At 38.9% G+C, this 49,118-nt stretch carries 51 protein-coding genes, 2 pseudogenes and 1 riboswitch; of the genes and pseudogenes, 11 read left to right on the top strand and 42 right to left on the bottom strand.

Going from position 1 to position 49,118, the window contains the following annotated elements; genetic code table 11:
* Window positions 1-307: 307 nt before the first annotated feature.
* On the bottom strand, window positions 308-469 hold the full coding sequence (locus tag F9802_RS20300) for a putative holin-like toxin (protein ID WP_225435404.1): 162 nt from the start codon (window positions 467-469) through the stop codon (window positions 308-310).
* Between the two features lie 366 nt (window positions 470-835).
* Between F9802_RS20300 and F9802_RS18375 the strand changes: the two genes are divergently transcribed.
* Together F9802_RS18375 and F9802_RS18370 are read left to right on the top strand one after the other, a co-directional pair.
* Window positions 836-3,115: an ATP-binding cassette domain-containing protein gene (locus tag F9802_RS18375; RefSeq protein ID WP_152154556.1), complete on the top strand. Its 2,280-nt coding sequence runs from the start codon at window positions 836-838 to the stop codon at window positions 3,113-3,115.
* A gap of 916 nt (window positions 3,116-4,031) precedes the next feature.
* Complete coding sequence (locus F9802_RS18370; protein WP_152154555.1) at window positions 4,032-4,472, top strand: NUDIX domain-containing protein; 441 nt, start codon at window positions 4,032-4,034, stop codon at window positions 4,470-4,472.
* Between the two features lie 316 nt (window positions 4,473-4,788).
* Here F9802_RS18370 and nagA read toward each other — a convergent pair whose 3' ends face one another.
* The 7 genes from nagA to F9802_RS18335 form a co-directional block, all read right to left on the bottom strand.
* The gene (nagA, locus tag F9802_RS18365) at window positions 4,789-5,988 is read right to left on the bottom strand and encodes an N-acetylglucosamine-6-phosphate deacetylase (RefSeq protein ID WP_152154554.1); all 1,200 of its coding nucleotides are present in this window, start codon (window positions 5,986-5,988) and stop codon (window positions 4,789-4,791) included.
* 35 nt (window positions 5,989-6,023) lie between these two features.
* Complete coding sequence (locus tag F9802_RS18360) at window positions 6,024-6,863, bottom strand: MurR/RpiR family transcriptional regulator (protein ID WP_152154553.1); 840 nt, start codon at window positions 6,861-6,863, stop codon at window positions 6,024-6,026.
* A gap of 79 nt (window positions 6,864-6,942) precedes the next feature.
* The gene (locus tag F9802_RS18355; protein ID WP_152154552.1) at window positions 6,943-7,854 is read right to left on the bottom strand and encodes an ROK family protein; all 912 of its coding nucleotides are present in this window, start codon (window positions 7,852-7,854) and stop codon (window positions 6,943-6,945) included.
* 132 nt (window positions 7,855-7,986) lie between these two features.
* Window positions 7,987-9,702, bottom strand: a complete 1,716-nt coding sequence (locus F9802_RS18350) for an FAD-binding protein (protein ID WP_152154551.1) — start codon at window positions 9,700-9,702, stop codon at window positions 7,987-7,989.
* Between the two features lie 39 nt (window positions 9,703-9,741).
* Window positions 9,742-11,238, bottom strand: coding sequence for a sodium:solute symporter (locus F9802_RS18345; RefSeq protein ID WP_152154550.1), 1,497 nt, complete (start codon window positions 11,236-11,238; stop codon window positions 9,742-9,744).
* 23 nt (window positions 11,239-11,261) lie between these two features.
* Window positions 11,262-12,128 (bottom strand): N-acetylneuraminate lyase, encoded by an 867-nt coding sequence (locus tag F9802_RS18340; protein ID WP_152154549.1) that lies wholly within the window; start codon window positions 12,126-12,128, stop codon window positions 11,262-11,264.
* Between the two features lie 98 nt (window positions 12,129-12,226).
* A complete protein-coding gene (locus F9802_RS18335; RefSeq protein WP_152154548.1) occupies window positions 12,227-12,913 on the bottom strand; it encodes an N-acetylmannosamine-6-phosphate 2-epimerase in 687 nt (228 codons plus the stop codon).
* A gap of 698 nt (window positions 12,914-13,611) precedes the next feature.
* Here F9802_RS18335 and F9802_RS18330 point away from each other — a divergent pair.
* Both F9802_RS18330 and F9802_RS18325 read left to right on the top strand, forming a co-directional pair.
* Complete coding sequence (locus tag F9802_RS18330) at window positions 13,612-13,818, top strand: hypothetical protein (protein ID WP_152154547.1); 207 nt, start codon at window positions 13,612-13,614, stop codon at window positions 13,816-13,818.
* A gap of 100 nt (window positions 13,819-13,918) precedes the next feature.
* On the top strand, window positions 13,919-14,359 hold the full coding sequence (locus tag F9802_RS18325) for an N-acetyltransferase (protein WP_152154546.1): 441 nt from the start codon (window positions 13,919-13,921) through the stop codon (window positions 14,357-14,359).
* A 199-nt stretch (window positions 14,360-14,558) separates the two neighbouring features.
* Here the strand turns inward: F9802_RS18325 and wrbA are convergent, their stop codons facing one another.
* From wrbA to F9802_RS18290, 7 genes and pseudogenes are all read right to left on the bottom strand, one after another.
* Entirely contained in the window at window positions 14,559-15,170 is a 612-nt protein-coding gene (gene wrbA / locus F9802_RS18320) for an NAD(P)H:quinone oxidoreductase (RefSeq protein ID WP_152154564.1), read from the bottom strand.
* Between the two features lie 224 nt (window positions 15,171-15,394).
* The gene (locus tag F9802_RS18315; RefSeq protein WP_152154545.1) at window positions 15,395-15,787 is read right to left on the bottom strand and encodes a DoxX family protein; all 393 of its coding nucleotides are present in this window, start codon (window positions 15,785-15,787) and stop codon (window positions 15,395-15,397) included.
* Window positions 15,788-15,976: 189 nt separating this feature from the next.
* Window positions 15,977-16,507, bottom strand: a pseudogene (locus F9802_RS18310) (VOC family protein); the annotation flags it as partial.
* Window positions 16,508-16,739: 232 nt separating this feature from the next.
* Window positions 16,740-17,195, bottom strand: coding sequence for a MarR family winged helix-turn-helix transcriptional regulator (locus F9802_RS18305; RefSeq protein WP_152154544.1), 456 nt, complete (start codon window positions 17,193-17,195; stop codon window positions 16,740-16,742).
* A gap of 327 nt (window positions 17,196-17,522) precedes the next feature.
* Window positions 17,523-18,257: an SGNH/GDSL hydrolase family protein gene (locus F9802_RS18300; protein WP_152154543.1), complete on the bottom strand. Its 735-nt coding sequence runs from the start codon at window positions 18,255-18,257 to the stop codon at window positions 17,523-17,525.
* A gap of 63 nt (window positions 18,258-18,320) precedes the next feature.
* Window positions 18,321-18,956, bottom strand: coding sequence for an S-layer homology domain-containing protein (locus tag F9802_RS18295; protein WP_152154542.1), 636 nt, complete (start codon window positions 18,954-18,956; stop codon window positions 18,321-18,323).
* A gap of 469 nt (window positions 18,957-19,425) precedes the next feature.
* A complete protein-coding gene (locus F9802_RS18290) occupies window positions 19,426-19,683 on the bottom strand; it encodes a DUF2533 family protein (RefSeq protein WP_152154541.1) in 258 nt (85 codons plus the stop codon).
* Window positions 19,684-19,921: 238 nt separating this feature from the next.
* Here F9802_RS18290 and F9802_RS18285 point away from each other — a divergent pair, with 238 nt between their 5' ends.
* Complete coding sequence (locus F9802_RS18285) at window positions 19,922-20,167, top strand: DUF2164 domain-containing protein (protein ID WP_152154540.1); 246 nt, start codon at window positions 19,922-19,924, stop codon at window positions 20,165-20,167.
* A gap of 131 nt (window positions 20,168-20,298) precedes the next feature.
* On the opposite strand, the gene F9802_RS18280 is transcribed toward F9802_RS18285, so the two are convergent.
* The 6 genes from F9802_RS18280 to F9802_RS18255 all read right to left on the bottom strand — a co-directional run bounded on the left by F9802_RS18280 (window position 20,299) and on the right by F9802_RS18255 (window position 26,159).
* Window positions 20,299-20,919 carry a DUF3298 and DUF4163 domain-containing protein gene (locus tag F9802_RS18280; protein ID WP_152154539.1) on the bottom strand — a complete coding sequence of 207 codons (621 nt, stop codon included), beginning with the start codon at window positions 20,917-20,919 and terminating at the stop codon, window positions 20,299-20,301.
* An 87-nt stretch (window positions 20,920-21,006) separates the two neighbouring features.
* The gene (locus F9802_RS18275; protein ID WP_152154538.1) at window positions 21,007-22,386 is read right to left on the bottom strand and encodes an amino acid permease; all 1,380 of its coding nucleotides are present in this window, start codon (window positions 22,384-22,386) and stop codon (window positions 21,007-21,009) included.
* Window positions 22,387-22,615: 229 nt separating this feature from the next.
* Window positions 22,616-23,410 (bottom strand): ABC transporter ATP-binding protein, encoded by a 795-nt coding sequence (locus F9802_RS18270; protein ID WP_225435403.1) that lies wholly within the window; start codon window positions 23,408-23,410, stop codon window positions 22,616-22,618.
* An 8-nt stretch (window positions 23,411-23,418) separates the two neighbouring features.
* Window positions 23,419-24,291 carry an ABC transporter permease gene (locus tag F9802_RS18265; RefSeq protein ID WP_152154537.1) on the bottom strand — a complete coding sequence of 291 codons (873 nt, stop codon included), beginning with the start codon at window positions 24,289-24,291 and terminating at the stop codon, window positions 23,419-23,421.
* A gap of 17 nt (window positions 24,292-24,308) precedes the next feature.
* Window positions 24,309-25,313 (bottom strand): ABC transporter substrate-binding protein, encoded by a 1,005-nt coding sequence (locus F9802_RS18260; protein WP_225435402.1) that lies wholly within the window; start codon window positions 25,311-25,313, stop codon window positions 24,309-24,311.
* Window positions 25,314-25,736: 423 nt separating this feature from the next.
* On the bottom strand, window positions 25,737-26,159 hold the full coding sequence (locus tag F9802_RS18255) for a hypothetical protein (RefSeq protein ID WP_152154536.1): 423 nt from the start codon (window positions 26,157-26,159) through the stop codon (window positions 25,737-25,739).
* 222 nt (window positions 26,160-26,381) lie between these two features.
* Here F9802_RS18255 and F9802_RS18250 point away from each other — a divergent pair, with 222 nt between their 5' ends.
* Window positions 26,382-26,714 carry a coiled-coil domain-containing protein gene (locus F9802_RS18250; protein WP_152154535.1) on the top strand — a complete coding sequence of 111 codons (333 nt, stop codon included), beginning with the start codon at window positions 26,382-26,384 and terminating at the stop codon, window positions 26,712-26,714.
* A gap of 52 nt (window positions 26,715-26,766) precedes the next feature.
* Here F9802_RS18250 and F9802_RS18245 read toward each other — a convergent pair whose 3' ends face one another.
* Window positions 26,767-27,249, bottom strand: a complete 483-nt coding sequence (locus F9802_RS18245) for a C40 family peptidase (protein WP_152154534.1) — start codon at window positions 27,247-27,249, stop codon at window positions 26,767-26,769.
* A gap of 124 nt (window positions 27,250-27,373) precedes the next feature.
* Window positions 27,374-28,192 carry a GDSL-type esterase/lipase family protein gene (locus F9802_RS18240; protein ID WP_152154533.1) on the bottom strand — a complete coding sequence of 273 codons (819 nt, stop codon included), beginning with the start codon at window positions 28,190-28,192 and terminating at the stop codon, window positions 27,374-27,376.
* Window positions 28,193-28,433: 241 nt separating this feature from the next.
* On the opposite strand from F9802_RS18240, the gene F9802_RS18235 reads away from it, so the two are divergent.
* A complete protein-coding gene (locus tag F9802_RS18235) occupies window positions 28,434-28,712 on the top strand; it encodes a DUF6509 family protein (RefSeq protein ID WP_152154531.1) in 279 nt (92 codons plus the stop codon).
* A 112-nt stretch (window positions 28,713-28,824) separates the two neighbouring features.
* Here F9802_RS18235 and F9802_RS20120 read toward each other — a convergent pair whose 3' ends face one another.
* From F9802_RS20120 to F9802_RS18195, 9 genes are all read right to left on the bottom strand, one after another.
* A complete protein-coding gene (locus F9802_RS20120) occupies window positions 28,825-28,959 on the bottom strand; it encodes a hypothetical protein (protein WP_263862330.1) in 135 nt (44 codons plus the stop codon).
* Between the two features lie 197 nt (window positions 28,960-29,156).
* Entirely contained in the window at window positions 29,157-30,440 is a 1,284-nt protein-coding gene (locus tag F9802_RS18230; RefSeq protein WP_225435401.1) for an acetyl-CoA hydrolase/transferase family protein, read from the bottom strand.
* A gap of 199 nt (window positions 30,441-30,639) precedes the next feature.
* On the bottom strand, window positions 30,640-31,674 hold the full coding sequence (locus F9802_RS18225) for a ribonucleotide-diphosphate reductase subunit beta (RefSeq protein ID WP_152154527.1): 1,035 nt from the start codon (window positions 31,672-31,674) through the stop codon (window positions 30,640-30,642).
* Between the two features lie 12 nt (window positions 31,675-31,686).
* Window positions 31,687-33,912: a ribonucleoside-diphosphate reductase subunit alpha gene (locus F9802_RS18220; protein ID WP_152154525.1), complete on the bottom strand. Its 2,226-nt coding sequence runs from the start codon at window positions 33,910-33,912 to the stop codon at window positions 31,687-31,689.
* A gap of 205 nt (window positions 33,913-34,117) precedes the next feature.
* Window positions 34,118-34,294, bottom strand: a riboswitch (cobalamin riboswitch).
* Window positions 34,295-34,379: 85 nt separating this feature from the next.
* The gene (locus tag F9802_RS18215) at window positions 34,380-34,799 is read right to left on the bottom strand and encodes a sporulation protein (RefSeq protein WP_152154522.1); all 420 of its coding nucleotides are present in this window, start codon (window positions 34,797-34,799) and stop codon (window positions 34,380-34,382) included.
* Between the two features lie 198 nt (window positions 34,800-34,997).
* The gene (locus F9802_RS18210; RefSeq protein WP_191992041.1) at window positions 34,998-35,627 is read right to left on the bottom strand and encodes a metal-dependent hydrolase; all 630 of its coding nucleotides are present in this window, start codon (window positions 35,625-35,627) and stop codon (window positions 34,998-35,000) included.
* Window positions 35,628-35,736: 109 nt separating this feature from the next.
* Entirely contained in the window at window positions 35,737-36,108 is a 372-nt protein-coding gene (locus F9802_RS18205; RefSeq protein WP_152154561.1) for a DMT family transporter, read from the bottom strand.
* Window positions 36,108-36,422, bottom strand: coding sequence for a hypothetical protein (locus F9802_RS18200; protein WP_152154518.1), 315 nt, complete (start codon window positions 36,420-36,422; stop codon window positions 36,108-36,110). The genes F9802_RS18205 and F9802_RS18200 overlap by 1 nt, the downstream gene beginning before the upstream one ends.
* Before the next feature lie 202 nt (window positions 36,423-36,624).
* Window positions 36,625-36,972, bottom strand: coding sequence for a hypothetical protein (locus F9802_RS18195; RefSeq protein WP_152154516.1), 348 nt, complete (start codon window positions 36,970-36,972; stop codon window positions 36,625-36,627).
* Between the two features lie 215 nt (window positions 36,973-37,187).
* On the opposite strand from F9802_RS18195, the gene F9802_RS20115 reads away from it, so the two are divergent.
* A complete protein-coding gene (locus F9802_RS20115; protein WP_263862329.1) occupies window positions 37,188-37,319 on the top strand; it encodes a hypothetical protein in 132 nt (43 codons plus the stop codon).
* A 35-nt stretch (window positions 37,320-37,354) separates the two neighbouring features.
* On the opposite strand, the gene F9802_RS18190 is transcribed toward F9802_RS20115, so the two are convergent.
* From F9802_RS18190 to cspD, 3 genes are all read right to left on the bottom strand, one after another.
* Window positions 37,355-38,968: a carbon starvation CstA family protein gene (locus F9802_RS18190; RefSeq protein WP_152154514.1), complete on the bottom strand. Its 1,614-nt coding sequence runs from the start codon at window positions 38,966-38,968 to the stop codon at window positions 37,355-37,357.
* On the bottom strand, window positions 38,965-39,567 hold the full coding sequence (locus F9802_RS18185; RefSeq protein WP_152154512.1) for a hypothetical protein: 603 nt from the start codon (window positions 39,565-39,567) through the stop codon (window positions 38,965-38,967). The genes F9802_RS18190 and F9802_RS18185 overlap by 4 nt, the downstream gene beginning before the upstream one ends.
* A gap of 141 nt (window positions 39,568-39,708) precedes the next feature.
* On the bottom strand, window positions 39,709-39,909 hold the full coding sequence (gene cspD / locus F9802_RS18180) for a cold-shock protein CspD (RefSeq protein ID WP_094834266.1): 201 nt from the start codon (window positions 39,907-39,909) through the stop codon (window positions 39,709-39,711).
* Between the two features lie 321 nt (window positions 39,910-40,230).
* Between cspD and yhfH the strand changes: the two genes are divergently transcribed.
* On the top strand, window positions 40,231-40,365 hold the full coding sequence (yhfH, locus tag F9802_RS18175; RefSeq protein ID WP_152154510.1) for a protein YhfH: 135 nt from the start codon (window positions 40,231-40,233) through the stop codon (window positions 40,363-40,365).
* An 83-nt stretch (window positions 40,366-40,448) separates the two neighbouring features.
* On the opposite strand, the gene F9802_RS18170 is transcribed toward yhfH, so the two are convergent.
* Together F9802_RS18170 and F9802_RS18165 are read right to left on the bottom strand one after the other, a co-directional pair.
* The gene (locus F9802_RS18170; RefSeq protein WP_152154507.1) at window positions 40,449-41,837 is read right to left on the bottom strand and encodes an aldehyde dehydrogenase; all 1,389 of its coding nucleotides are present in this window, start codon (window positions 41,835-41,837) and stop codon (window positions 40,449-40,451) included.
* 177 nt (window positions 41,838-42,014) lie between these two features.
* Window positions 42,015-43,547: an FAD-dependent oxidoreductase gene (locus F9802_RS18165; RefSeq protein ID WP_152154505.1), complete on the bottom strand. Its 1,533-nt coding sequence runs from the start codon at window positions 43,545-43,547 to the stop codon at window positions 42,015-42,017.
* A 173-nt stretch (window positions 43,548-43,720) separates the two neighbouring features.
* On the opposite strand from F9802_RS18165, the gene F9802_RS18160 reads away from it, so the two are divergent.
* On the top strand, window positions 43,721-44,338 hold the full coding sequence (locus F9802_RS18160; RefSeq protein WP_225435400.1) for a YitT family protein: 618 nt from the start codon (window positions 43,721-43,723) through the stop codon (window positions 44,336-44,338).
* 56 nt (window positions 44,339-44,394) lie between these two features.
* On the opposite strand, the gene F9802_RS18155 is transcribed toward F9802_RS18160, so the two are convergent.
* A complete protein-coding gene (locus tag F9802_RS18155; RefSeq protein WP_225435399.1) occupies window positions 44,395-45,420 on the bottom strand; it encodes a metal ABC transporter solute-binding protein, Zn/Mn family in 1,026 nt (341 codons plus the stop codon).
* A 142-nt stretch (window positions 45,421-45,562) separates the two neighbouring features.
* The gene (locus F9802_RS18150) at window positions 45,563-46,357 is read right to left on the bottom strand and encodes an alpha/beta fold hydrolase (protein WP_225435398.1); all 795 of its coding nucleotides are present in this window, start codon (window positions 46,355-46,357) and stop codon (window positions 45,563-45,565) included.
* Window positions 46,358-46,710: 353 nt separating this feature from the next.
* On the opposite strand from F9802_RS18150, the gene F9802_RS18145 reads away from it, so the two are divergent.
* On the top strand, window positions 46,711-46,893 hold the full coding sequence (locus F9802_RS18145) for an aspartyl-phosphate phosphatase Spo0E family protein (RefSeq protein ID WP_225435397.1): 183 nt from the start codon (window positions 46,711-46,713) through the stop codon (window positions 46,891-46,893).
* Between the two features lie 46 nt (window positions 46,894-46,939).
* Here the strand turns inward: F9802_RS18145 and F9802_RS18140 are convergent, their stop codons facing one another.
* The 3 genes and pseudogenes from F9802_RS18140 to F9802_RS18130 form a co-directional block, all read right to left on the bottom strand.
* Window positions 46,940-47,833: a VanW family protein gene (locus tag F9802_RS18140; protein WP_152154503.1), complete on the bottom strand. Its 894-nt coding sequence runs from the start codon at window positions 47,831-47,833 to the stop codon at window positions 46,940-46,942.
* A 298-nt stretch (window positions 47,834-48,131) separates the two neighbouring features.
* Window positions 48,132-48,797: an FMN-dependent NADH-azoreductase gene (locus F9802_RS18135; RefSeq protein WP_152154501.1), complete on the bottom strand. Its 666-nt coding sequence runs from the start codon at window positions 48,795-48,797 to the stop codon at window positions 48,132-48,134.
* 51 nt (window positions 48,798-48,848) lie between these two features.
* Window positions 48,849-49,118, bottom strand: a pseudogene (locus F9802_RS18130) (ring-cleaving dioxygenase); the annotation flags it as partial.

Raw genomic sequence — 49,118 nt, 5'->3', positions numbered from 1 at the left:
GCCGGATAACTCACTCTTGTCCCCATAGAAAAAACACCTCCAAGTTGGTTTTAGGTATTCCATACCCGTTTTTCAACTTAAAGGTGTTTTTATTTGTCTCACTCTATGGGGTCAGTCCCCCTTAATAAGAAGAGGAATAAGGCTTTTTATTTTCACTTTTCACAACTTTTACAACGGATTTCCTATTTTTGATAATGACAGCTAAAGCTATTTAACTAGGTTCTCAACCACTACTTTAAATGTTAGTTGCCACAGGCCTGCTTAGATATCCACTTCGAACGACTGAAGGTGCGGTCACACCTTCAGCCTATACAATAGCTCGGCTCCCTACAAGGAGCTGGCAGCAGACAGAGATAATCCATCTGAGCCGCAGACTCAAGGGTGGATTATTTTTTTGGTTAAATGACAGTAGCACTATAACAAACACACCGAAAGCTAGCATGAGCGAGAAAGCTTCATAAGCAGTCATCATAGCACCCCTTTCTTATTGGGGATGATACCGTCACGCTTGAGATGAACGGGAAACTCCTCCAAAATCCGGTCAGCCAATCCGATAAATTGTTCATCCGGACTTTCTTCTGCACGAGTTCTTTGATTGTTTGCTCATTTATTTTCGGCTTTCTTTTAAAAAACATTTATTAGACCTCCACTGAACATCACCACTATATGAAAAATCAACATCAATGGTTCTACCCCATTTAAAGACAGAAGAGAATACAGGTGAAGTTTAGAACAATATTATGTGATAAAGTGTAAACTAGAATATTAATCAAATATCATGCTATAAAGGCAAACTGAAAGAAGCATAGTAGATAAAATCAGAGAGGGTGATAAAATGTCAGAAATAAAAGATGAAATCATTTTAAGAGGGCTTAAAGAAAATAATTTAAAAAATGTAGATTTAAACATACCAAAAGAAAAAATTATCGTATTTACTGGTCTTTCAGGCTCAGGAAAGAGCTCCGTTGTTTTTGATACATTAGCAACAGAAAGCAGAAGACAAATGACTTTGAACTATCCTCTCTATGTCAGATATCAAATGCCAAGGTACGAAAGGCCCCACGCCGATCTTATGCAAAACTTAAGCCCGGTTGTAGTAGTAGAACAAAGATCTATAGGGAGCAATTCCCGCTCAACGGTAGGCACCTATATGGATATAAATCCATTAATTAGACTTTTGTTCTCAAGAATAGGAAAGCCATCAATAGGTTCTGCCAACGACTTTTCGAGCCAAAGTTCTTTTGGCAGATGTCCAGAATGTGGTGGATTTGGGGAGGTCATTGCGCCAGACCTAAATAAGATGATTGATTACTATAAGTCACTTCGAGATTACGCAGTGAAATTTAAGCCATTATCTCCTTCAGGTTGGCAAGGCAGATGGATGATGACCGGCGGATTATTCGATCCGGATAAACCGATAAAGGACTACTCAGAAGAAGAACTCCATCTGCTATTATATGGTCCCCGGGCAGGTGAAAGAGTCTATGCGCCGTTTCACACAAAACACGGACCTCAAAAACATGAGTGGGATGGATTATTGCCCAGATTTACGCGCCTTTATATCAATAGAGATATCTCAAAGCTAAAAGAAGTAACTCAAGATGACGTCTTAGCAGTATCAACACATTCATTATGCCCAACCTGCCAAGGCTCAGGCCTAAACCCAAAGGTATTGGAATGTAGAATAAATGGTTTAAATATCGCAGAATACGATCAATTAGAGCTTATAGAACTACTGGAAGAGCTAACGAACATAAAAGATCCTATGGGAGAATCTATCGCACAACAAACAATTCCACATCTCATACAACTAGCTGAAATGGGATTAGGATATTTGAGTCTATCAAGAAAAATGGGTACCTTGTCCGGCGGCGAGGCTCAAAGGGTAAAAATCGCTCGTCATTTAGGGAGCAGCCTAAACAATATTACATACATTTTCGACGAACCAAGCGCAGGACTCCATCCAGAAGAAGTGGATAGGTTAATACAAATGATGAAAAGTCTAAAAGCCCAACATAATACCGTCATTGTCATCGAACACGATTTATCAGTAATAAAAGCAGCAGATGAAATAATAGAGATGGGACCAGGAGCAGGTGTAAACGGCGGAGAAGTTGTCTATCAAGGAAAATTAGAAGGACTAATAAACTCTAAAGCCGCAACAACCCTAAACCACAAGCTAAAAATCAACAGCAATCCAAGGGATATAGAAAGTTATTTTACAATAAAAAGAGCAAGCAACAATAACTTAAAAAATATAAGCGTAAATATTCCTAGCAATGTCTTAGTCTCTGTATGTGGAGTATCTGGTTCAGGTAAAAGCTCCTTAATTTTGGGAGCATTCACAGAAAGTTATCCAGAAACCATAATGGTGGGACAAGGAAGTATAGGAATCTCTAACCGTTCGACACTAGCCACATATATGGGAATAATGGATGATGTTCGCTCCATATTTTCAAAAGAAACAGGACAACCAGCAGGTTTGTTCAGCTTTAACTCTTTAGGAGCATGTCCTATCTGCAAAGGAAAAGGAGTCCTAACGCCAGACGTAGCATTTGCAGATCCAGTCACAATCCCATGTGAAGCGTGTGGTGGTACGAGATATTCAGACGAAGCCCTATCCTATCGATATCAAGATAAAAATATAGTAGAGATTTTAGATCTAACTATAGACGAGTCGATAAATTATTTTAAAGTACCAAAGATCATAAAAAGAGTGAATACACTAAAAGACGTAGGATTAGGGTATCTAACTTTAGGACAGACAACAAGTTCTCTAAGCGGAGGAGAAATCCAACGTCTAAAACTTGCAAGCCATTTACAAAAAGAAGGACAAATCTACTTATTAGACGAGCCATCCTTAGGACTGCACACAAAAGATAACAGAAAACTCTTAGATGTATTTCAAAAACTTGTAAACAGAGGTAACTCTGTGATAATAATCGAACACAATCTAGATTTTATAGCGGTGAGCGACTGGGTAATAGAATTGGGCCCAGGAGGAGGAAAACAAGGCGGACATATTATATTTGAAGGCACACCAGAAGAGATGTTAAATGCAGAAACATTGACAGCGAAATGGTTAAAAGATGGAGCTAGAAAACAATTCACTTAAAATGTGGATTTATTATTTGAAATTCCCCACTTATCGAAGTGGCTGATTCTTGCTAATGAAAGATAAATTGCTGGTGTTGACCGTAACCAATTGAAACTCCATCCGAACCGTTACTGCAAGAAGCCGTTTCCGCTTCTCTATATAAATCCATCAATACCCATCTGTTGCCACAATCACGAGACCATTTACTACGTAGTTAGGATTATCCCTGATTGTTAGGTAGTAAATTGGTCCAATGTATGTGACTTTCTTAATTGTATGGACGCAGGCTCTAAAGAAAATCCTCAAATAGATTTTCAAACGAACTAAAATAAGCATGTAGAAAACATCTTAACAAAGACAATAATCTACATGAAAAACTTTATAAGATACAATTTAGCCATTATAAAAATGAATATTTAAGTAAGAATGATTTAATTGAAGAATTAATCAGTATATACTTTTAGGCAAACATTGCTACATCAATATGTCTGCGATTACGCCAAGTAGACAGCGGAAATAATAAAAATGGTTTAGACGGCTTTAGCCCTGTATTCAAGAGGGCTGAAGCCGTTTAGTCTTTTTTGGAGACGGTTCCCAAATAGGTTCTTATCTGATAAAGTGATTATTAGTACCCTAAACGTCCGTTTTCGGTACTATTTTATAAAATAAATGATGTACTTAAAGTAACGCCGCAGTTTAGTGAAAGAATGATCTTTCATCTTCTGAGTATTAGTTGTAAAATAAATATGAACTGGAAAATTGTAGCTAGGGTTCCGCTATCTAGGTAGGTCAGTGACCAAGGGCTACATCTTTTACGATATGTAAAAGGCACCTATTGACATAAAAGGTCCGAGGGGAAAGGTTCAGCGTATTTGTTATGCGTTGAAATCTTTCTCTTCGGTCCTTTTTTTATTACTTTAAGGAGGGTTATTGTATGAAAGGAATTGATGATTTAAAAGCTGGGGTTGCAGTTATTATTTTGAATGAGGAAAAACAAGTTTTGTTACAGAAAAGGTCAGATGTAGGACTATGGGGTATACCTTCAGGACATGTAGAAATAGGGGAAACAGTTTCTGGAGCAGCTATCAGAGAAGTAAAAGAGGAAACCAATTTAGATATAAGAATTAAAAAGCTTATTGGTGTGTACTCTGACCCTAATTCACAGGTGTTTGCTTATCCAAATGGTAAAGTAGTACATTTTATAACAACCTGTTTTCTTGCTGAAATTACTGGTGGAGAACTACGATGTAATTCTTCTGAGTCACTAGAAATTAAGTTTTTTGAACAACAGAACCTACCGCAAGACCTATTGAAAATGCATCCTCTATGGTTAAACGATGCACTTGCTAATAGAGAATTGGCGTTTATTCGTTAGTGTAATTCTTATTGAAGTAACGGGCAGCCACCCATGAAGCAATCTTCACCAACAAGGATGAAAATAATCTTTTTTCATGGGAGTTACTTGAATAAGGCACCTAAAAAAGTCGGTTCCTTAACGTACAGGAAATCGACTTTTTTTAGGTTGAAATTCGCTTAGCGTACAAAATTTCCGAAATGTTGGCGGTACCCCAGAATAAAAGTAAAAAGCCATCCAAGTTTAATTGGATAGCTTTTAGAAGAAAGAGGCGTGCAGACAGTGTTGTACATATGGACACCTCTTTGATGAATTTACCACCTTTCCATCTGTATTTTTATTGTTTCTGATTCTTCTTGTCCATCTCTTCATAAAAATTTGCATTATATGCAATTATACCTCGGCAAATGGTGTATTCAATATTCATTTCATTGTCTACCAATAAAACATCCGCATCTTTTCCAATCGCAATGCTTCCTTTTCGGTCAAAAATATCTATTTGTTTTGCCGGATTCATAGAAGCCATTTCAATAATATCGGAAATCGCAACTCCCTCGAGATTAAGCATTTGCTTGGCGCCTTCATTCATTTTAAGAATACTTCCAGCCAATGTCCCATCTGCTAAAACTGCACGATCCTCGGTCACTGTAACAGGCTGTCCACCAAGTTCATAATTACCCGGAGCCAGCCCCTTAGCCCGCATCGAATCGGTAATCATTATTAGCCTTTTACTTCCCATATGCTCAAAGATTAATTGCATCATCTCTCTCGATACGTGAATTCCATCTGAGATTAGTTCACCTCTTAATTCCTGCAATTGAAGGGCAGCCCCCACAACGCCAATGTCTCGATGGTGAATACCTGACATAGCATTGCACAAATGGGTAGCTTGACGGACTCCATGGGAAACAGCTTTTTTCATCCCAATAAAATTTGTATCGGTATGTCCAGCTGATACATTAACGCCGGATGCCGCCAATTCTTTTATAAAGAGCCCATCAGGATCATGCTCAGGCGCCAGTGTCACCGTTTTAATCTGATTGCCTGAGAGAGACTGCCACCTTTCAAATAAATGGAGGTTAGGCTCAATAATATATTGCTGCGGCTGTGCACCGGCCCGCTTCTTTTCTACAAATGGTCCTTCTAGATGAACACCGATCACTTCCGCTTGTCCCGGTTTATTTTGGTAGGCTGCAAGATTGATTAAAGCTTTCTCAATGCTTTCCGGAGCTTGCGTGATCGTCGTTGCCAGGAAACTGGTCGTCCCTTCCCCCGGTAAAAAAGACGCCATAGTCTCTAGAGCTGTCTCTGTCGCATCCATGACATCCGCTCCATTGGCACCATGGATGTGACCGTCTATGAAGCCGGGCAGAGCAAGCAGATTTTCCCCGTCTATTACTTGAGTATGTCTAGGCAACTCCTCAGGTTCCCGCGTAAAAATCCCCGCGATCCGTCCTTCTGTTAAATATAAATATCCTTTTTCAATCGTTTCTTCTTCAGCATAAATAGTCGCATTTTTTATTAAAATTGGATTCAAATTGATTCATCCTTTCACCTTAAATGGAGACAGGATTAATAGAGCTTGCTGGCAATATTTTCAGTAATCTCCATTTTTACTTTTTCCGCTTCTTGGTAATTTTTCATCGTCAGACCAGTGCAAATTAAATCAATAAGGTAAAGCTGGGTAATTTTCGAAACCAATGATCCACTGTCAAGCGGGTTTTCTTTTGCGGAAGTCAGCAAAATATAATCAGCGTATTTCGTTAAAGGCGATTTTACATAGTTGGTTAGAACAATAACCGTAGCCTTCTTTTCCTTTGCAATTTGGACTGTGTCAACGATATCCTTTGTACTTCCCGTCAAACTAATTGCAACAACCACTGATTTTTCATTTAGTGCGGAGGCGCGCATAACTTGAAAGTGGGGATCAGTGATAATACTGGCATTTTTACCAATCCGCATTAACCGATTTTGCATATCAAGACCTGCGATCCCCGATGAACCAATCCCAAAAATAACTACATCTTGACATCGGTCGATGGCATTGATACATCCCTCAAGCGATTGGGTATCTAAAATATCATACGTATCCTCAATTGCCTGGACCATATTAGTGCGAATTCTTTCCATATAGCTTTCCTGGTAGTGTTGATTTGATTCAGCGGCCACTTCTTGGGCAAACAAAAACTTAAAATCCTGGAATCCTTTATATCCTAATTTCCGAAAAAAACGTAGCACGGTAGCTTCGGCTACCGTGCTTGCTTCCGAAAGTTCCGTTAATGAATGATAGAGGACCTGTTCAGGGTTTGCGAGAATATATTCATAAATTTTGTTCTCCGACTTTGTAAAATCATGTTTGTTTTGCTCCATGACGATGGAAGGTTTTGGTCCATTAATTGACCTCATTTTCATCTTCGATCTCCCTCCTGCAATTTAGCTGTTTTATAGCCTGTCATTCCTTATTTAAAAACGGTTAGTTGTTTGTTTATATCTAGTTTAAACCCCCATGCATCATAAGAAAATGCTTGGCCGCACCTATTAGGTTCGCTTTATTATCTTGTTGGGCGAGTTTGACTTCCAATGACTTGCGGTGATTAGGCATTATTTTTTTATAAAGAGAGGATTTTATAGCGTCCAATAAAAAATCGCCCTGAGCGGAAATTCCCCCGCCAATCACAATTAGTTCTGGATTAAAGATATGAACGAGGGATTGTAAACCTGTCGTGAGATCATCCACCCAATGTTCAAAAATAGTAACCGCTTCTGCCTCTCCCTGTTTAACCTTCGTAAAGAACTCTTTTAAATCCAACGTTGTCCCAAATTCAGTTTCAACAAGTTCTGCCAACGCGGAACTGGAGGCGTATTTTTCATAGCACCCCTTATTCCCACACGTACACGGCTTTCCATTCGGGTAGAGGCATATATGGCCTATTTCTCCCGCCGAAAAGTGGGCTCCTGTATAAAGCTTGCCATTTAAGAATAAGGCTCCACCAATTCCCGTACCAATTGTGACGCAAAGAAAATCACTAATTCCTTTCGCTGCACCTTGCCAATAGTCCCCAAGTGCCGTACAGTTTACATCGTTCTCGACGGCTGCTGGCAACCCGGTATGGCTGGCAACAAGATCTGCTATTGGTGTTCCCGTATAGCCTGGAATAGTGTCTGTCGCAAAGACGACAATTCCATTTCTATGGTCAATTTGACCAGCGGAGCTGATCGCGATTCCTTCTATTTTATACTGTTCCATCAGTTTGTCACAAATCATAAACACTTTTTCTACTAATGCCTTTCCACCTTTGAAAGCATCCGTAGAAATAGAGTCATGATTCATAAGAGTTCCATTTCTATTGACTACTCCATATTTAATAGAAGTTCCTCCAATGTCGATAACGCCAAGTTGCATGATGAATTCTCCTTTATCTATACAAATAAGAAAAACGCAGGTTCCTTGCTATGAAAGCACTGTTGCTTGACACTAAAAAGAGAAAAACCGATATACAGGTTTTTCTCGAATTTTTATGAGTGATAAAGAAAACTATTGGTTGAGAAACGTAAATTGCATCGTTCCAGTCTGTGATTCTGATACAAACAAGCGCTGTTCGAATGCCGGATCTTCGTGAGGGTGGTCCTCACGGTAATGGGCCCCCCTGCTTTCTTTCCTCTCAAGCATCGCCTGCAGCAGAATTTGTGAAAGCTTGATAAAATTCTTTGCTTTTATCGCTAACCTTCTTGAAGCTGGCTGTTGAAAAAATAGACGAACATCCATCTGCAATTCCAATGAACTAATTTCTTGAAGCGCTTGTGTTAGCTGCTTCTCAGTACGAACCACGTTTCCGTAATACCACATAACTTCTTTGATCTTATCAATAATATGGTGAGCTTGTTCCTCTATTCTTTTAAGCTCACTATCCGAAACTGAAGCGGTGATCCTTTTCATTTTACCATTAGCTCCAAATAATTTCTCTAAATGAGCATGTCCCTCATCTTCACTAATTTCATGTACGCCTATCCCCCGGACATACTCTCCACAATGGACTGCAGCCCGCTTTCCAAACACCATGCAGGCTCCCGTAGAGTTCCCGCCAAGGCGATTAGCGCCTTCAATATTACAAGAAAGTTCTCCGATCGCATACAAGCCCTCCACCCCAGTACGGCCATAGATATCAATATATACCCCTCCATTACTGGCATGGGCAAATGGAGTAATCCGAATCTCATTTTCAATTAAATGAACATTTTTTTCTTTTAACCAATTTAAATAAACGGTATAGAATTCTTCTTGATTCTCATAAAGCTTTTCATCATACAGAAGTTGAAATCCTTTTTCACTTCTTGAGGAAATAATCTGTTTCATCATTGCAATATCAAAGTACTTGGACTCAAGCGAATGAGTAAATGGTCCATGGGTGCTTCTGATTTCCAAGCATTCCTTTTTTGACAATCCTTCAGGAAGAAAAGAATCCAGCAAACTTTCCCCATTCTCGCCGACGATATCATGACAGTACATAAGGGTATGCTCCCCAAATAATGTTTTATATCGGGGAGTGGTGATCCCTGGAATAAATTGAATAAATTCCATGTTGACGAGACTGGCGCCCGCTTCAAGTGCAAGAATATGCCCTGATCCATCCACATCGTTTGGATTGAGGTTATGCTTGTAAATACTTCCAAAACCGCCTGTCGCTAAAATAGCAGCTTTGCATTCAACCAATACCAGCTCATTTTTCTCATCTAAAAGAAGGGCGCCAACAATGCGCTGCTCCTTTTTTATCAAGGTAATGACGACGGTTTTTTCCATGATGGCAAGATGATCATATTGAGAGAAAATCTCTCTGACGTTTTCCCGGATCTGATCCCAATCACTTAGTAAATAAATATCACGGGAATGAGGAGCGAAACAAGCTTTGCGCTCCCCTTCCAATTTTTTGGCGTTTACCCCAATGTCTTTATATTCCTTCACTCTTTCAGGAATTTCTTGAACATACACCTCGGCCAAGTCCTGCCGGTGCATTCCCCGGCTTAAATCTTCGATATCGCTTAGAAAAGTCTGCTCATCTTTTTTGTCTTTGGATACTTGTGTTCCAAGGGAAGCCTTCAAAGGATAAAAGCTCGAGCCGGATGCTACTTTCATCTTTGTCGCCAGAAGAACATGATGCTGCTGATCAGCTAGTTCTTTACTGACCTTTATCCCTGATAAACCGCTTCCGACCACTAAAATATCGGTCCTGATTTTCCTGCTGATTTTTACCATGATCTCACCTAGTCTTATCTAGTTTTAACATCTTCCTTGTTACCCTAACTTTTTTTTATCATAAAAAGTCAGTTCTGCGCCCTGAGCTTTACTTTTTTCACTAAAGAGTAAGCTAAATCCATATCCAAACACAAGGGAAGCAATTAGATTAATGATTGAGTAGGCCCATAATGATATTTCAGTAAAGTAGGAAACATAAATAGCTACAATCGTTGTAGCAATGAAACCTAAAAGAGCCCCTTTAGAATTTGCCTTTTTCGTCATAACGCCTAGTGTAAAGGTACCGCCAATGATCCCTAATGCTAATCCCATTAGTCCGTTGAACCATGAATAGGCTGAACCAACATCGGAATAGGCAAGCACAATCGCAAAGGCGATGGAAAAAATTCCAACAATTGTGGAAACATTTCGAGCGATTTTTGTACTTTTTTCATCACTTATATTCGGCTTAAGCACTTTTTGAATATCTAATGTCCAGCTTGTTGCGACACTATTTAATCCAGTCGAAAGAGTGGATTGGCCAGCTGCAAACAAACCTGCAATTAATAAACCAGAAATACCCGCTGGAAGTTCACTGACGATAAAATTAGCAAAGATTAAGTCAGCCTTTCCTTCTGGCATTGAACCTGCTTGCTGAGTATAAAAGACATACAACGCTGTTCCAATAAAGAAGAATAAGGTGGCCGTACCAAGGGAAAGCGCCCCATTTAAGTAAGTCATTTTATTCATTTCCTTCAAATCATTTGTAGTCAAATAACGCTGAACCATGTCCTGACTTGAAATATAAGAAAAGGCTGTAGACAATCCTGCACCAACGAGGACTAGAAGTATACTGTTATTTACAAAGTTTGGATCGAACAAAACCGTATCCGTAAAGAATTTATGATCAGTCGAACCGACACGCAATACTTCACTAACTCCGCCGTCGATTGAGAAAAGAAGCATAATAAGAGCAAAAATACCGCCGCCGATCAATACAATCCCTTGGATAAAGTCTGTCCAAAGTACGGATTTGATTCCGCCAAAAGCCGAATAAATTGTCGCAATTACACCCATAAATAGGATAATCACCACTGTATTGATTCCTGTAACAGCAGTTAAGGCAATCGCTGGCAAGTACATAATAATAGACATCCGGCCAACTTGATATACTATAAAGAGAACACTGCCAACAATTCTCATATTTCTATCAAAACGCCGCTCTAAATACTCATAGGCTGTATCTAAATTCAACTTTTTATATACAGGCAGGAAGAAGTAAATAGCAACAGGCATGGCAATAAACAAACCTAATTGAGCAAACCAAAGCTCCCATGTGCCTAAATAAGAGTTTCCTGCAAGCGATAAAAACGAAATTGGACTTAAGAGGGTCGCGAACAAACTAACGGATGTCACCCACCAAGGGATCGAGCCATCGCCTTTAAAGAATTCTTTCCCTTGCATTTCTTTTTTGGCTACTGCAATCCCTACATATAGGATGAATATTAAATAGGCAAATAAAATAATGTAATCAATAACGGCAAATTTTCCGTCCATTTAGGCACCTCCTTATTTAGTGCTTATACATATTTTTCAGCAATCTGTTTTGCTTTTTGTATTTTTTCATCCGTTAGCGCTTTCATTGGCTTTCTGCAAACACCTGCATCTACACCTTTTGTTTTCAAAATCTCTTTAATTGTTTGATATAGGCCATTTTCCAAAATTTCTGAAATCAGATCATTGGTCACTTTTTGGATTTCTCTCGCTTCAGCAAGTTGTCCTTTTTGCGCCAATTCAAAGATCTGCTTTGCTCTTTGCCCGTTGACATTGAATGTACTGCCAATCGCTCCATCTACATTTAAAACGCTTGCAGAAAGAAGCATTTCATCAAAACCGGAATAAATAAGTTTCTCAGGGAATGCATGACGGATTCTCTCTAATAAGAAAAAGTCTGGAGCCGTAAACTTAACACCAATAACTTTTTCATTTTCAAAAAGCTCGCCAAATTGTTCTAGGTTCATGCTTACCCCGGTCAATGCAGGAATGGAATAAATGATCATTTGATTATCTACATTTTCTAAAATCGTATTGTAGTAATCCTTAATCTCTTCAAAATCAAACTTATAGTAAAAAGGTGTAACTGCGGAAATAGCATCGTATTTTAAGTCGGTTGCGAAGCGAGCCAGCTCTACGGCCTCATCAATATTAAGAGCACCCACTTGAGCAATCAGTTTTATTTGATCTCCTGCTTCGTCTTTGACAATTTCAAAGATTTGCTTTTTTTGCTCGGTTGAGATTAAGAAGTTTTCACCTGTACTCCCATTTACATAGAGCCCATCAACTTTTGATTGATCGATGTTGTAGCGAACAATTTCTCTTAGTCCTTTTTCATTAATCTTTCCTTTTTCATCAAATGAACACATTAGTGCTGTAAAAATCCCTTTCATGTCATCACCCTCTAATTTATTTTTAGTCAGTATTTTTGTTGGTCTTAGATTTCTTCTCTGTCCAGTTATATTTTAAGCAAATCCTAATTTTCAAAAAATTATTTCATTGAATGGACATTTATTGCTTCTGTAAATTTTTCAGTGATTAGTTTCGGTCTGGTAATCGCACTTCCAACGACAACCGCATGTGCACCGATATCTAGAGCCTGTTTTGCTTTTTCAGGTGTATCAATATTTCCTTCTGCAATTACGGGAACAGAAATGTGTGCGACTACTTGTTCTAAGAATTCCAATGGAACTGTTCCTTTAGAATAAGGGGTATATCCTGCCATGGTCGTTGCTATAATGTCTACACCCACTTTTTCGGCAGCTATCGCTTCTTCCAGTGTAGATACATCCGCCATGAACAATTGATTCGGATAACTTGCTTTTACTTCTGAAAAGAACTCGAGAAAACTTTGCCCATCGGGTCTTACTTGTTTTGTCGCGGCAAACGCAATGATGTCAACCCCCTCTGTGTAAAGCTCTTCCACTTCCTGTAATGTCGGAGTAATATAGACCTCACTATCAGGAAAATCTTTTTTGATAATGCCAATAATCGGAAGGTCCACTTCTTGTTTAATCGCTTGTATATCCTTTACGGTGTTGGCACGGATTCCTGAAGCTCCGCCCAGCTTTGCAGCCAAGGCCATTTTGCTCATAATATAGGAATCATGCAGCGGCTCATCCTCCAGTGCCTGACAGGATACAATTAATTTCTTGTTAATTCTCTCTAAAATACTCATTCTAACTCTCCTACCTCATTGCAAAGATGTCATTATCTATAATCGTCTTTGTATGCGCTATTATCTCCGAGCGTGTAGAGACGAATAAAACGCTTTCACAATCAAAATATAGCATTTTGAAAGTCTGTTGTCAAAATGTTTTTTAAAATGACAATTAACTTCTTTATATCAAAGCAGCAAACCGCCGAATTTATCCGAAGAATATGCCTGATTGCTAGTAAGTTTGGTGAAAGGGTTTATGCTATGAACCACAAAATATTAAATAATTTTGTAAACTTTTAATAATACCCGCTTACCTTCCATCGATTCAGTGATCAAGTCTACGAAGGTGACTTTTGATACTGGTTTAACTCGTAATTCTGCGTTGGTACGAGGTATCTATCAATTGTGTGTTCACTTTTGATAGTTCCCTAAAGAAACTTTTAAGTAAAAAAAAGAATTACCGTTTAAGATAATTCAATCTTGGTCATTTATTTTATTTTCTTCAACTTGAACGATAAAACAATCATGGCAGCTGTCTCTTATTCCTCAGCATGCAGGATTTTATATATTGTTGATTTGACGGGTTTTTGGGTGTCTTTTTGTAGGATGTACTCTAAACAGCTCATAAAACCTTGCATAAAAACCGACTGCTTTCGCCATTAAGGAGCTGATATAATCATAAATAAAAAGTAAAGAGTATGAGGGGAAAAGATATAATGACACTAGCAGAGTACAACCAGCGTTACGAAACAATTCTTCATGGGAATTTTTCAAATGGAGATAAAGCGAAAATGCTTGCTTCTTTAATGACTGAATTAGAACAGGAATTTGAGATACCAACGTTAAGGAATGAGGCATGGGAAGCTGAGAATAAGGCGGTAATCGCACTGTACAAGAAAGTGTCCATGAGCAGGACGCTTTAAGGGTAGCCACTAGGCTATCTTTTTTATTTCTGGCTATATAGTGCAAAAAAGTTCTGGCCGTCTAAAATGGGTTCTAGTGCAAAGATTATATCCACTTTAAATACTTTCTCTGTTTTTTAAAGAAGCTTCCCCCTTTCTATATGCCAATGAAGAAATAGTTCTACCCCGGTCCGTTTTATCAATTTATCAACACTTACAATGTATGTATGTTGTAAAAGATAAAGAACAGGTAGTAGGAGTAGCAGGATTACATATGTTAGGGAAAGACTTAGCAGAGGTACGTTCCTTGGTAGTAGATCCTAAATATCACCATAAAGGTATAGGACGTATGTTAGTTAATCATATTATTATGGAAAGCTCTAAGCTAGGAGTTGAAAGATTAATATCTTTAACTTATCAAGTAGACTTTTTTATAAAATGTGGATTCAACATTGTTGAAAAGGAAACTCTACCAGAAAAAGTTTGGATTGATTGCATGAATTGTCCCAAATTTAATCGATGTGATGAAGTTGCTATGATTAAATACCTTACAGAGAAGTAGAAAACAAAACTATGGGAATGCACAAGATTCAGGAAGGGGTTTTACATATGAAAATAGAAGACTTATTTAGAAAATAAGAGTTATATGGATTGTCAACACCAAATTAGACGGCTTTTTTAAGAGATAATTGCCTGTATTCAAGTGAGCTCACTAAAAAAGAGCCAATCAAAAATCCGATTGGCTCCATATTGAAATATAATTATTGGTTTCCTTTTTTTACCCACTCTGCAACTGTAACTGTACGCTTTGCTTGATGTTTTACAGCTGCTTGAACATCTTCAATCATTTTTCCATTTTGGTCTACGGTTACACTTGTTCCGTACGGGTTTCCTCCAGCTCCAAAGAGAACTGGATCAGTATAACCAGGTGTTGCAAGGATTGCACCCCAATGCATCATTGCGGTATACAATGATAAAAGAGTAGCTTCCTGTCCACCATGTGGGTTTTGTGCAGAAGTCATCGCACTCACTACTTTATTTACTGTCTTACCGTTTGCCCAAAGCCCACCTTGTATATCAAGGAACTGTTTCATTTGTGATGGCATATTTCCAAATCGAGTTGGGACACTGAAGATAATAGCATCTGCCCATTCAAGGTCAGCTGATGTTGCGACTGGAACGTCTTTTGTTGCTTCGACAGTTGCTTTCCATGCTTCATTTCCTTCTATAACCGATTCAGGAGCTAATTCTTGTACTTTTAATACTTTTACTTCAGCACCAGCTGCTTTTGCTCCTTCTTCAGCCCATTTTGCTAATTGATAATTTGTTCCACCCATACTATAAAAAACTACTGCTAATTTAACGTTTGACATATTTTCCATCTCCTTTGTTTTTCTAAATAATTTGTCTAAAAACCCCATAATTACACCTTCTTTTTGTTTAGTTTTTAATAATCCTTATAAGAACCACCTCCATTGAAAATGAATGATTTTCAATGCTTACTGTTCTTTTATTCCCTACTGCAAGGAATTTAATGCTATATTAATTTCATAATTCTTGATTTCGAGATATTTGAGATGACTTAGGTATTGAACTCCTATGATTCCTTGCCTTTGAATAGCAATTGACCAAGAGAATATAACTTACTGCCATTCAATACCATGTGAATAGCAATGACTAGTAGTACAAGATCGTAAACATAGCCATTTAGAAATCCATCTGGCAATTTCACAGTGAATATGGCACCAATCATGATAAGACCAAATAGTAGTGAAACGATCCGAGTCCCTAAACCTAGAATAATAGCAATACCACCTACTAACTCAACAATACCCACCGCATAAGCAAGGAACCCTGGAATTCCTATACTTTCAAACCAACCTGCTGTATTCCCTATACCGCCTTGAAACTTAGCAACTCCGTTTGCTAAAAAGACAAGTCCTAACATAATGCGAAGCAATAAAGTTCCAATTTCATTTTTGTTTGACATAGAATGTCCCCTCCAACTTTTAATTCCTAGTTAGCATATTATCATTTAGTATATCTCGATTTCAAGATATATATATGTGTTTTTTTAAAAAAGTCTTTCCGAACTGTCTAATAGGGTGATGAAGAAACGGCACCCTTCAACACATCATGATAGTAAAGTCGGTTTATCGAAATCTTTTTCTTTACGAAATTAATCTAATTCTCTGACCTTAATCGGAACCAACCTCCGTTCAAGTTGCTCTCTATATTGTTCATACTGCACAAGCAACATTAACTGCTCTCCCATTGTCTCTTGTGATTCATCATGAGCGAATCCAGGAGGATCTGTTGCAATTTCAAATAGAATTTCTCCATGTTCTTTGAAGTAAATGGCATTAAAGTAATTTCTATCTTGAACAGGAGTCACACCATAACCATTTGCTGCAACATATTTCTGCCATTCCAATTGATCATTGTCGTCGATAGCTCTCCATGCGATGTGATGAACAGTTCCAACACCCATTTGACCTCTTCCAGTCGGAGTTGCTTTTAAGTCAATTACATTTCCGATGTCCGCTGAAGAACGAAAACGGATAAAGTCTCCTTCTTTCCTAATAAATTCAAGTCCCATTACCTTTTCTAACAGTTTTGCTGTTTTGTTTGGCTGAGCGGAAAATAGAGTAGCACCTCCGAAACCTTTGATCGCCACTTCCGGAGTTATCCCTCCAAATCTCCATATGTTTTTTTAGTCATTTAGTTTCACTCCTATTTTATAAATTGCTTGCTGATCGTCTTTCTTTTACCAATTGAGTAAACTCTGACATCCCTTCTAAGTCCCTCAATCAAATTACCTCAAATTCGAGATATTCATAAAAAATAAAAAGGTAATGTTTTCTTTTATGACTGTAAACTTTTCATATTTAAATTATTTCGATTCGATATATTACGAAATCGAGATAATTACTTAAAAAAATTTATAAACCTTGTGCATAATATCCTAACTTTTTCAACTGTTGAATCATAAGCTTTTTTTCATTATTCTCTAAACCGGCACATATTTCTTGGATTGCCGATTTATGTTTAGGAAAGACATCATTCATTAATTCAGTTCCGGCTGTTGTTATTGTCGCATATGTGATGCGCCGATCTTTGGGACATGGTCTTCTCTTTAATAAATTTTTCTTTTCTAACTTATCGACTACATAAGTAATACTACTGCTTGCAATTAATACCTTTTGACCGATTTTTTGTATTGGCTGATCACCTTTATTGTAAATCAACTCAAGAACAGCAAATTCAGTTGGGTTTAGTCCTAGACACTTTATATCTTCTTCAACACGTCTTTTTATTGATTCTAAAGCTCGAGTCAAAACAATAAATAACTTTAGAGACAATTCCTCTTCTTGTTGATTTTTGTTCTGATTGTTCATGATTACCATTCCTCTTCATTATCTCGAATTCGAGATAATTATATAATTAATCACTTTCTTTTGTCAATAGATGTTTTATAAAAATAGCGCTTTGCCCCCCCTGTTCCCTAGAGAGTATTTTTATTAAGCTTTTTTAAACATCATCAAATCTCCCATCCACGCAAGGTGTACAGGGGTACAATATAAGATACTACAAAGCGTTTGCTCAAGACTCCGACAGCCAAATACCGCAGAAATGATTACGGGCTGTTCGTTCTGCTGGTGTTTGGCTGGCAGCTTCCGTGCTCTCTGTCATTACTCATAATTAACACGCGCGTTTTGTATCTTTTATTTTGAAAGGTAGTATTTTACAGAGTAAGCAATCATGCTGTTGCCTTTTGGACTCCAATGTAATCCTATTAAATTATCAACCAACCCGCTCTTAGAAATTGCAGAATCAGTTTCACTACCTGCCTTAGCGATTGCATTCGCATAATTGTCTATGAGCTGAACCTTTTGATCTTTAGCGACCTTGCGAACGATGTCGTTATAACTGTTTGTCCATTTGCGTATACCACCTTTGTCAGCGTATAACTGTTTTAAATTTTTGGTTGAGTAAAAGTTGTAGTAAAGTTCTTCATTTACTGGCGGATTTGTCATTAGCAGGATTTTAACGTCTTTCGCTTTTAGTTGGGTAACCATGCTTTTAATATTCTTTTCAAACTGAGCTTTGCTAACCTGTGGTTGACCATTAGACAGCAACAAAGCATCATTCAAGCCAAACATGATTGATACTGCACTAGGGTTTAAGTCTAGCACTTCTTTTTTGAATCTTGCCATTCCTTCATTTGTTTCATCGCCGCTTACTCCTGCGTTATACACATCTGTTTCCATTCCCTTGCTGTACTCAGCGGCTACTTGATCTGTCCATTTATTATTCTGATACTCTGGATACTGGTCTTTGAAATAAGACCCCGAAGTATTGCTGTCTCCAAATGCGATGAATCCGGTTTTCTCCTCATCAACAACTGGATCTGCTGGAGCTTCTAGTTCTCCCTGCTGGTACTGATGAATTCTGTACATTAATAGTGCTAATTGCCCTCTTGTTAAAGGGTCGTAAACACCAAATCGTGTCTCCGTTTTCCCTTATGTGATTCCGGAATTAAATAAACGATGAACAGGTTCTACGTATCTGCCTGTCACATCTGTAAATTTATCAGACTTCTCTACTGGCTGATACCCACTGTTTCCAGAAACATCCGTAAACCCTGCTCCTTCAGTGGAACTTGTGGAGGCTGGTTTTAATACTTTGTCAAAGGCTTTAGAAAGAAGAATAGCCGCTTCTCCTCGTGTTATGTCCAGATGTGAGCCAAATGATGTTTCTGTTTTACCATTTATAATGCCTGCTTCACGAAGAGCCGATATAGTCTTGACTGCACGTTTAGGTACATCTTTAAATGGAGCTGGAGCTGGATCAGGGTGCGTCACATCAACGGCTATGTAATTGCCGACTAAAACAGCCGCATCTACTCTTTTTATTTTTTCAGAAACACCAAATTTAGTCGCACTTAAACCTTGAGCAATTCCATTAGTATAGACGAAGTGTACGCCGTCCACATATCTTGAACCCAACGGTACGTCAGTGAAAGGCAAAAACTTAACAGCGTCATATAATGGCGGTAAATCTGTTTCTTCAGCATGAGCAAGAGATAGCGGAATGCTTGAAGTAAATACCGCTCCTGCTACTGCTGTTACTGCGAGAACATGTTTAACCTTTTTCATAGTAATTTCTCTCCCTGTCCTTTTTGTGACTATTTATATTAATTTATACTTAAACGATTGTATCAAAATTTTCCATATATGATGAAGAATTTATAGACAAAAAATCTCTTTACATAAAACAATAAAACCGATATTTCATTAATCTCTTTTCAAGAGTCCCTTTCAACTTAGAACATAATGTATTACTAAAATAATTCATGAGATTTCCTTTTATCTGACGTTCCGCTAAGCTTTACTTTAACTTCCCTTTCACGCAGCTGTCTGGTAGAAACAAGACTGGACACAGCTGTTTCAGGGCACAGTGAATTACATCGGGTCAGTTGAACGATTTTCATCTTTGAAAATGAGCGTAAAACTACTATTTGCAGGTACGAAACAAATAGCAAAATGCACACAAAAAAGAGGCTGTTCCGAAAGCGATACTTTCGGAACAGCCTCTTACATCCAAATCCAAGAGTATTAGAATATTTTATTTCAAAGACTCCGCGTATACACGAACCATTTCCGGTGTAACCAGTTTACGAGTAGGTATAAGTCTTTGGTTTGCAAGAACATTGATTTGCACAGTAACTTCATTAATTTGGTCTGTTGTAAAATCCTTTCCCGCCTTACATAATTCTATAGCCTTTTGAATATAACCTTCCCGTTGTTGATCCAAGAAAGAAAATTCGGTAAAAACTTGATTTTGTTTTTGGGCATGAAGCGTGATGGCTTTATGTACACTCATGATCGCTCACTCCTATAATTTATATGATAGCTACTTTCTATATTAACAAGTTACTATAGAAAACTAAAGGATCAATTTTTTTAATTTTCAATAAAAATCGCAAAAAATTTTATGAACCTGCTTTATCTATTTTTCAGGAGAAACCCTGTACATAAATATTTTTAATAAGATAGGCTTTTTTTCAACATTAATATTTTTTATAGTTAACTATATAGACTTTAAAAGGGAGTGTATTTTTTTGTTTTTTAAATTATCAAAAGACCAACATGAACAAATGATTGACGATATCCAATATTTCTTTTCTAATGAACGAGATGAAGAATTATCAGAGTTTGCTGCGGAAAGAGTGTTAGAATTTATTAAAGAATCCATTGCTCCGCACTTTTATAATGCAGCGATCTCAGATGCTAAAATTGTTATTGAACAGCAAGTATCAGCGATAGAAGATGAGATTTTAAGCTTAGAGCGGCCGATTAAACGTTAATTTGCTTCGGGAGTGGATAAAGAATTTTTTCTATACCTCTTTTTATATCCAAAGAGAAAGGACGCTTCTTTAATTAAAAGAATGCGCCCTTTAAATAACACCACGGAGCTGCTGTCATGAGAAAAAGGTGATTAATTATTAACAGCCATACGTCCAAGGGGGCCGTTTTCGTCAATGATATCCTGTAAATCAAATACGGAGATTGGAAACATTGGGAAACCAAAAACATATGGTGTGATTTCATAAAGCTGAAAATAGATAACAAGAGCTTTGTCCGCAATGTAAAAGTCTTGATCGGGCCGAATGTCTGTGAAGCCGTTAAGAAGCTGAATATCACGTTGTTTGATTTGCGTGCGAATTAAGTTTGAAAGCCTTTTGACATAATCACTTCCTGGTTTAAATAAATCTTTAAGTTCACAAAGCTTCCCTTTTTGCAGGTCGAACGTCAAAGACTTTATATACGTCATCCCATGGGCGGCATGGTCGTGGTAAGTATAATTAGAGAGCGATAAGCTCAGAACCTGGCGCTGGTTATTTTTGATTTCATAAGACCCGATCATTTGCACCACTGTTGTTGGCATATCCCCGGCTTGCTGATTTATGAGCTGCTGGGTTTGATAAGCAATCGTCCGATTTATTGATCTTTCTAACCCTTGATTTTGCATGCCGGTCACCTTGGGATAAAACACTGTTTTCTCCGGCCCGCTGCCAATTTTAACTGGTTCAATGCTAACTGGTAACGTATTAAGCACATTTCTCCATCCTTTTTTAGTTTTTACCCCATAGTATTCTTGAAAAGGGTGAAGGTGTGCAGCAGGGAATTTCTTGTCCGTTGCCTCTTAATTTTCTGTTACCTCTCCCTGATCCGCATGATTCGCCTTCGTTTTCCGCATCTTATAAATCGCAATCAGCAAAATAAACCAAACAGGAGTTATGAACAAGGCAACACGAGTATCTTCCGCGAGTGCAAGCACGACAAGAACAAAAGCTAGGAAAGCAAGGATCAAGTAATTGGCAAATGGATAAAGTGGCAATTTAAATTTGTTCACTTTCGCTAGATCTGGTCTTGTTTTTCGGTATTTCAAATGACTGATGACAGTAATTCCCCAAATAAAGATGAAACATACTGTAGAAATACTTGTAATCAGTGTGAATACTCCTTCTGGCATTACATAGTTCAAAACAACGGAAATTAGAATGACGACCGTTGAAAAAAACAATGCATTAGAAGGTACTTTACGGGCATCAAGTTTTGCCAATGGTACAGGTGCATTTTTATCTTTGGCAAGTGAGTATACCATTCGGCTTGTACTGAAGATGGCACTGTTACATGCCGAAGCTGCGGATGTTAGGACGACAAAATTGACGATACCAGCAGCTGCAGCGATACCAACTGCCACGAATACTTGGACGAATGGGCTTTCCGTTGGAATGATTGCGTTCCACGGATAAACACTCATAATGACAATAAGTGCGCCAATGTAGAAAATGATAATCCGAATAGGGATATTATTGATTGCTTTTGGGATAACTCTTTCTGGATCTTCTGTTTCACCTGCTGTAAGTCCTACAAGTTCAATGCCAACAAACGCAAACACTACCATCTGGAATGAGAGGATAAAACCATTGATGCCATTTGGGAACATGCCGCCGTGGCTCCATAGATTCGTGAAACTGGCTGCGCCTGAATCAGTGGAAAAGCCTTTAATAATCATGAAAATGCCGATAACAATTAGGGCTAGAATCGCGATAACTTTAATTAATGCAAACCAGAATTCCATTTCGCCAAAAAGTTTTACGGTTGCAAGGTTCATAAATAGCAAAATGACAAGCGCAATTAATCCTGGCATCCACTGTGGTACAGAGGGAAACCAATACTGGGTATAGAGACCAACTGCTGTTAAGTCGGCCATTGCGATTGAAATCCAGCAAAACCAATAGGTCCAGCCGGTGACAAACGCTGCCATATTGCCTAAATAGTCTTTTACAAAGTCAACAAAAGAATGGTAGTTCAAATTACTTAAGAGTAGTTCTCCAAGTGCGCGCATGATTAAAAAGCAAATGACGCCTGTAATCGTGTAAGCAAATAAAATCGATGGTCCTGCTAAATGAATAGATTTTCCTGCTCCGAGAAATAATCCCGTTCCGATTGCCCCGCCAATAGCGATTAGTTGTACGTGCCTATTTTTTAGACCTCTTTCCAGTCTTTGTTCCTGCATACAATTTTCCTCTTTCTACTTTTCTAGGGTGTTTGCGATTTCATGACGAATTTAAATACTTAGATAATAAATTTAACATATTATCAGTCAATTCAACACAAAAAAAGAAGCCACACCAAATAAAAAGGTTGTGACCTCTACAAACCAAGCTTAATAATAACTATTCTTAATTTTCCGATAAATACAAAGAGTGTTTTGCGTTATAGTCTTTTTCAATCTATTTCCTGATTTATTTAACCTCCATCATAGCTTTCAAGCTCTCTTCACGAATGAGCTCTGTCAGCTGCTCCTTATACTCGAGGAAACGAGGTGAAACTTTAATATTGTATGGACGAGGATGTTCCAGATCAATAGGAATATCCGCTTTAATTCTACCTGGCCTAGAAGTCATTACAATCACTCGATTGGCCAAGAAAATGGATTCTTCTACATCGTGAGTAATAAACAAAATAGTTTTGTTCGACTTCTCCCAAATTTCCAGCAACAGCTCTTGCATGAGTGTCCGAGTTTGATTATCAAGAGCTCCAAAAGGTTCATCGAGCAGCAAAATCTCCGGATCATTCGCTAAAGCTCTTGCTATGGCTACGCGTTGCTGCATTCCTCCCGATAGCTGCTTAGGATAGTGCTTTTCAAATCCGTTTAATCTAACTAATTCGATATACGTATGAACAACTTCTTTACGTTGTGCGGCAGTCATCCCATTATTTTTTAAGCCGAACTCAATATTTTCTTCTACCGTAAGCCAAGGAAATAAAGAATAGGCTTGAAACACCATTCCCCGATTGGAAGACGGCCCGAACACCTCTTCCCCATCAAGATACACATGGCCTGTCGTCTGCTCCTCAAGCCCTCCTACGACCCGAAGCAATGTAGATTTTCCACATCCAGACGGCCCAAGTATGGTAATAAACTCATTAGGCATGATTTTTAGGCTAGTTGTATCAAGAGCAAGCACTTGAGAATTTTTCTTGTTGCCTGAGTATATTTTTGTGACGTTATCAATTTCTACCTTTGCATTCATCATCGCCTTCATCACCTTCCATAATGCCATGGGAACATTTTTCGAATGGACACTTTTAAAATTAGATCCGAGAGCAAACCTAGCACTCCGATGGTCAGTATGCCGAAAATAATATTTCCTGTTTTTAGCATGCGCTGAGATTCAAGGATCAAGCTGCCAATCCCCGAAGAGGAGGCCACAAGTTCCGCTACAATAATGTAAGACCAAGCCCAGCCAAGTATCAGTCGAATAATTTCCATAATACCAGGTATAGAAGCTGGAAGAATGACGGAACGCAGTACACCGAAATTGGATCTGCCAAGTGTATAAGCAGCTTCTAAAAGCTCTCGTCGAACATTTGCAACTTCAACTGCCGTCATTAGAACAAGCGAGAAGAATGTGCCGACAAATATGATCGTAATTTTCTCTAATTCTCCTACACCAATCCACAAAATGAAAAGCGGAATGAATGCAGACGCCGGCATGTACCGAATAGAGGAAATAACGGGTTCAAAAAAAGCCTCCACGACTTTAAATGTGCCCATCAATATTCCAAGCGGCAAGCCAATGATCACAGCAATCGTAAAACCGGCAAGAACGCGATAAATCGTAATAGAAATATCATTGATAAACCCAAACTCAGTAAACAGGATCACACCCGAGTGAATAATCTCAGTTGGTGTGGGCAGAAATAGCGGGTCTACCATTCCGCTGTACGTTAACAGCGACCATACGGCAAACAAAAGAACGATACTCGATATGCTAATCCCTATATACAATCTGTGCGGTATGTTTTCTTGCGGCTGGAGCCATTTTCTACTTTTAGGCTTTCCATTTCGTTTGTTTTGAAGTGGAATGAGAGGCGGCCGTTTAACTACCTCTTCGGTTTTAACCAGTTTCTCCATATAAGGCTCCCTCCCCTTTATTGAATGGCTGAATAGTTGATTAAGTCATCGATGTTTGGCTCTTTTTCTATTAGTTTTTGTTCCTTCCAAAATTCGGATCCTAGTTGTGTAAGCTCATGCAATTTTCCTGGCTGTTCTTTCGTACCGAAATATTCTTTGTTTTTTTCCTCATCGTAAAAGCGGACGCCTTTTAATGAACCCTTAAGTTCTTCTGTAGATTGCCCCATCGCTTTTCCCATAATTTTCAATGCATCTTCTTCATTCGTTTTATAGTATTCTACCGCTTCAAACCAAGATTTTACTAACGCTTTTACCGCTTCTGGATTTTCTTCTACAAAATCACGTCTCATCCCAATCGTACTAGTAATAACGCCTGGAGAGATATCGCTTGTTGCGAGGACGCTTCCAAAATCAGTTTGTTTTGCTTTAGATAGCCAAGGTTCCCATGTAACAGCGGCATCTACTTTGTTTGCAACAAAGGCTGCCCCGGCATCACCAGCCGTCATGTTTTGTGCATGAATATCTTTAAAATCGATTCCCTCTTGTTTTAACAAATAGAGAAACCAGAAAAAGCTCGCCCCTCCGTCGGTTTGTACAGCTACACGCTTTCCTTTCAAGTCTTGTAAGCTTTTAATTTCTTTCTTGGCGACAATGCCATCTCCGCCATATGATTCATCCAGTGCAACAACTTGGACAACTGGCACATTACTTGCTGCGGAGACAACATGAGTGTCCACAGTGGAAGCAAAGCCTTGTATGCGCTTAGCCGCCAATGCGGTTCGACGATCCGTGTTGCTTTCCATTGTCATCAAATCTACATCGATGCCATTCTTTTTGAAAAATCCTTTTTCCTCCGCGATGTATAGTGGAGCGTATCCTACCCAAGTTGCTACCCCTAAAGAAAAAGAAGTAAGCTTGTCGGCAGCGCCTTCTTTTTGAGCTTCAGTCTTCGTTTCTCCCGAGCACCCTGTCATGATCAGCAAAAAAACAACTAAAACGATGGATCCAAATTTTCTCAACATTCTTTCCCCCTGCTTTTAATTTTTTAGGCACTTACCGATGAAAAGTGCAGTGTAAAGAGAACATAGTCACCTCCTTTCAAATTCCGGTAAAGAACTATTGATTCTATCTGTTATTTAGATGGCTGAATATTAAGCGCTTTCAATACTTGTTGCTTTCTTCTAAATTTGGTCTATTATACATGACTTTTTCAAAAAAATAGGTGGTTTTACTCATTTAAGTAAAAAATATGCACAATAAAACAAGAAATATACACTAAAGAATACATAGTATTTAATTGCTCCAAATTTAATGCCATTAAAAAAAGGACTTCCTTATTTGGAATATCCTTCTTACTCCTTCAATCATTTATCTTAATATTTTATTTTTTGTGCATTGATTTAAAATGTGCTGGCTTTATAAGAATAAATGCTATTCGAAAAATATCATTCGAACCCAACAATTTTAGCGATCTCTTCTACCGCTTGTTCGATGGAGCATTCACCACTTTTATAATAAGTGACGAGAGCTTGAATACTTATGATCGCTTTTTCTGCTTCTGTTGAAAAAACTTCCGAAGAAAGAGATTTTTCGTTAATTTGAAATTGGCCGTTTTCATCGAAATAAAACGCGCGGACTTCTTTTTCTTTTTCTTTCTCCCGCTTGATAATCAATTCTTTTATATAAGAATTGATGGCCGCTTCTTCCACCCAGTCTCTTCCGTCTCTTTTCATAATTAATATTCTTCCTTGATTGATTTCATTTAACAAAGAGCGATAATATTTATGATAATGGCTTCCTGAGTCAGGCAGCTCTAACCCTCTCATGATCATAAAGACAGCATCTATTAAAGTTACTTTATTATTCATGGAAATACCTCATTCCTTTTTACTGCAGTTTACGTTTTTACTTTATTAAATGTGCTTTTCAGTAACGAACTTCTTGATGTTTAACATTTTATTGAAAAAGGTTAGCCGGAGTTTCTAATATGACTTGGCTGTATATAGGCTTTTGCCCTGTCACATCGAATCCCTTTACATATGGTATAAGGAGTTTATCCCAGCAAATGAACGTAAAGGAGAATGAGCAAGATGAATCCATATTATTTTCACCCTGGGTTTGTCCCACAGTCAATTGTCCAATACCCTGATTATGCGTATATGCAGCCCCAAGAAGAACTTGATCTTGAAAGACAGCCACAAGCCTTGGAGAGAAGAGTTACTGCACTCGAAAGAGAAAATCAACGCCAAGCTAGAGAAATTAACCGAATTAACCAGGAAATCAATCGCATGAACAGGGAAATTAACCGGCTGAATCAAAATGATGAACGCCATACCCGGCGCTTGAACAGATTGAACCAAAGATTGCGTGCCGTAGAGAACCGATTAAATATTCCTTACTCTGCGCTTGAAGATGGATTTTAATTTGAATAAAGGCGAAGAGCATTTTCCTGCTCCCCGCCTTTATTTTTTCCTTTTATTTGATCACACGTTTTGCACCTATATAGCGCTCTTTCCAATATTTATCGCTCATTTTTACTTTTTTAACACCTTTGGATGTGGCTCCGACAAATGTACCGTTGCCGTTATAAATAGCGACAAACGAAACTTTCCCTTTTGCTCCCGTAGCATAAAACACTAAATCCCCAAATTTCAACTCGTTTTGTTTGACCGCTTTGCCAATTTTATATTGAGCGGCACTCGTTCTTGGGATCTTCATATTCGTTGCAGCGTCTTTATAAACATATTGTGTTAAACCGCTCGCATCAAACCCTCGAGGTGATGTTCCTCCATATTTGTAAGGGCTGCCAATAAGTGTCTCTGCTGTTGCCGCCACTTCTTCCCCATAGTTAATGGTAGCTGATGCCTTCGAAGCTGGTCCAAGTGTAAAAAAGAAGGCTAAAGATAAAATCGATAACACGGTTATTGCCCACTTAGAAACTGATAAACGTTTTCTCAAATTGTCTCCCTCCTGAAATGAAAAAATCGAACACAAAATTAAATATATGCGCTGTATTCGTTCATATTCCTGACTTTTAAAAATGGCCGCAGACATAAAAAAAGCAGATTCGTCATCTGCTTTTTTAGGCGGATTCTATAAACGGTTTCTTTTTCAGCTGTTTCAGCATTTGTTTGGAGAGGGCTTGATAGCCAAGAGAGTTTGGATGCACACCATCGGCAGACAAGTATTGCAGATGACGGCTGTTGATCACTTTTGTCGTTTCCAGCACGATCGTATGATTTAACTGATGAGCTATTTCATATATTTTTACGTTCCATTTCGGCAGCAGCTGATCAGCCAATGAATAATATTCGTGATCTTGTTTTAAGGGATTATACATTTCCAAAAATACAATCGTCGCATCAGGATTAGCTTGTTTAATGGCTTTCGACATCGCATCTAAATTTTGAGTAAACGTGGATTGCATTGAGTCGAAGTTCTGAATAACACTTTGATAATCGCCTTCATAGAGAGCTTCGAGGATATCATTGCCACCGACATTAATGGTAATTAAGTCAGCTTGTTTAATTTGTTCATCAAATTCCCCTTTTTGTACGAGAGCATTTAAATCTGTGCTGTTAATGCCCGGTATGCCTTCATTTTGCAACTCAACTGATTTACCCGTCTGTTTTTGTAATTGGCGGGAAAAATGGCTGACAAAACTTTCTTCCTCTTCTGATCCAATGCCTGTGATGATGGAATCACCAATAGCAAGATGAGTCAATTGGTCCTGGTCAAGCTTGCTGAAATACTCAACATAAGAGAGCGCTGCCTGGGCGGATGAAGGAACTGCTTCTTCTTTCATCTGCTGAATTTGATAAACGGGGTAGTACAGCCAGAGGGAGACAGCAATGACAGCAACAATTAGAATAGAAATGGTATATTTGAAAAAAAGCTTCATATTCCGCTCCTTTACGTACAGCCAACGTCCGTTGTTTGATCTTTTTCTTTTATTTATTATAATGAATGAGCTCAAAATTGAAAGTGTTTCCTATAAAAACCATTAGTTAGTGTAGACGTTTTTTGCAGGAAACATACAATGTATTTTGATTTTCTTCCTTTCATATGCGACCTGGTGTTGCAGTACAGAAAGTTATGTTAAAATGAAACGGACAATGGCACATTAAAGGACGGGACAATGAATGGAAATTACACATCACACAGTGGAAAAAATCGAAGACCCATTTGGACTGCTTACCGGAGAGAGATTTGAATTCCAGCTATATGCCAACGTGGATGAAGACGATGAATTACACTCTGAATCAGGATTTTATATTCGTGTACTTTATTTAGTCGATGGAGAAGAAGAGAAAATCATTCATTATCATATACACGACCGGGCAACCGGCAACGTGCTCGATTTTGAATTGGAAGAAGAAGAAGTTGAACTCGTGGCGGCCTATTGCCGTACGCACACATAAGACAAAATAACAGAAAACGAATAACATACAAAGCCCCGCCTGCTGAATTTAATCTTTGCGGGCGGGGGTCAGTTTATTTCATCTACTAGGGTTTCCGTAATAATCACAACCTTCAATTCATTTTCATATACTCCTGCAGCTGTTCCTCTGTTAAATGCTTAATAAAGTGGTGAAAACTAATCGATTCCATTTCATGATTTTCACAGCTTTCCGTATAGTGTTCGTAAGCTTCTCTATACATATCCATCCTTTCCACCCCCTTCTGTTATAGTACAAATAAATTTTATTTCCTTTAATATATAACAGATTGAAAAAACTGTCAATACTTCACTTTCAATTCTGCCCAGAATACTCAAAAAATAAACATTAAATAGCTGTATTCACTTTAGGATCGTCAAAAAGTGGATAGACAACTAATTATCTATTGTCCATCCACTTGGTTTGTTAAATTAAATAGCTCATTTTCTTTGCTTCATGCACTAGTTCTTCTTGAAATTTCGGATGAGCAATGTCAATTAATGCCTTTGTCCGCTCGCGAATAGTTTTACCGCGCAGTTTGGCAATTCCGTGTTCCGTTATAACGTAATCTACATCATTTTTAGATGTAGTAACTGGGGTTCCAGGAGCAAAGAATGGCACAATTTTTGAAATGTTTTCGTTTTTCGTTGTGGAGTGCAGACAAATAATGCCTCTTCCTTCTTCTGACATGCGGGCGGAGATACCAAATTCGGCTTGTCCTCCAGATGAGGACCAGTAAACAGGTCCAGCCTTTTCCGAGTTGCATTGTCCGAGAAAATCCACTTCGATTGTTGAATTAATCGTAACCATATTTTTGATTTGAGAAATGCGCTGAATATCATTTGTCTGATTCACCGGCATCATAAAAATTTGTTCATTTTCATGCAGAAAATCATACAGTTTTTTTGTTCCAAATGCAAAGGTGGCCGTCGTTTTTCCCGGATAATCACTCCGCTCCATATTAGTCACCGCTCCGCTGCGGTATAGGTCCACGAGTTTATCAGGAATCATTTCAGTAAAAATATTCAAATTCCGGTGGTTGGCAAGTGAATTCATCACTGCATTCGGGATAGCCCCAAAGCCAATTTGCAGACTATCTCCGTCTTTAATAAGGCTCGCAATGTAACGGCCGATTTTTTCATCCTTTTCCGTTATGACTGGTATCGGCGATTCGATCAGCGGCTGATGGTTTTCAATCAGCGCCGTCACTTCAGACAAGTGAATTTGGTTCATCCCTTGTGTCCTTGGCATATATTCATTGATTTCCAACAAAATTGTTTTTGCTCCTTTAGACAGGGGGATCGTATAGTCACAGTTCGTTCCCAGTGAAAAGAAGCCATTTTCATCAATGGGTGAAACTGTCGCCATAATCACTCGTTGATCAGTCATTTCTTCTAAAATATTCGGTACGTCGGAAAAATGGTTTGGCAGCAAATCAACGGCCCCTTCATGGAAAGCCTGTCTGTCTCCACCTGATAAAAACATAGAAATCACTTTTAATTGTTCTGGCCTTTTTCTAATTGCCGGCCGTGAAGTTAACATTTGAAACAACCGGTTTCTCTTTAAATCGGTTCTTTTTTCCAGCGCAGACAACAATGCAGGCGGCTCTCCTGCCATTAAAGGAACGATAATGTCATCGCCTGCCTCGATTATGCGGATTGCTTGTTCAGCATCCATCAATTTCCTTCGATATTCTCTCTCATTTATCACAGACAACACTCCCTTTGACCAGCCTAAAGTTATCTATTATCCCTTCCCGGTGGAAAAACACACCTCCTCCGCCGGGAGATTCTAGTATCTGTCTTTATCATATACACTGCCAAAACCATGTCAAGCGTTTCGTTAAGAAGGCAGTATGCAGCAGGCTGTCGGAGGAAATGGTGCGTGAGGCGCTTTGTCCAAACGCTTTTTACAATTCGTCAAATCCATTGGCTTCACTTGTCTTCGTATACGCGCGTGATTTTTGTTCAAAAAAGTCAGTTTTGCCAAGATCCACTTCTTGATAAGCAACAATCCAGCGCATCGGATTCGTGCGATAGCCTTCAAATGGAGCAGAAAAGCCAAGCTGTTCCGCCCGCTTGTTTGCCATAAACTTAATGTAGCTTTCCAATTCGTTCATTTGAATGCCGTCTATTTTATGTCCGATAATGGACCTCCCCCATTCGATTTCCAATTCAGCTGCCTGTTGGAAAGCTTCTTGGCCATACGCTTGCAGTTCCGCCGTATTATATTCGGGATATTCGTGCAGCACTTCTTTAAAAATCTTTTCAAACAGCCCTACGTGAAGCTGTTCATCGCGGTTAATGTAATTAATCATCGTGCTTGTAGCGATCATTTTTTGATTGCGCGCCAAGTTATAGAAAAAGGCAAATCCTGAATAAAAGAAAAGGCCTTCCAAAATAACATCGTATACGATCGACTTAAGAAAATGTTCAACCGTCGGTTCGTTCGAAAATGCTTCATATCCTTTTGTGACAAATTCATTCCGTTCCTGCAAAATCGGTTCTGTTCTCCAGAAGTCAAACACCCGGTCTTGTGTTTCTTTATCTGCTACACTTGATAACACATAACTATAAGAATGGTTGTGAATCACCTCTTGCTGGGCAAGGATGATCATTAATGCGTGCAGACTTGAATCGGTTAAGTAATCAGCTGCTCTGCCGGCATAGTCGGTTTGAATGCTGTCTAACAAAGCAAGCAGTCCGATGATTTTTAAGAAGGCATTTTTTTCATCCGGCGTCAGCTCATTGAATTGTTGGCGGTCTTTTGTCATGTTAATTTCAAATGGCGTCCAAAAGTTGGCAAGCATTCTTTTGTATTTTGGATAAGCCCAGCTATAGCGGACATCGTCCCAGTTTAATATATTTGAACTTCTTCCATTAATAATTGCCGTAGAACGGTTCGGCGCACTATGATCGATGATTTTTCTTTTTTCCAGCTTCATGGTGATTCCTCCTTAAGAATGGCAGCTTTCACAATCTTCTATGTCTGATGCCGTCGACCGGACATAATACGTTGTTTTAAGTCCAGACTGCCAGGCATCTAAGTGCAGTTGCAGCAAAGCTTTTGCTTTAATATCATTGCGGACATACAAATTAAATGATACGCCCTGGTCAATATGACGCTGGCGCTTCGCATTTTGGCGAATGCTCCAATGCTGATCGATTGAATAAACGGATTTATAATACCAAGTCGTTTGAGCGGATAAATCAGGAGCTGTAACTGGTATTTTATAATTCTTTTTTTCTTCCATATACTCTTTCCGAAAGATAGGGTCGATCCCCGCTGTTGACCCGGCAATCAAAGCAGTAGAAGAGTTCGGCGCAACCGCAAGCAAATATCCGTTTCTCATTCCGGATTGCTTCACCTTTTCTTTAAGCTCCAGCCAATTTGGGGCATCATAGCCTCTCCGTTCGAAATAATCACCAGTCTCCCAATCTGACCCTGCATATGCCGGATATACGCCTTTTTCCGCCGCAAGCTCAGCACTTGCCTGGATCGTTAAAAAAGCAATTGTTTCATATAGTTCATCACAATAGTCAACTGCTTCTTCCGATTCCCAGCTGAACCCTTTCAGTGCCAGTAAATGCTGCCATCCGAATGTGCCTAATCCAATTCCCCTATATTTCTTGTTCGTCAGTTGTGCCTGTAGAACAGGGATCGTATTGATTTCGATGACGTTATCTAACATTCTTACTTGAATCGGGATTAATCGCTCGAGCACATCATCCATTACTGTTCGGGCTAAAGAAATAGAAGATAGATTGCAGACAACATAATCTCCTGGATCTTTTATAATAATAATTTTCCCGTCCTCACTCTTCTCTTCTATCACAACGGTCGGGCTCATATTTTGGAAAATTTCTGTACATAAGTTGCTCGCATACACCATTCCGGCATGTTTATTTGGATTAGCCCGGTTGACCGTATCGCGATAAAACATATACGGCGTTCCTGTTTCGAGCTGAGAAATCATAATCGCTTTCATAATATCAATAGCTGGTACCACCTTTTTACTCAAACCCGGATGTGAAATACATTCGTTATACCTTCTTCTGAACGTCCCTTCTCCCTTTCTCTCATCGAATGAATCTTCTAGGGAAAACCCCATCACTTTTCTTATTTCATGGGGATCAAATAAATACCAGTCTTCCCGCTTTTCCACCGCTTCCATAAATAAATCCGGAATAGTTACTCCTGTAAACAAATCGTGGGTTCTCCGGCGTTCATCTCCGTTATTTAATCGCGTTTCTAAAAAAGAAAAAATATCCCGGTGCCATATATCCAGGTACACAGCTATTGCTCCCTGGCGCTGGCCAAGTTGATCAACAGATACCGCTGTATTATTCAGTTGCTTCATCCAGGGGATCACACCGGAACTCACGTTTTTAAATCCTTTAATGTCACTTCCTTGGCTGCGAATTTTCCCTAAATAAATGCCGAGGCCGCCGCCGTTTTTGCTTAAATTCGCCGCGTCTGTATTGGCGTCAAAAATACTTTGCAAGCTATCATCTACTGTATCAATGAAGCAGCTGGACAACTGGCCGTAAGATTTACCGGCGTTAGCAAGAGTTGGCGTGGCCGTTGTCATGTATAAGTTTGAAAGAGCCCAATAAGCTTCTTTGATGTACTCTAGCCGCTTTTGTTTCGGCTCATTTATCATTAATGTCATGGCAATGATGAGCCATCTTTCCTGCGGAAGCTCAGCCGTTTGTTTATCAAGCGTTCCCGCCAAGTACCTTTCACTGAGCGTAACAATTCCAATGTATGTAAAAAGTTTGTCTTTTCCAGGATCAATTATTTCACTCAGTTCAACTATTTCTTCCTGAGTGTAAGCCGTTAACAATTGCGGATCATACACGCCTTCTTCAACTAATAAACGAATAAGAGAAAGGAAGCATCCGTATTTAGCGACCGTTTCTCCTCTTGTTTTTGCCGCTTGTTTGTACAGTTCGCTTAAGTACAGCCTAGCAGCGACAAACGTCCAATCCGGCTCACTGCTTGAAATTCTTTCCACTGCCGCTTGCAGCAAAAGCTGCTGCATCTGCTCCTCTGTCCAGTCCTGCCTTTCTGCCAAGGCTTCTTTCACTTTCTTTTTAAAACTCGCTAGTTCCACATGCGGGAATTCTGTTTGAATGACTTGCAGCGTTTCTTCTGCAATATTCTGTACTGTTTGAATCATGTAAATTCCTCCTAAACGGTAAGTAGTTTAGAAAGAGAGTTTTTTGCCAACAAAAAAACCATCTTTCTGAGTGAAAGATGGGATAAGAGCGAAGAATTACACTTTCAAATGAAATTTGAACAGACGAGCCCCTGATATAAGGAAGGCTGTCTATACGAAAGACATTGACATTTTCCTCGCGCTTCCTTCCCAACTCCCGAAGAAGATCAAACGCTGTAAAAAGGCAGGTCTCCTGGCTTGTGCTTCTTCCTTCCGCGTTCCTTCCCGTCCTTAGACAGTGGATTCAGCCGCGGTCGTTCACACTTACAGTTGCGGGGACAGCTCCGGTGTTTCACCGAATTCCCTATTAAGCTGCAACAGCACCTTTTTACCATTTTCATACTAAATATTGATTTGAATAAAACAAAAACACTAAATATAGTGTCTGGCTAAGTATAACAATGATTTCTAGCTTTCGCAAGCAAGGATTACTTTTTCTCTTCTGTTAGAATGATCAATTCGTCTTGATCTGAAGGATCAACAGCCCGAGGGATAACAACAGTCGTTTTTAAAAATGTTTTATTTTTTGCATTAGTAGATGGATGCTCCCTATTCAGTTCGATCGAAAAAGGAATCAATACTTTTTCTTCCGGCATGACATTTCGATTAATTGGTATTGTCATTTCTTTCATGTCTTTTTCGCGATAGGCGAAATCACTATCTTCACGTACTTCCTCGTAATGGAGATACAATGTAAGGGTCACGGCATCAACGGGTTCAGCTGCCTGGCCTCCCTTAATCAACACTTTTCCTTCTACTTTGTCTCCTTTTTTAAATTTCGTTTTATGTAAAACAGTATCAATTTTCACTCCGCCAACACCGATGCTTGATAAAAAGTTTTTCCACATTTGATTCCCATCTCTCCCTTTTCATCATTTATTAGTTTATTATTCCCTGCTTATAAAGCCATAATCTTTTCTTTTTGCGGTTATTGTTTTATTCTTTGAGAGCGTTTTTATAGAACATTATTTGAATTTTGCACATAGTGTATTATATGAAAACCAATAATAAAAAATCGAAGGCGTTTTACACGCGCTTCGAAGTCGTCAAAATTCTTTATTAAACAAAGGCTGAAACCACTTAACCCCTTTTTTATTTACTGGCCATATTTTCATATCCGCTACTAAATGGCTTGCATAAGCGAGTGTACCGGCTAAAAAACTTCCTTCTAGCTGCACACTTTGTTCAAAGTGCCACGCAATGGCTGCAAAACAAGCGGTGCCTATTATAGAATGGGTTAACGATCGATGAGCTAAAAAGGAAGAAACAATAATAAAGATACTTAACAGCAGCAGCCAAAAAATATCAGTGTACCAGGCAGCATACGCAAGAGCGGCTCCCGTGACAAAAAGCATCGTCCGCTGTTTGATAAACAGCCGGGGCAAAAGCATAAGGCAGAGACCAATAACAAAGCCGGCCGGCTGCGTGAAACCGGACAAGGTGAAATAGCTGTAACCGATAAGCAGCAAGCCGGCGGCAGCAAAAAATAAAATCAGCCATTTTTTTGATATCGTGATCCGGTTAGATAGTTTTCCGTTTACATCAAGGTCTGGGGCGAGCCCTGCTACGGATCCAATACCAATCAATGAAGCAGTCGTCAGCGGATCTGTATGTAAGTAAAGTGCGACGCCTAATCCAGCGGCCCCTCCAATCGCTAAATGAGATGAACCTTTCAATCGCAGACACCCTCTCTTTCCATTTGTTTTTATTATATCAAACAAACGTTCTATAAAACATAAAAACCGTCCAACAACAGGTGAAATCACCTTATTTTGGACAGTTTCTTTATATAATCGATTTTTTGTTTTTTTGAAGCGCTTGAACCCGTGGAATTTTTGTAGATAAATACACGCCAAGATTAAACGAAAAAGATAACACGTTATGACAGTTTCCTTTTGTTAAAATAAAGAGCACGCCCAATAGCGAGAGAATAGAACCTATTACTTGACTTCGATGCAAGCGCTCTTTCAAAAATAGAAACGAAAGAATAAAAATGATGATTGGTGTAGACGAATTCATAAGAGATGCATTGATAGATGTTGTGTAATGCAAAGCTTTGTAAACAAGTGAATTGAACACAACAACAGAATATACAAAGATAACGAAAGTAAACTTGCTGGAAACACCAAAAAATCCCTGCGGCTTAGTCCGCGGGATTAAGTGGGAGAGTGTTGATCAATGACCCGGAGAAGCCAATCTTGCACACTTTCGATATATTCCCCGGTAATATCCATTTCTGCCAGCACAACGCCTTTTCCAATAATCTTTAAGCCTGGCATAATAGCCGGCTTTTTCGGATTCAGTGAATAAACGACTGTATCTATGTGATGAATGGGGATACGTACATTCGTAATCAGCCCTTTACTGATTAAAAACCCTTTATCAACTTTAATCACATTCTTTTTCCAGCAATACTCCGTGTCTGTTGCCGTGCATTCTATAGCTGTATCTCCATCCATAAAAACCGCCATATGAATACCCCTTTTTCATTAGTAGTGGTTTGACACTCTTAACCTAACAGCTTTACACGATTTTGTAAATAAGAATTTTTCTGCTTAAAATCGATTGTAAGTGTTTCCAACTAAAATTTCAAAAAAATCTAAATAACCTCAGAAAGGTTCAATAATTTTATTATGTTAATAACAAAAATAAAACGAGGATGATTCACTCGTTTTAAATAACTTTTGCTTTTATATGCACCTGCGGATTTTGCTCTTTTAGTTCTCTAATAAGTGCTTTCGCGCTTCTCATTTTTAACAAATAAGAAACATTTGAACGAGTAAATACAGCTACATTGTCTTCTTTGCTGGAAAATTTCTCGACATTAAACCAGTATGGTTGTTTCGTCGTTTTCCCAATTTTAATGACTTCAACAATTTCTGTCAGTGGGATTTTCACCTGATTAAAGTTATTATTGACAATAAGTGTTCCATTATCTATTTTATAGTTGGACGATCGGTTTTTTCGATACACATGTATCAAAAGAACTAGTACACCCGCGGAAAATAATAATAATCCCATTTTTTGACACCTCCTCTTTTCTCTGTATGGCGCCATCCAAACTTCACTTTTCCCATTTCTATTAATGTACCCACTTTCCCGCTTTTTACCCGTTAAGTTCTTCGTTTCATTGGAACGAAAAACTTTGTGAAGAAAAGTTTAAACCGCTCTAAAAAAGATAATATCAATAGTACAGTGTGTTTATCTTGACCGATCGCAAATGTAGGAGGAAAAATATGAAAAAAGAAGAGGAAGAAAAATTGTTGCTAAGAATTAGTCAATTAGAGGAAATTGTTCTTGAATTATCTGACCGTATAAGACAAATAAGCGAAGAGCTTATTGACATTCGAAAAGAAAAAATCCACTAAAAAAGCCAGGGAACTTCTCTGGCTTTTTTCATTTGTTAGATTTTCACTGATGTATCTTCATCTGCTGTTGTAAGTGCCCGCCATGCTTCAATAATTAATACGATACATAAGACGAATAAGACAAAGGCTGAAACAGCAAGAAAATAATTGCCGTTGACAAAATTAGTTTGCAATAAAGAAAGCAACGCAGCAAGCGTAACAATAAACATGAAAATCATTGGAATAATCGTAAACCAAGCTTTCACGCCTGTTTTAATCAACCAGACGCTGATTGCCAAGAGCGCAATTGCTCCGAGCATCTGATTCGCTGATCCGAAGAGCGGCCAAACTGAACTCCATGTTCCAGAAATAGCTAAAGCACCAGCGCCTGCCACAATAACCAACGTTGATACGTGGTTGTTCGTAAAAAATTCTGAACGACTTTCTGCAAACTCCTGAACAGCATACTTTCCTAAGCGGGTCGCAGAATCAAGTGTTGTCATTAAAAACGCTGAAGCTGTAAGCGCCGTGAAAGTAGTCGCGGAAACTTCTGGAATACCTAAATGTGACATAAAGAAGCCAACGCCTGCAGAAAATGTGCCTATCGGTCCGCCGAGCTCCGTCATTCTTGCTGTAAAATCGGCCTGTGATAAATAAGCTACTGCCCCAATAGCAATAATCGCTAAAAACCCTTCAAGCAGCATGCTGCCGTAAGTGATAAAGCGGCCATTTTTCTCATTATCAATTTGTTTTGCTGTTGTACCGGAAGAAACGAGTGAGTGGAAACCCGATACCGCTCCGCACGCAATTGTGATAAACAAAATAGGAAACAAAAAACCTAATGTTTCATTATGAAATCCTGTATAACCTGCCATTTTAATTTCCGGGTTCGCAATAATAATACCGAGCGCAGCTCCCGCAATCATACCGTAGAGCAAAAATGAGTTCAAATAATCGCGAGGCTGCAACAGCACCCACACAGGCATAACAGAAGCTAAATATGCATATACAAGTAAAATCGTAATCCAGGCTCCCGCCCCGAGTTCAAGCGGAAAGTTGACGCCTGCCCAAATACTCAGCCCCATGGCAACCACCCCAAGAGCACTCGCCAGCACAAAATTCATTCGCAGCACATTTACGAGCAAACCGAAGGCAATGGCTGCTCCAATAAACAAGACGGATGCCGTTGCTGCTTCCGGGACCGCAATAAACGTATCTTTTACTAAAATAATAAATACACCAACAATTAAGATTAATGTCGCAATGGAAAAGGCAAGAAAAAGTGTTTGGCCTCTTTTTCCCATATATTCTTTAATGATTGTTCCTATCGATTGTGCGCGGTGGCGAAGCGATGCTTGCAATGAAGCAAAGTCGTGGACGCCTCCGATGAAAATGCTTCCAACAATGATCCAGATAACAGCTGGAATCCAGCCGAATACAACGGCTGTAACAGGTCCGACAATCGGTCCTCCGCCAGCAATCGTAGCAAAATGGTGCCCGAGCAGCACCGGCTTCTTAGCCGCCACGTAATCAACACCGTCTGCCATCGTAAGTGCCGGAGTCGGCCGCTTCGGATCCACTCCTAACTTTCTTTCGAGGAACTTGCCGTACGTAAAGTAAGCAATGACGAAAATGATTCCTGAAACGGCTAATAAAGTTAACAAATTCATTCCTTTTTCTCCCCCTTTAAAAATGTATTTAAAGGCTCTACAAATGGCCTGCCCTTTTTATGAATGTATGTTCTTTTTTCGGGTAAATCTAAAATGGCTATATTTAATTCAGCCCACCCGTGAGCCCCAAACCTCAAAAATTTCACTTTTCTGAATCTTTCAGCTAGATGAATGACTTTTTTGCTGATTGGCTGATCAGTGACGATCACCCCTGTAAAAACAGTCGACATATGGTCTCTATGTTCATGCAAATAATCTTTCATTGATGATTGCATATCTTTAATCATTTGCTCCACATAAGTGATTGTCACCGCTTGTTCTGGAGCAGAAACAAAAACAACCTGCTGATTTTCCACGCCCCAGACTTTTGCTTTCTTCGTAATTAAATACCTTTCATCTCTGCGTGTATAAACAGCAGAAAACTCCAGGTCAGTCTTTCCGATCCGGCTGTTTCTTTCGACATTAAAATAAGGCACATACAAATTGCATAAATCATGTACAAACGTTTCAACTGCTGCTCGTTGCTGCATGCCCCGACACCCCGTTGCTGATTTTTTCAAAATAGACCCCTCAATTAATTGGAACAAATATACACTCAAGTATAGAATCCCCTGCTCTTCTTACATTATATTAAATATTAAGTAATAAATACAAATAATATCCTGAATATTTATATTTTTCAATCATTTTAAGGCGTGAAAAAAGACGATGTAGGAAACATCGCCTTTTTGTATGTGTGATTATTGTTTTTCTACGTTAGCAGCTTGTGGTCCACGTGGTCCTTCAACAACTTCGAAAGAAACACTTTGGCCTTCTTCTAAAGATTTGTAGCCTTCGCCTTGAATAGCTGAGAAGTGTACGAATACATCGTCTTGTCCTTCAACTTCGATGAATCCGAAACCTTTTTCTGCATTAAACCATTTAACTTTACCTTGTAACATGTAAATATCCTCCTCGAGCTTAAAACGCTCATTCATTTCTTGCTGTTTATTACTATTTCAAGACGAAAACAATTTTATTCAAAGTTGCTCTCTTTTGAAACGAACCTAAACAACTACCCTTACTATAGCATTTACCTTTAATGATTGCAAGAAAATATCATGATACATTTTCATGCGATCGTCCCTTTTACATAAATACAGGACTAATGAACCAATTTTCTGAATATTTAATTTTATCGTTTACAAATTTTCAAAAAGTGAATATACTGTATTATAACAGAAGGAAATAAATAATACTGTATTATAAGAGGAGGAAATAAAATGATGATGAGTCCACTAGAGTTTTTCAGAACGCTGCCACAGAAAATGTGCCCCGAGTGCGGAGAACATATGCATGAACAAGCGGAATCTTATATGATGGAATGTGATCGCTGCCTATCAAAACGAGATGAATAAAGTTCATCAGTTAATTGAAAAAAGCTGACTCAGCAAGTGCTTAACACTTGAGAGTCAGCTTTTTTCAATTGCCTTTCAATAAATCACTTTAACAACCTTTTTATCCACTTTATCCGCTCGCCATATGGAGGAAAAACAAAGTTCAACTCCAACTTCGTACTTTTTTTCAGAATGCCCTTCTTATGTGAGAAAAGGTCAAAGCTATATTTGCCGTGGTAACTATTCATCCCTGAATTACCTGTGCCACCAAAAGGCAAATATGGATTGGCCACATGAGAAAGTGTGTCGTTTACACATCCACCGCCGAATGAGAGACTGGACAATACAGCTTCTTCGACTGCTTCTGTTTCTGTAAACACATAAAGAGCCAGCGGTTTCGGCTGTTGAGCCACCGCTTGTATCGCTTCAGTTAACTCTAAATATGTCATTATTGGCAGAATCGGACCGAAAATTTCTTCTTTCATTGATGCATCGTTCCAATCTGCACCGTCTAGAATGGCCGGTTCGATAAATAAGTCTTCTTTGTCTGCTTTTCCCCCATATACAATTTTCTTTTTATCCTTCTCCAAAATAGTATTCAGCCTGTCAAATTGTTTCGTGTTTACAATCCTTCCAAAGTCAGGACTGGACTGTGCATCCGAGCCATAAAACCGAAAAATTGTTTCCTTCAACTTTTGCAGCAAATCCTCTTTTATATTTTCGTGTACGAGCAAGTAGTCAGGTGCTACGCACGTTTGTCCTGCATTTACAAATTTTCCCCACACGATTCGCTTTGCTGTTAAATCGAGATTAGCCGTTCGATCGATAATGGCCGGGCTTTTTCCACCCAATTCAAGTGTAACAGGCACGAGACGCCTACTGGCGGCTTCCATGACAATTTTTCCGACTGGCGTACTACCGGTAAAGAAAATATAATCAAACGGAGCATGGATCAACGCCGATGTAGTTTCTTTCTCTCCCTCTACCACTTGAACGTATTGGCTTTCAAAGGTTTGTTCAATGATTGTTTTTATAACAGTTGAAGTATGAGGCGTGCTTTCTGACGGTTTAATGACGGCACAATTGCCAGCCGCGAGTGCTCCGATAAGTGGCTCGATGACGAGCTGAAACGGATAATTAAAAGGACCGATAATTAAAACAGACCCATACGGTTCAGATACAATCAAACTTTTTGCCGGCATATGTACAGTTGGTGTTTTTACTCGTTCAGGTTCCGCCCATTTTTTTAAATGCTTCATGACATGTTTAATGCTGTCTAGTACATAGCCAACTTCAGTTGTATAAGCTTCGAACTCACTTTTCCGTAAATCTTTATAAAGAGCGTCTAGTATAGCTTGCTCATAATGCTGTATAGCTTTTTTCAGATTTTCCAGCTGGCTGAGCCGGAATGAAACTTGTTTCGTTTTTCCTGTATTGAAAAAAAGTTTTTGCGATTGAAGTAACCCTTCTATATATGACTGCCTAGTGTGCATCTGACCGCTCCTTTCTTTCCCTTTTACCCTATCATCAGTGTATCGTGTTCCTTTCTCATTTCCTACTAATATACTGCTCTGATCAAAGATCGCTTAACAAAATAGCCTGGCAGCTCCTTCGTCAGATGTAGCAACCTTCGAGAAGGAGCCAGACACATGTAGAGCACCTTTAATAGTTTATTCCTGCCACACTTGATCCCCAAGCTGGCCAAATTTTTTCAGCGGTTTTTTTGCCGGTCCTTCCATGACTTCCCCCGAAATGGAGAAGCGGGAGCCGTGACACGGGCAATCCCACGTGCGTTCAGCATCGTTCCATTCGCATTCGCAGCCCATATGCGTACATGTTGTGTCAACGAGATGAACGGTTCCATCTTCTTCTTTAAACGCACCAGCCCGTTTTCCTTCCCAATTAATAACGATTCCTTGATTTTTTGGCAGCTCTTCATTGTTGTTAAAGAAATAATCCAGTTTCCCTTTAACGAGCATGGCAGCTACATCACTTTGCTTCTTTACAAAGTTTTTCACACCAGGATCTGCTTTAAATCGTTCAGGAGAAAAAAGTTCCGCGTAACGGTTTTGCTTATTTAAAATTAAATCGGAAATAAGCTGTCCGGAAATAATACTTGTTGTCATTCCCCATTTTTTAAATCCGGTCGCTGTGTAAATATTGTCGTCTTTGCTAGATTTTCCAATGTAAGGAATGTTATCAAGCGAAAATAAATCTTGTGTAGACCATGAAAACAGCAGCTTATCGATGCCGAATTCCTTTTCAGCAAAGTCCTTTAGATGTTGGTAATGGTCTGCTGTCGGCTGTCCTTTTCCTGTCTTATGACCCTCTCCACCTACGAGCAGTACTTCCTCTCCATTATAAACGGCACTGCGGACAGAGCGGGTCGGCTGCTCAGCAGTAATGTACATGCCGCCTGGAAATGTTTTTTTCGGTTTAATCGCAATAACGTAAGAACGTTCCGCATGCATTTTCGCAAAATAAAAGCCATTATCGTAAAAAGGGAAATGGCTCGCTATGACGACACTGCTTCCTATCGCTTTTACGCCAGACTTCAAAACGACAGCCGGCTTGTCCCCTTTTTCAACATCATCAGCGGGCGAGTGTTCATAAATAGCTCCACCGTTTTCATTAATATATTCAACAAGTGGCTTTAAAAACTTTAAAGGATGGAATTGAGCTTGGCCATTCATTTGCAGCGCTTGTTTAAAAGGAACTTTCCACGGCATCGTATCGGTAAGCAGCCCATTTACTCCTAATTTTTCATAAATTTTTGCTTCTTTCAGCAAGTTTTCTGCTTTTATATCATCGTTCGTGTAAACATATGCTGTTTCATCTTTCCAGTCACACTCTATTCCTTCCTGCCGGATTGTATCTCTCACCCATTGAAGAGCTTCCATATTTGCGTCGTAATACAGTTTTGCCTGTTCCTCACTAAATGAATCTGTCAGCTCGTCATATATCAAATTGTGCTGTGCTGTTATTTTAGCGGTCGTATGTCCTGTAGTTCCATTCATTAATTCATCAGCTTCCAGAATGACCACTTTTTTTCTTGCTTTTGTTAGCATATAAGCAGTTATTATTCCTGTAATCCCGCCCCCAACAATAATCACATCAGCAAACACTTGCTCTTTTAGAACAGGAAAAGACGGCAGCTTCGTCTCTTCTCTCCACAATGGCTCACGCTTGATCTCAGTCATCATTATTCCTCCTTCAAAACAGTTCCTGCTTTATATCTTTCCTTTATTGAGGAAAAGTATGCCAACTAAGGGAGGGTTTCTTCCCTTTCCTCTAAACATTGTTTAAGTGAATGTTCATTTCCATTCGAATATGGTACGGTTAAATATATATATAGGAAGAGAAAAGGGGATAGGTTGTGAATACAGCATTTCGAATGGCCGGTTTGACGTTTGGTGCTTTTGTACAGGGAATAGCGATGACGTTTTTTTTATTTCCACATCATATTTCTTCCGGAGGAGCCGCGGGAATTAGTATTATCTTAAACTTTTTATTTCAAACGCCTTATGCTGCTGCGTTGTGGGCCTTGAACGCTATCATGATTTTCATTGCATTTAAGCGGCTCGGAAAAAGCAGTGCGGCGGGTACGATGTTTTGTGTAACAGTAACAGCTGTGACTATTCATTTGTTTTCTCCTTTCGTATCGGAACCGCTCAGCCACCCTGCATTTGACTTAACAGCGGGAGCCGTTATCTTTGGCACAGGTTTGGGAATTTTATTTCGGCTCGGGGCTTCATCCGGCGGAATGGATATTCTCGCGTTAATCATTTCTAAATGGCGGGGCCTGAAGCCAGGGAAAACACTTTTTTACATTAACTCTTCTATTCTGCTGCTGACCGGTTTGATTGTGGATGTAAAAACGATTTTTTATGCTGTGGCCTGTCAATGGATAGCAGGAAAAATGATCGATATGATCGGCATGATTTCAACTGAAAAACTTCCGATTTTGCGCTTGTTTGTTTCAGCGAATAAATAATCCTTCTTTTATAAAAAAAGATGTTCCTCCAGTCAGGAACATCTTTTTTATGTTTATTAATCAGTTGCTCGTTTCAAAGTTTGAATATTTTTTTCCATCAGCGTAAAGTAGTTTTCTCCGCCTGCTTCATCTTCTTTTGTCAGCACGGATAAATTATGAATTTGCAGCGCTTCTGCTTTTAATTCCTCCTGAACAATTTTTGCGATTCTTGGCGTAACGTTTTGTTCAAAGATGACGTACTTGATTTGATGCTCTTTTGCTGTTTCAATCATTTCTTTCAGCTGTTTTTGCGAAGGTTCATTCGTAGGTGATAACCCAGCTACACTAATTTGCTTTAGTCCGTAACTTTTTTCCCAGTAGCCAAAAGCAGCATGGGAGACAAGAAACCCTTTGTGAGCAGCAGCATCGGCCATTGCGTGAAATTCCTCGTCCAGCTTTATTAATTTTTCTTTTAATGCCCCATAATTCTTTTCAAAATCCGCTTTATGTTCCGGATCAAGCTCCGACAATTCATCTTTAATAACTTCTGCCATCTGAATCGACAGCATCGGGTCTAGCCAAATATGTGGATCCGTGTCTCCGTGCGTATGTCCGTCATGTTCGTGTTCATCGTGGGATTCATGATTTTCTTCTGCGCCATGCTCTTCATCGCTGTGAGCTTCGTGCTCCTCTGCGGTTTCCCCTTCATGCCCGTGTACATCTTCATGCGACTCTAAATCAATGTTTTTACCTACTTCAACAATACGGACATTTTCTTTTTCCATCGACTCTTTCACTTTCTCTCCGAATGGTTCAAGTCCGAGCCCGTTATAAATAAATAAATCACCCTCGGCAATGTCAATCATCGTTTTAGCTGTCGGTTCATATGTATGCTCATCAACTCCGGCAGGCAAAACACTTTCGACATCTACGTAACCTTTTCCTATTTCTTCTGTAAAATAAGTTAATGGATAAATAGTTGTGTACACTTTTAATCCATCTTTTTCTTTGTTATTATCTTGTTTATTCGTTTCTTCATTTCCACACGCCGAGATAAGTAAAATGGCTGTGAACATAAAGATAAATTTTAAAAAGCGGGACAAACTGATTCCTCCTCAAATTTAAAATGCGCTCAACTTCAACTAAAGATATTATATCGAAATGATTCCGTTTTGTAAATAATAATCATTTCGATTTGATCCTTTTTATCGTAACAAAAAACCAAATGTATAAAACATTTGGCTATTATTGTGCTCTTTTTACTTTTTTAATATTGCTTTTTAAAAATTGAATAGAAGCTTCATTGAATTCTTTGTTTTTTTCCACATTGCAGACGTGGCCGCAGTCATTAATGATTATAAAAGACGCTGATGGATCTTTTTGAATATCCTGGCGCAGCTGTTTAATAAATAAGTGATCTTCGGAACCTGAAATGTATAGCTTTGGAACATCTTTCGAAGATTCCGGTACCCCGCTATACGCTTCTTCCACTGTATCTACTAACTTAAACCAGGCAAAAAAATCGGCACGTCTCATTTTAGCTGCCTGGCTAATAAATAATCGGCGGGAACGCTCATTCATTTTGCCCGGCATAATAATATTGGCACACAACTTATAAAGCCATAAAAATGGTGTAAACGGTTTAATAATTTTGGCAGCTTTCACTAGAAAGATAGAGAAGAGGTTAAAGTGGGTGATGGCCCCTCCCATTACCGCGGAACTCACCTTCTTCGGGGCAATTTTACATATTGTGTGGATGACAATAGTCCCTAAAGAAATTCCGATAAAATGCGCTTTTTTTATGAGTAAATGATCGAGGACAGCAATCACTTCGCGAGCCGCCGTCTCCAGGCTGAACTCTTTTCCACTCTCCACTCCGGGCGACTTTCCATGTCCACGAAGGTGTACAGCCACTATATTAAAATGCTTTTTTAATGCTTTCAGATTGCTGTAAAAAATGCTTGAATTTCCACCCATGCCATGAATGAGTACTACATACTCATTTGAACTCGGATGTTCGTATAATTTATATTCCAACAATGAGGCTTTCTCCTTTACGCTAGGGAAATTTGTCGATTTATACTAGCATACTCTATTCTCCTCATCTGAACAATACAAAAAGCTATACAGTTTTATAGCTTTTCCGAACGAGAAAACCCATGAAGGTATGAGGCTTGCGGCTTTAGCCGTGGGAGAAGTCAATTCTCTAACCAATCTTGATGATGATACCTCCGCCTGCATAAGCGATTTTCATTTAATCATGTTCATAATCAAAAAATGTAACTTTTCCAACTCTTCTGTCGAAACGCTTTCTCTTTATTCTTTTTGATTGTATAATGTATCCAAAAGTGTATGGAAATGCACGAGTTTACATGATTAGGAGAAGATGAAAGGTGATTACGCAAGAGGTATTTGACGAACTAATGACCCGTATTAACGATGTGCGCCATCTGATGATTTCAACTGGTATAAACAAGGGGCTCAATGATTATGAGACTTTAAAATACAGCGAAGAATTGGACAAACTTATTAACAAATATCAATTATTAACCTCTCCTTCCCCCCACAGATCATAGCCAGGATAACTCCTGGCTTTTTGTATATTTTCTTTCAAATTTGTATTCAATTCGATATACGCTTTGAAGCGCTAGGGATTTTCCGGGACTTGTAATTAATTACATCTGAAGAGTAAAGGGTGATGCTCACCCTACCCTCAGACGTTTTAGCCTGGATCAGTATCGGTTGATTGTATTTGTTTTTAAAGCGAAAATCAGGACCATACCAGCTTACCGTAGCATCGCGATCAGGTGGAACATAAGGAACGTTCCTGCTATGGGAATAGCGTTCAATGATTTGTGCCCCTGCATTATCGACGGCATTATATAGTGTCGATGATACTTGACAAATTCCTCCTCCAATTCCCTCTGACAATTCTCCTCTGACGATAACTGGAGCCCGCAAATACCCCTTGTCTGCTGTTCTCTTGCCAACTATCTGGTTAAATGAAAAGGTTTCTCCGGGAAAAACAACATGATTGTTAATAGATTTTACAGCAAGGGCAATATTATGGGAGCGCTCTTTGTTGTTAGCATTAAAATGGGTCACATATTGACCAATCTGTTGTATCCGAATGTGTGCCAGTAACTCACTGTCTACTTTCGGATGAATAGAAAGCTTTGGGACTTCTATCTTAGATGATCCCCTGCCGAAAAAATAGGTTAAAAATTGTTCTGAAAATGCTTCGCGATCCAATTTATGTCCTATTTTCCCTGGGATGATTTCCCCCTGGTTGTTAATTGCAGCATTTACAGGTGCCTGGTAAATTTCTCGTTCCAATTTTTCGATGAAATGATTGTATTTATCGACATCAATCAGTGGTGTACCAGGGAAGGGACTCAAAACATCTGCGCGGTTAATATTGGCAATAGCTTGTCCTTGTTGGTTTATCGATAAGCTGTCAGGAAGATTAACTTGTTGAACGAAAAGCAAGAGTCCGGCAATCCATGCTAATTTCATAAATGACATACCTCCCAATCATAGTATTGGCAGAAATTGATCATTTTATGAAAATTAAATATTCAATCAAATTTAAACCTTCGTCCAAATAAAAAGATCATAAACTTAAACTGCTTCAAAAATTTAAGACAAGGGCTAAATTGTTTTCGCCAAACATTCATCAATAAAATTGTTGATGATGCAGTGGCTGTAAATGAACTCTTGTCCCCATTCAAAAAACACCCTCCTGTTTATTCCTTGCCTCACTTTATAGGGTCACTTCAATTACTATGCTGATTTTTTATTTTAACCATTTCAATTAGAATCTTGCAGCAGCTTTTGCAACGTTTTCTAAACCGTCTGCAATGATTTCTTGTGCGCGATCAGGGTACTGGTTATGCCCTTCAATTACAACTGTTTCAGGGTCTGTAATACCCCAGAAACCAAGGAGTGTTATTACATAGTTAACAGCCATCTCTATAGAAGCCATTTGTTCAGAAGAGTAATCTGAACCACGCGCACTTAATACAGCAACTTTTTTATCTCCAGCTAGTCCAACTGGACCTTGTTCTGTATATTTGAATGTTTTTCCTGCTTGAGAAAGATAAGAAATATATGTTATTAGTGGAGCAGGAACTGTGAAATTCCACAATGGGAAAGCGAATACTACTTTTTCAGCAGCTAAGAATTGGTTTAAGTATTGTTCAACTACATCTGCAGCTTTTGCTTCTTCAGCTGTTAATTCTAAACCTTGGCTGCGTTTGTATCCGCCTGTAATAGCTGTGTTTCCGAAGTATGGAAGATCAAGATTAAAAAGATCCAGTTCGGTAATTTCTGCATTTGGATTGGCTTCTTTAAAAGTGTTTACGAATGTTTCATACATTTTTGAACTAATTGCTTGATCCGCTGGACGGTCATTGGCTTTGATAAATAATATTTTTGACATTGTTTTATTCTCCTCTGTTCTAGGTTGTTTGGAATTCATTTGTTTCAGCTCGTGTCTAAATCGGAGCCTTTTCTCCAGCTTTTCTTTCAATTATTCTTTAATGAATTCTTTTGTGCTTCTTACTGTATCAATCGGACGAACTGATTGTTCAATTTCTTCACGTTTTGGTTCTAAGAATGGAGGTAAAGATAATTTTTCTCCAAGTGTTTCATAAGGTTCATCTCCCATAAATCCCGGACCATCTGTTGCAAACTCAAATAAAATTTGTGGCGCAACTCTTGCGTACAAAGACTCAAAAAAGTGACGATCTACATACCCAGATGTTTGGAAGCCGAAACTTTCCATACGTTTAATCCACTC

The organism is Bacillus aerolatus, assembly GCF_009183655.1.
Lineage (GTDB): Bacteria > Bacillota > Bacilli > Bacillales > Domibacillaceae > Pseudobacillus > Pseudobacillus aerolatus.
Note: the sequence above shows the minus strand (reverse complement) of the source record. Positions and strands in the feature narration are given on the sequence as shown.

What these genes read in the sequence shown, in the direction of transcription:
- F9802_RS18140 (WP_152154503.1), bottom strand. Translation starts at nt 47,833, where the DNA reads ATGAAATTAGCATGGATTGCCGGACTCTTGCTTTTCGTTCAACAAGTT.
- F9802_RS18305 (WP_152154544.1), bottom strand. Translation starts at nt 17,195, where the DNA reads ATGAACAATCAGAACAAAAATCAACAAGAAGAGGAATTGTCTCTAAAG.
- F9802_RS20120 (WP_263862330.1), bottom strand. Translation starts at nt 28,959, where the DNA reads ATGGATATGTATAGAGAAGCTTACGAACACTATACGGAAAGCTGTGAA.
- F9802_RS18220 (WP_152154525.1), bottom strand. Translation starts at nt 33,912, where the DNA reads ATGATTCAAACAGTACAGAATATTGCAGAAGAAACGCTGCAAGTCATT.
- F9802_RS18215 (WP_152154522.1), bottom strand. Translation starts at nt 34,799, where the DNA reads ATGTGGAAAAACTTTTTATCAAGCATCGGTGTTGGCGGAGTGAAAATT.
- F9802_RS18250 (WP_152154535.1), top strand. Translation starts at nt 26,382, where the DNA reads ATGAATCCATATTATTTTCACCCTGGGTTTGTCCCACAGTCAATTGTC.
- F9802_RS18345 (WP_152154550.1), bottom strand. Translation starts at nt 11,238, where the DNA reads ATGGACGGAAAATTTGCCGTTATTGATTACATTATTTTATTTGCCTAT.
- wrbA (WP_152154564.1), bottom strand. Translation starts at nt 15,170, where the DNA reads ATGTCAAACGTTAAATTAGCAGTAGTTTTTTATAGTATGGGTGGAACA.
- F9802_RS18300 (WP_152154543.1), bottom strand. Translation starts at nt 18,257, where the DNA reads ATGTACAGAATTCATCAGTACCAGCAGGGAGAACTAGAAGCTCCAGCA.
- F9802_RS18225 (WP_152154527.1), bottom strand. Translation starts at nt 31,674, where the DNA reads ATGAAGCTGGAAAAAAGAAAAATCATCGATCATAGTGCGCCGAACCGT.
- F9802_RS18135 (WP_152154501.1), bottom strand. Translation starts at nt 48,797, where the DNA reads ATGAATTCCAAACAACCTAGAACAGAGGAGAATAAAACAATGTCAAAA.
- F9802_RS18295 (WP_152154542.1), bottom strand. Translation starts at nt 18,956, where the DNA reads ATGAAAAAGGTTAAACATGTTCTCGCAGTAACAGCAGTAGCAGGAGCG.
- F9802_RS18255 (WP_152154536.1), bottom strand. Translation starts at nt 26,159, where the DNA reads ATGAATAATAAAGTAACTTTAATAGATGCTGTCTTTATGATCATGAGA.
- cspD (WP_094834266.1), bottom strand. Translation starts at nt 39,909, where the DNA reads ATGTTACAAGGTAAAGTTAAATGGTTTAATGCAGAAAAAGGTTTCGGA.
- F9802_RS18360 (WP_152154553.1), bottom strand. Translation starts at nt 6,863, where the DNA reads ATGAAAATGAGGTCAATTAATGGACCAAAACCTTCCATCGTCATGGAG.
- F9802_RS18370 (WP_152154555.1), top strand. Translation starts at nt 4,032, where the DNA reads ATGAAAGGAATTGATGATTTAAAAGCTGGGGTTGCAGTTATTATTTTG.
- F9802_RS18340 (WP_152154549.1), bottom strand. Translation starts at nt 12,128, where the DNA reads ATGAAAGGGATTTTTACAGCACTAATGTGTTCATTTGATGAAAAAGGA.
- F9802_RS18240 (WP_152154533.1), bottom strand. Translation starts at nt 28,192, where the DNA reads ATGAAGCTTTTTTTCAAATATACCATTTCTATTCTAATTGTTGCTGTC.
- F9802_RS18260 (WP_225435402.1), bottom strand. Translation starts at nt 25,313, where the DNA reads ATGTTGAGAAAATTTGGATCCATCGTTTTAGTTGTTTTTTTGCTGATC.
- F9802_RS18270 (WP_225435403.1), bottom strand. Translation starts at nt 23,410, where the DNA reads ATGATGAATGCAAAGGTAGAAATTGATAACGTCACAAAAATATACTCA.
- F9802_RS18265 (WP_152154537.1), bottom strand. Translation starts at nt 24,291, where the DNA reads ATGGAGAAACTGGTTAAAACCGAAGAGGTAGTTAAACGGCCGCCTCTC.
- F9802_RS18195 (WP_152154516.1), bottom strand. Translation starts at nt 36,972, where the DNA reads ATGGGATTATTATTATTTTCCGCGGGTGTACTAGTTCTTTTGATACAT.
- F9802_RS18350 (WP_152154551.1), bottom strand. Translation starts at nt 9,702, where the DNA reads ATGGTAAAAATCAGCAGGAAAATCAGGACCGATATTTTAGTGGTCGGA.
- yhfH (WP_152154510.1), top strand. Translation starts at nt 40,231, where the DNA reads ATGATGATGAGTCCACTAGAGTTTTTCAGAACGCTGCCACAGAAAATG.
- F9802_RS18275 (WP_152154538.1), bottom strand. Translation starts at nt 22,386, where the DNA reads ATGCAGGAACAAAGACTGGAAAGAGGTCTAAAAAATAGGCACGTACAA.
- F9802_RS18315 (WP_152154545.1), bottom strand. Translation starts at nt 15,787, where the DNA reads ATGTCAAACAAAAATGAAATTGGAACTTTATTGCTTCGCATTATGTTA.
- F9802_RS18290 (WP_152154541.1), bottom strand. Translation starts at nt 19,683, where the DNA reads ATGAGTGTACATAAAGCCATCACGCTTCATGCCCAAAAACAAAATCAA.
- F9802_RS18190 (WP_152154514.1), bottom strand. Translation starts at nt 38,968, where the DNA reads ATGAATTTGTTAACTTTATTAGCCGTTTCAGGAATCATTTTCGTCATT.
- F9802_RS18235 (WP_152154531.1), top strand. Translation starts at nt 28,434, where the DNA reads ATGGAAATTACACATCACACAGTGGAAAAAATCGAAGACCCATTTGGA.
- F9802_RS18165 (WP_152154505.1), bottom strand. Translation starts at nt 43,547, where the DNA reads ATGATGACTGAGATCAAGCGTGAGCCATTGTGGAGAGAAGAGACGAAG.
- F9802_RS20115 (WP_263862329.1), top strand. Translation starts at nt 37,188, where the DNA reads ATGAAAAAAGAAGAGGAAGAAAAATTGTTGCTAAGAATTAGTCAATTA.
- F9802_RS18335 (WP_152154548.1), bottom strand. Translation starts at nt 12,913, where the DNA reads ATGAGTATTTTAGAGAGAATTAACAAGAAATTAATTGTATCCTGTCAG.
- F9802_RS18330 (WP_152154547.1), top strand. Translation starts at nt 13,612, where the DNA reads ATGACACTAGCAGAGTACAACCAGCGTTACGAAACAATTCTTCATGGG.
- F9802_RS20300 (WP_225435404.1), bottom strand. Translation starts at nt 469, where the DNA reads ATGACTGCTTATGAAGCTTTCTCGCTCATGCTAGCTTTCGGTGTGTTT.
- F9802_RS18200 (WP_152154518.1), bottom strand. Translation starts at nt 36,422, where the DNA reads ATGGCGGTTTTTATGGATGGAGATACAGCTATAGAATGCACGGCAACA.
- F9802_RS18355 (WP_152154552.1), bottom strand. Translation starts at nt 7,854, where the DNA reads ATGCAACTTGGCGTTATCGACATTGGAGGAACTTCTATTAAATATGGA.
- F9802_RS18170 (WP_152154507.1), bottom strand. Translation starts at nt 41,837, where the DNA reads ATGCACACTAGGCAGTCATATATAGAAGGGTTACTTCAATCGCAAAAA.
- F9802_RS18375 (WP_152154556.1), top strand. Translation starts at nt 836, where the DNA reads ATGTCAGAAATAAAAGATGAAATCATTTTAAGAGGGCTTAAAGAAAAT.